This window comes from Pseudothauera nasutitermitis (assembly GCF_004801295.1).
Classification (GTDB): Bacteria; Pseudomonadota; Gammaproteobacteria; order Burkholderiales; family Rhodocyclaceae; genus Pseudothauera; species Pseudothauera nasutitermitis.
Window position 1 is genome coordinate 785,378 of record NZ_SSOC01000001.1, and the last position, 51,916, is coordinate 837,293.

The window sequence follows — 51,916 nt, forward strand, 5'->3', positions numbered from 1 at the left end:
GAAGTAGGAGGCGCTGTAGGCGATCCGCAGGCAGTCCTTTTCGGACAGGAAGCCGAGCAACTGTCCGTCGGCATCGACCACCGGGGCGCCGCTCAACTGGTGGTGGAGCAGTTGATGGATGGCGTCGAGCACGTTGGTTCCGGGCTTGAAGGCGAGATGGTCGCCGATCATGTAGTCCTTGACGAGCAGGGTCTGTAGCATGGGGCGGTTCCTTGTCAGGAGCGATTGCTGGATTCGGCTTCTTCGCGGGCCTGCAGGCGGGCCAGGCGCTTGGGGCAGGGCTTCTCGCAGCCCATGTCGCATTCCAGGCCGAGCTTGCCGAGGCCGCCGCAGCTGCCGGCGATGGGTGCGCGGCCGGCGAGCACGCCCACCGCCATGGCGACGATGAGCAGGGCGATGATCAGGAAGGTGAGCAGGTAGATGGTCATGGGGTGTCTCGCTTCACGGTGCGCGGCCGGTACATGGCCGGGCCGCGCTGGAGGCCGACATGATACCGCCGGCCGCAGCGGGCGGCTCGGTGCTGCCGCCCGGAGTGGGTCACAGGATCAGGCGCCCGCCGGGCAGGTGGCCGGCCTGTTCGAGGCGGGTCACGGTGGGCAGCAGGTCCATGCCGGTACGATCCTTCAGGGCCTGCGCGCGTTCCCGCAATTCGGCCACCGGCACGGCGATGGGTTCGCCGGCGGCGCCGAAGGCCACCACGTTGCCGCTGTCACAGGACGGAAAGGCCACCGCGCGGTCGTCGAAGGCGGTGAGGATGCGTTCCAGGCTGGCGCGGAAGCCCCGCGAGCGGCCGAACAGATTGGCGGCCATCAGGCCCTGTTCATTCAGCAGCGTGCGCGTGGCCTGGTAGAACGGCAGGGTGTCGAGCGCGCCGGCGCGCGCGTTGCGGTCGTAGCCGTCCACCAGGATGCAGTCGAAGCGGCGCTGGGTGTCGAGCACGTATTCGGCGCCGTCGCCGATGTGGATGGCCAGGCGCGCATCCTCGTCCGGCAGGCGGAAGAACTGGCGCGCGGCGGCCACCACGCGGGGTTCGATCTCCACCACCTGGATGCGTACGCGCGGGCAATGGTGGTAGAGGAACTTGACCAGCGAGGCCGCGCCCAGGCCGATCACCAGGGCGTGCAGCGGCCAGCTGTCGGCGTCGCGCAGCAGCAGGCCGGCCATCATCTCGCGGGTGTAGGCCAGTTCCAGCGCATTCGGCTTGCGGATGCGCATCGCGCCCTGCACCCATTCCGAGCCGAAGTGCAGGGTGCGCACGCCGCCTTCCTCGCGGATGTCGATGGGCGTGCTCATCGCGCGGCGCTCCGCCGCGCGCCAGCCGGCCGGCGGCTCACGAGGCCAGTCTCTTCAACTGGTACAGGCGTTCGAGCGCCTCGCGCGGGCTGAGCGCGTCGGGGTCGAGTTCGGCCAGTTCGGTGAGCACCGGGTGGCTGGGGGCTTCCGGTTCGCTGTCGGGCAGGTTGGCGAACAGATCGTTCTGCGGGCCGGCGGTGATCTCGCGGTTTTCCAGCGCGCGCAGGCGGCGCTTGGCCTCGCGGATGACGCCGGCCGGAATGCCGGCCAGCGCGGCCACCTCGATCCCGTAGCTCTGGCTGGCAGGGCCTTCTTCCAGGGCGTGCAGGAAGACGATGCGGTGGGCGTGCTCCACGGCGTCCAGATGCACGTTGGCGCATTCCGGGTAGTCGGCGTTGAGGCGGGTCAGTTCGAAGTAGTGGGTGGAGAACAGCGTGAGGCAGCGGTTCTTTTCCAGCAGGTGGCGGGCGATGGCGAAGGCCAGCGCGAGGCCGTCGAAGGTGGAGGTGCCGCGGCCGATCTCGTCCATCAGCACCAGGCTGTGTTCCGTGGCGCCGTGCAGGATGGCGGAGGCCTCGGTCATCTCCACCATGAAGGTGGAACGCCCGGAGGCCAGGTCGTCGGAGGCGCCGATGCGGGTGAAGATGCCGTCCAGCGGGCCGATGCGCGCGGTACTGGCGGGCACGTAGCTGCCCACGTGGGCGAGCAGGCAGATCAGCGCCACCTGGCGCATGAAGGTGGATTTGCCGCCCATGTTGGGGCCGGTGATCATCAGCATGCGGCGCGTGGGCGCCAGCACGCAGTCGTTGGCGATGAAGTTGTCCACCTGGCGCTCGACCACCGGATGGCGCCCGCCGACGATCTCCAGCCCCGGTTGTTCGGAAAAGTGCGGGCAGGCGTAGCCGTAGCGCAGCGCGGCCTCGGCCAGCGCGCCCAGGCCGTCGAGCAGGGCCAGCGCGCGGGCGATGCGCTGCAGCACCGGGATGCGCGCGGCGAGGTTTTCCAGCACTTCCTCGTAGAGCAGCTTCTCGCGCGCCAGCGCGCGTTCCTGGGCGGACAGGGCCTTGTCCTCGAAGGCCTTCAGCTCCGGGGTGATGTAGCGCTCGGCGTTCTTCAGGGTCTGGCGGCGGCGGTAGTCGTCCGGCACCTTCTCGGCGTTGGCGCGGCTGACTTCGATGTAGAAGCCATGCACCTTGTTGAATTCCACCTTGAGGTTGGCGATGCCGGTGCGTTCGCGCTCGCGCGTTTCCAGCGCCATCAGGAATTCGCCGCAATTGGTCTGGATGCCGCGCAGTTCGTCGAGTTCGGCATCGAAGCCGGGGGCGATCACGCCGCCGTCGCGCAGCGCCACGGCCGGTTCCGCGGCCACCGCGCGGGTGAGTAGGCCAAGCGCGTCGGCGGGGATGTCCAGATGCACGCGCAGTTCGCCGAGCAGCGGATCGCCGGGCGCGCCGAGCGCGGCGTGGAGTTCCGGCAGGCTGGCCAGGCTGTCGCGCAGCGCGGCCAGGTCGCGCGGGCGGGCGGAGCGCAACGCCACGCGCGCGGTGATGCGGTCGATGTCGGCAATGCCGCGCAGCGCGCCGCGTACATTGCCGAGCACGCGCGCATCGCCCTCGCCGAGCAGTTCGCCGATGGCGCCGTGGCGGCGGGCGGCCTCATGGCGGTCGCGCAGCGGGTGGTGCAGGGCATGGCGCAGCCAGCGCGAACCCATGGTGGTGGCGCAGTGGTCGAGCAGCGAGAGCAGGGTGGGCGCGGGCTCGCCGCGCAGGGTTTCGGTGATTTCCAGATTGCGCCGGGTGGCGGCGTCCAGGCGCAGGTATTCGGTTTCGCGCTCCACGCGCAGGCCGGTCACGTGCTCCAGGCTCTGGCGCTGGGTAGCCTTGGCGTAGTCGAACAGCGCGGCCGCCGCGCCCAGCGCCACCGGCAGGTGCTCGGCGCCGAAGCCGGCCAGGTCGCGCGTGCCGAAGTGCCCGGTGAGCAGGCGCGTGCCGGTCTCGCTGTCGAACTGCCAGTCGGCCAGCTTGCGCAGCACCGGGGCGAGCTGTTCCAGGCGCGGCAGGGCAAGGCCGTCCGGCGCCAGCACCTCGGCCGGGCGCAGGCGCTCGAACTGCGCCTGCAGACCCTCGCTGGGGCATTCCAGAATGCGCAGGTCGCCGTTGGCCAGATTCAGCCAGGCCAGCCCGAGCGTGCCGCGATGCAGGTTCACCGCCATCAGCAAGGCATCGTTGCGCTCATCGAGCAGCGCCGCGTCGGTCAGCGTGCCGGGTGTGACAATGCGGCTCACCGCGCGCTCCATCGGCCCCTTGGTGGCGCCGGGCTCGCCGACCTGCTCGGCGATCACCACCGATTCGCCCAGCTTCACCAGGCGCGCCAGGTACTGCTCGACGGCATGGAAGGGCACGCCGGCCATCTTGATCGGCTGGCCGGCGGACTGCCCACGCGTGGTCAGGGTGATGTCGAGCAGGCGCGCGGCCTTCTCCGCGTCCTCGAAGAACAACTCGTAGAAGTCGCCCATGCGGTAGAACAGCAGGGTGTCGGGGTGCTGCTCCTTGATGCGCAGGTACTGCTGCATCATCGGGGTGTGATTGACGACGCTAACCCCCGGAGAACCTTGATATTTCTCGGAAATCCCTTGTTTTTGCTCGTTCTCCGGCCGATCTTTCACACCATTCCTCACGCGCTTGAAACTCAACAATGCCCAACAAAACCCATCTACACTTACGCCAATAGCGTAACTTTTTTTCGCGGTTCTGGACAGGTTACGCTGAGGGATTTTAGTATCCACAGAAAAGTTACGCTGACCTCTCGTACCGCATATGGCTTTCGACGCACGCGAAGCCCGGCTTCTTCAGCCTGGGCAACACATTACCATCGACGACCAACCAGGGCTTCGCCTGGAGGCAACCAAGACCCGGCGCACCTGGACGTATCGGTACAAAAGCCCTGTCGATGAGCGGATGCGACAGGTGAAGGTGGGGGACTGGCCCGCCATGTCGTATCACGCGGCGGTGGCGCAATGGGAAGTGCTGCGCAAGCGCCGCGATGAGGGTATCGACCTGGCCCTAGAGAAGAGGGAGCGGCGCCAGTCAGGGCGCACGCCGGCGGCGAGTCGTCCGGGCGGCCCGACGGTGCGCGAGGTCTGCGACATCTACCTGGAGGGGCACATCAAAAACCGGGCCAAGAAGGGGCGCGACGAGGTGGCCCGAACCTTCAAGACCATGCTGACCGGCATCGAGGAAACGCCGGCCGTGGCCGTTACCCGAAAGATCGCGTTCGACCATATCAAGCAGTACGACTATGCCCCGGTGCAGGCTGGAAACCTGCGGCGCGAGTTGGGGGCGGCCTGGGACTACTGCCTGGATTCTGGCGATCTTCCAGAAGACACGCCGAACTGGTGGCGCTTGGTGCTGCGCGGCAAACTGAAGTCCAAGGGCCACAACAAGCTGGGCGTCAAGAAGGGGGCCGGGAAGCGGGTATTGAGTCCGGCCGAGGCCGGCCAGGTGATTCGGTGGCTACCGAACTTCTCCACGAACGTCGATGACATGCTGACGATCTACCTCTGGACTGCGGTGCGCGGGGCGGAAATCGAAAAAATGGAGGGGAAGGAGGTGGCCGAGGAACCCACGGGCCTGTGGTGGACAATCCCGAAGGCGAAGACGAAGAACGCCCATCGGCCCGATGCTGACGATCAGCGGGTGCCATTGGTGGGGCGTGCGGCCGAGGTGGTGCGTCGGCGGAAGGAAGCCTATGGCGATGGCTACCTGTTCCCGTCGGACAGCAAAGAGGGGTATTTCCCGCAGAAGTCGGCGGGGGTGGCGGTGTATCACCACATGCCGTATTGCCGCACGGCTCCAGATCGCCCGAGGGTGCGGCTTCCGGTCGAAAACTGGGCGCCCCACGATCTGCGGCGCACCTCGCGCACGTTCCTGGCGTCGCTTGGCTGCCCAAGGGACGTGGGCGAGGTGATCTTGGGGCACATGCTGGAGGGGGACGAAGGAACCTACAACCGCTACACCTTTGACAAGGAGCGGCGGAAGTGGCTCACGAAGCTGTCGGACTACCTTGAGAAGCTGGCGAAGCGGTAGCGGCGCGCGGCTTTTTGGCCCCGGTGTTCGGCGGGGGCGGGATATTGGAAACCGGGCGGTTTTCAGCCCATTCCGCGATTTCACGGTACAGCCAGCCCACGCGGCGCGCGGACAGCTCGCGCGGCGGCGGGAACTCGTTGCGCGCGACCATGTTCTGGATGGTGGTGGCCGAAAGGGTTGTCAGCTTCTCCAATTGCTCCAGTTCAACGCAGATCGGGGGTAGGGTCAGTTCAGCCATGATGCCCTCCATCACGCCGTGCTTGGCGTGCGTGCGGCTGCCCATAGCCAGAGGTCGGCCGGCTTTCAATGCTCGCGCCGGCGACTTTGTTTTGCTCGTCGGTCATGTCGGAATCCTTTTGTAGTTCGTGTGGTTGCGCGCCGACACCCATGATTGCAACGTCACGGGTGCCGGCGTGGTTCAAATTTCCGATCAGGCGCGCCGCTCCATGAAGGCTTCCTCGTGGCGGAAGTTGGCGCGGACAAGGGCCTCGGCCTGCGCGGGCGAAACGGAGTTGCCGCACATGCGCACCTGGGCCGTGATCGAAAGGGGGATGCGGGGGATCAGGCGCGGGTCGCCCGGCACCTGCACGCCGTCCTTGAACAGCAGCTTGGGGTCTGGAATCTCGTGGATGATGTAGTCGTCGGGGAACGACTGCGCCCGGTACAGCTCGCGGGCCTTCAGCATCCGCAACGTGATGTCCACCAGCACCCAGCAGATTCCGCCGTAGCTCATCAGCACCAGCTCGGCCGCCTCGGGGAACAGGTCGGGCAGGTGTTCATGCAGCAGGGCCGCGCACGCGCGCGCCTTCTCTCGGTGCTCGGGGGAAAGCGCCTCGGCGGGCACCTGGACGGATTGCACCAGCCCCATGCGTGCCTTGGTCGTCACCGTGGGCATGGGCTTGGCGCAGCCCGAATCCTGGCCGCCCTCGCTGTAATACTGAACGAGGTAGGCCGTCACCAGGCGCTGATTGCTGCCCGATGCGGTGATCGTGGAGATGGGCGCGCTGGCCGGTCGCCCGTCGCCGTCGTAGAACCCGCCGTTCGCCTGCTCGAAGAAGGCCGACGCGAGCGCGCTGGGCACGCTGCTGGCCGTCACCGAGTTGAGCGGCGTTTCCAGGCTTCGGACGCCGCTGCTCCACCGCTTCGCGCCGGTGCTGCACGATTCCCCGTGCCCCATGTCGATGAGGTTGGCGACGACCAGGGCCTGTTCGCCCCGGTTCGCCCCCGTCACCGTCGGCAGCGGTTCGGCCGGCGTGGTGCCGGCGCGGTCGCCGTGGTGCGTCAGGTGGGCCAGATGGGCGGCCACCAGGGCGTGCTTGTTCGCCGTCACGACGGTGCCGAGCGGCGCCTCGATGTCCTGCGCGCGCGGCTGCTGGCCCTCGCGCTCGCCGTAGCCGATGGTGACGAGGTGCGCGCCCACCATCGCATGGTGCGTGCCGCTGGCCGCCACAGTTGAAAGCGGTTGCTCGACACTGTGGCCGCCCATGTGGGCGTCGCTGGTGCCGCGCAGCGGGGCCAAAGTCGGGGCCACGACGCTGAAATGGCCGCCCTTGACCTGGGCGCAGACGGTGCGCAGCGGAGCATCCGCCGGCATCGTGCGCTGGTTGCTCGCGTTGGCGTGCTCCGTGAGGAACGGCGCCAACGTAGGCATCACGACCGCGCGGTGGCTCTCCGTGGTCAGCGTGCCCAGCGGCTGGTTGGCCGCCGTGGGCTTGCCCGAGTACGCCGGCCCGCCGGCGCCGACGAGGAACGGCATCGACGGCATGGCGTCGATGGGGTGGATACCGGCCTCGTTGCCGCAGGTCGGGCACGCGCCGGGGATTCCCTCATCTTCCGCCCGCCACGACGGGAACGTGTTGCCGCAGGTGGTGCAGCAGAAATCGTGCGGTCGCTCGGCCGTTGCCGGCGGCGTGGGGAAGATCGGCTCGAACGGCCACGGCTCCGGGTTCGCGGCCAGCGGCGCGATCACGGGCTGGCCCAGCATGTGGTGGTTGCCGGTGGTGACGGTCGGCATGGGTTGGTCGATGCCAGCGCCGGGGTGGCCGCTGGTGTTCGTCACGATGAAGGGCCGCGCGCTGCTCAGGACATGGCGCCACAGGCCCTTGGCGACGCGCCGGCGGGTATTGGCCGCCAGCGGCTTCGGCCGGTCGAAGATGCTGGTCGCGGGCAACCCGAAGTCGATGCACTCGGCCGCCGTTCTGTAGGGAGCCAGCATCCCGGCCAGCACCTCGCGCGAGGTCGGCTCGCCGTGCGTCGCTTCCGGCCAGATGATCGGCAGGCCGTCGCGGCGCGCCACCAGGAACAGCCGCTTTCGGATAGTCGGTGCGCCGTTGTCGCACGCGCGCAGCTCGCGCCAATCCACCTTGTAGCCGTGCTGGCGGAGCTGCCGGACGAAGCTCTCGAAGGTCTTGCCCTTCTTTGCCGGATCGGGGTAGAGGTTGCCGTCGGTGCCGACGATGACCGGCCCCCAGGTTTGAAATTCCTCGACGTTCTCCAGCATCAGCACCCTGGGTTTCGTGAGCGCCACCCAGCGCATCCCCACCCAGGCCAGCCCCCGGATGTGTTTGGAAACCGGCGTGCCGCCCTTTGCCTTCGAGAAGTGCTTGCAATCGGGACTGAGCCACACCAGGCCCACCGGGCGGTTTCCCGTCACTTCGATGGGGTCGATGTCCCACACGCTTTCGCACAGGTGCTTGGTGTAGGGGTGGTTCAGCGCGTGCATCGCAAGCGCCTCGGGGTCGTGATTGATGGCGATGTCCACGGGGCGCCCGAACGCGGCTTCCAGCCCGGTCGAGGTTCCGCCGCCGCCGGCGAAGTTGTCGATGATGAGTTCGCCGGGGAACGGCAAGGCGAGTTGCGGGCGCTGCATCTGGGCGGCTCCTTCAAAAACAAGGGGCGCTAGGTGGCGCCCCTGGGGTGTTGGAATTGACGGGATAGGCCCGCGTGGCGGGCCGGCACGTTGATGAAGCGGTCGTGCGCCGCTCAATCAAAAGGGATGTCGTCGTCCATGTCGGCGAAGCTGCCCGTCGGCGGCGCCGACTGGGTGGGGCGCTGCGCCGCCGCCGCGTTGCGCGCGGCCGGCCTGGCGGCCTGCTGACGGCCTCCGCCATGCTGGCGAGGCGGTGCGCCGCCGTCGTCATAGTGGCCGCCTTCGCCGCCACCATCGCGCCCGCCGAGCATCTGCATCTGGTCGGCGATGATGTCCGTGCTGTAGCGGTCGGCCCCGGTTTCCTTGTCCTGCCACTTGCGGGTCTTCAGGCGGCCCTCGACATAGACCGACTTGCCTTTGCGCAGGTACTCGCCGGCGATTTCTGCCAGCCTGTTGTAGAAGACGACGCGGTGCCATTCGGTGTCTTCGCGCCGCTCGCCGGTGCCCTTGTCCTTCCAGGTTGAGGTGGTGGCGATGGACACGTTGCAAATCGCGCTACCGTCCGGCGTGTAGCGCACCTCGGGGTCGCGCCCGAGATTGCCCACCAAAATGACCTTGTTCACTGATGCCATGCTGTCTTTCCTTTTCTCGTATGGGTGGCCGCCTTCAGTGCGCGCGGTGCCGGCGCACGACCTCGGCGGCCAGGTTGCGGGCGGCCTCGTCATGGGGAAGCCGCCCCGTGTCCATCATTCCGTTGCGCCAGCCGTGCCAGTAGGACTTGCTCTTGTCGCTGCCCGGCTCCGGTGCGCCGTGCAGCCCGGCGAGGTATCCGGCCACGCATTCGCCCTCGTCGAGGACGGCCAGCTCGTTGATGGTTGAAAGGGGCTGGTATTCGCTCATCTGGGCGGCCTCCCGCCGCTAGGCGCGACGAAGCGCGCGGCCAGCTCTTGCTTCAGACGAAAGAGCAGTGCATCCGTCGTGGCCGGGTCGAGGCCGGCCGAAAGGCAAAGCTGCACTGCTACCGCGTCATGGTCGAGGCCGGCTCCGGGTATCGCGGCCCGTTCGGTGGGGCCTGGGGCCGCGACAGGCCGGCGGCTAGTCGTCATCGCCGCCCCGTTGCAGGCACTTCAGCGTCACGCCCTCGGGGGCGTCGATGACCAGGGCCGGCTGGAAGCCGTTGCGGTAGTCCTGGGCCTCAATGCGCATGGGCCAGCGGGGGAAATCGCGGTCTTCGGCGTCCGGGTCGTAGTTGGCGACGCCGATCAGCCAGCTACCGCTGTTGCCGGGGCAGTGCTGGCCGGTGACGACCACGCCGAGTTGCGGCTGGCCGTCGATGGCCGGGCCGAGCACCAGGTATTCAATCGGCTTTCCGCTGGCGCAGTTGTCGTAGTCGTCCTTGAAGTGGGCGACTTCGCCGAAGGTGTCGTCGCTGTAGCCCTCGAATCGAAGAATGGGCATGGTTCTCTCCTTGAGGTTGGTGTGATGGCGCTCAGTCGCGCACGAACTTGTAGGAACCCATCGCCAGCAGCATCAGCAGCGCCCAGAGGCAATGCCACGACCCGCTCATCTGGTAGAGCTTGGTGGTCGTCCAGGCGCAGGCGACGATCAGGACGATGTTCTTGACCATCACCATCAGGCCGATCAGCAGTTCAGGGGTGTATTTCTCCATCGCTCTTTCCTTGTGGCGGCCACTGGCCGCCGAGTCGCTTAATCAGGTGGCGCACGCCGCGCCGGCGCTCGCCGGTGCCGCGCACAACCCACAGGCCCGTGCCAGGCCAGAAATCGACGATCAGGTCAGCGGCCGACACAACCAGGTGCGCGCCGCCGTTCTTGGCCTCGAAGGGAATGCCGGCGGCGGTCAAGTTCCGGGCCGAGGCGTCGCGGTTTCCGGCGCGCTTGCGCTGGCTGTCTTCCTCCAGCGCGGGCTTCACGTCGCGCCAGTAGTCGCCCATGTCACCCATGCTTGACCCCCTTGGTTGAGGTGATGCCCAGTTGGGCTTTCCATTCAGCGATGCGCTCGTCGCATCGGCGCGCGCTGGCGCGGTATTCCGCCTCCCGGTCTTTCGCGCGCAGCCGGGCAATCGGGTCTTTCCGTCCAATGGGGGCGGCGCTCAGGTCGCGCGCGGTTTCGCGCGCCTGGGCGGCCAATTTCAGGAAGTGCTTCTTCTCGGCGCGCAGCCGGGCTATCTCGTCCTTGATGGCGTTGCTCATGTGACCAGCCCCTTGTGCCTACGACAGGCTTTTCAGAATGGACTGGAGCTGCCGCAGCTTGCCCAGGTTCTCCACGTTGGCCTCGCGCTCCTGCTCGATGGTCAGCGCCGCTTCCTCGATCTTCGAGGCCAGCTTCTTGAGCCGCACGCCGAACTCGTCGGCCAGGGCTACGACCTCGCCGGACAGTTCGCCCAGGATTTCGATGGGCGAAGGCTCGGGTTGGTGCGCCGGGGCGGTGACGGTCAGGGTGGGCCTGGGGCTGGGCATTGCTTGGGGCATGGGTGCTTCCTTTCTGGGTCGAGGGGTTGGGGTTCGGATGTCGGCGCGCTGGAACATGCCCGTTTCCGGCTCGCGCACGAGGCCGGCTTCGCGCAAGGCACCCAGGCAGCCGCGCACCACGCGAAGATCGGCGTTGCTGCGCTCCACCTCCTTGAGGGCATTCCTGATCTGGATGGCCGGCCAAGCTTCGCGGATGGGGACGACCTCGAACACCTTGCGGGCGAGGCTGGTTTGCCCCTGGAGCAGGGAATTGAGCTTTGAGGGCGTCATGGCTCGCCACCTCCGGCTGTTGCGAACTGGGCATGGCGAAGCAGGCGCTCATTGGCTTCATGCGCCTTCATCTGGGCTTCCACGGCCTCGCGCATCCAATGGGCGGTGGTGCTGGTTCCCCACCAGGCCACCATGCTTTCCACGATGTCGGCGTCTTCTTGGGTGACATCCGGCACCAGCTTCCAATTCACGCGGGCGAGATAGCCGGTCGTGATGGGGTGCTCGCGCGCGAGCATGTATTCGATGGTGCGCAGGCCGCTGTTGATGCCGTGCAGGCGCTTGTTGTTGATCGCCCACGCGGCGAGGTAGGCGTCCTCGGCGCAGGTGAAGGCGCCGGATTTCGCCAGCCGGGCCGCGTTGTCGGTGAAGTCTCGGCCGCCGTTGCAGCCCATGAACACCATGAACGAGGCCGCGACGCTGGCCGCCCGCTGTCGCGTCTGGCCGTTGGTGCGGAAGATGAAGGCCCATTCGTCGGGCCTTTGCGCGGCGAACTGCTGCCACAGTGCCAGGAAAAGCCCTTCGCGGGGCACGCCCCGGCGCGGCGGCTGAAGCGGCACATGGCACAGTTTCGGGGAAACGCGATGGTCTATCGGGAGCATGGTTGATTCCTTGTTTTCGCTTCGCGGTGCGCCTTGAGCGCGGCCTTGTAGCTGGCCTTCGCCGCCTTCTTGGTGTCGGCCCACTCGCCGGCGATTTCGCGGTAGCCGAAGCTGTCGCGTCGGTACATGCGCCATTGCCATCTGGCCTTGCCGCCCTCGTACTGGCGGCGGGCGTCGAGCGTGGGAAGCCTGCTGCCGCACAGGAACTCCCCGAACGATTCGCAGCAGTCGGCATCCAGCCATTCGCCATAGCGCGTGGGCTTCGGTGGCGGCGGAAGGCTGTCGAGGGCCACGGCGCGCCCGACGTCGGTGACGCGGAACACGATGTCGCCGTCGGCACAGAACTTCGGCGTGGGCGAGCGGGCCATAAGGCCCAGGGCCTCCAGCGCCTCCAGGTCGGGCATGTCGTGATGGCCTGGGCTGGCGACGAAGTGATTGCGGTACGGGTCGCGGCGGTCGATGCTCAGGCCCAGGGTGTGGTGCAGCAGTTCGACCTGCCGTTGGGTGCATTGCTCGGTCATGGCCTGGCCCTGATTCGCCAGCTCCAGCAGCACGTCCGCATGGCAAGGCTGGCCGAGCGGGCACCAGCAAGCCAGCGAGTGGCCCTTCAGTTCTTCGCGGGCTTCCTCGACGATTTCAGTCCGTCGGGCCAGATAGTCGCGGAACAGTGCGACGGCCGCCTCGGGGGTAGGCGCGGCCGGCGTGCCTACCTTGTAGGGGTTCCCCCACTTCGTGGGCCGGCCGACGAACACGGCGCTGGCGGGCATCCGCCAGCCCTTGGCCCGGCTGCGCTGTATGCGCTTCGGTGTGTCAGCCATTGCGCGCCTCCATCTCGGCCCGGTATGCGGCATCGACATCGGCGTGGGTCTGAAGCGGAATCTTCGTCCAGGCCCCCAGCAGGTACTGGCCGATGGCCGTGATGCTGTAGCGGCCGAATCCGTTGTGACGGGCGAAGCCAAGCTCCAGAAGGCGCGCCATGCGTTCCTTGGAAACGTCGAAGCCCTCGCCATCCTCCAGGCATTCAGAGAGGCGCTTCAGGGCGGACAGGTCGTGATCTGCAAGCAGCGCCTCGACCTGCGCCGGGGTTGCGGCTTTGTCGCACGGGTTCATTGGGGAATCTCCTTGCTCAGGGCGTGGGCCAGGTGGCGCGCGTAGGTGGCGACGGCGCGCCAGTACGCGGCCATCGGCCCCTTCCTGCGGCGCCAAGCGTTTTCGGCTTCGGTGTTGGCCTGATCGCGCAGCTCGCGCATCACAGCCTCGATGCGCGCGCGGTCGGCCTTTGGCAGGCGGCGCAGGGCCTGGCCCGCCGGCAGCTTCAGCAGCGGGTTTTCATAGCCCATAGGCCGCCTCCGGGTAGCCGTCGTGCAGAAGGCCGTCCAGGCTTCGCCCGGCTTCTTGCTTGCCGACGCGCTGCATGTAGATGTCCTCGCCGGCATCCGGCGTGCAGTGTTCGCAGGTTCGGGTGTCCAGCCCGTGCTCGCCCAGGCGCGTGACGTGCGGCCAGCGTTTGCATTCCGGGTCGAGCGCCACGAAGTCGGTTCCGCCGCCGGTCAGGAGGCCGGAGCGCGGCGCCCACTCTCCCCATTGTTTGAACAGAAAGGCGACATCGGACGAGAGGCACTGGTCGCGCAGACGGCGCACCCAGTTCGGGTGCATCGGGCGCGCGCCGTGGCCGCTCTCGCCGCCGACGATGACCCAGTGCAGCCCGCCGTCGGCCGGCTTGCGCAGCTCCATCTGCCGCTTCCCTGCGTGGGTGCGGAAGTTGCCGGTCGGCTCGCTGAAGATATGGAACCGAAGATCAACCGGCCCCAGCAGCGGCTCGACGCTCAAGAAGCGCACGCGCGCGGGCAGCGCCAGCAGCCGGGGAATGTCGCGGTCGGCCTCCTGCTGGTTCACCACGGTGATGCCCAGCCAGACGTTCGATGGAAGATGCGGCGCGTCCAGGTGGTCGAGCCAGAACAGTTGCCGGGCCACTTCCAGCATCATCGGGGCCACGTTGCCGACGCGCTTGGTGACGAGAAGCCAGTCAAGGTGCGGGGTGCGCTCGATGAGCTGGAACAGGTCGGCGCGCCAGGACGACGGCACGGCGTTGTCGAACACATCGGCCAGCGATGCGCAGAAGACGCGGTAGCGCACGCCCAGGCGCTCGGCCTCGGCATTCCACTTCAGCGGCTTCTTCCAGATGGCATCGCTGCTGCGGCGGCGGTCGGCGCCGGCGCCCCATTGCACCAGGCCGCTGCGCTTGGCCCAGCCTTCGGCGTAGCAATGGTCGCAGCCGGGGCCGACGCGCTGGCAGCCGTACCAGGGATTGAACGTGTGGTGCGCCCACTCGATCTTGGTGTTCTCGGCCATCGTCAGCCCTCCTTTTTCTGGGCTTCGACCTCGGCGCGGTGCTGTTCGTAGTGCGCGTTGGAGCAGAAGCCCTTTCCCATCCAGAGGCTGTTCGAGGGGCGGCCGCAGAAGCAGGTCGGGAACGGGTCGGCGCGGTTGGCGTCGTACCATGCCTGCGCCTCCTTGCCGTAGGGTTCGTCCTCGTCGGGGATGAAGCCAGGGCCGGCCAGGCCGTTGTGAATCCAGGTCATGGCCGCGTCGGCTCCCTTGCCGTGCTGCCATTCAATCCATGCGGCCTGCTGGGCCACGGTCATGTCGTGGATGATCTTGCCCAGGTCGTTCGTCAGCTTCTTCGCGCGGGCCAGCTCGTCCGCTGCGGCGGCCAAGCGCGCCTCGATGTGCTCGCGCGCCTCATCGACGGTGGCGGGCGCGAAGTCGTATTGCTGGGTGCTGGCGCTGTAGCCGGTATTGCCGACGCGGGGGTACTGGCCGGGCGCGTAGGGTTCGGGGAGCGGCTGGGCATAGACGAACACCACTTCGCCCTTGCGCGTCGTGTCCTTGAAGCCGTCGCCGTCGATCTTGCCTATGCCCTTCAGGAGCTGGGATGCGCCGGCGGCTGGGCCGGCGGCCTCGGGGGTGGTCGTCATGGTCGGGGAGTCCTTCGATGTTGATGTGCAGCGCGGCGCGCTGCCTTCATCGAAGGCGCGGCCGCGTGAGTGGTGATGCGGCCGCGTTGCCTGCCTGGCCGGTGTGGCCGGCCAGGACGGGGCTTACGGCTTGCCGGAAATGACCGGGAACCCGGTGATTTCCTTGATGCGCGTCAGCTCGTCGGTGACGGCGCTCTTGAACACACGGTCGGGGCGGATGAGTTCGTACCAGAACGTCACCTTGCCCTCGCGCTCGCGGTACTTGAGGCGGGCTTCCAGCGGGTAGGCGTTGCTGCTTCCGTCGAACACCGGCAGGCCCAGCGTGAAACGCTCGAACACCTGCATCTTCGTCCGGGTGTCCTTGTCCTCGTCCTCGACGAACTCGAACTGCACGCCGCCGTTTTGCAGGTTGATCTTGCTGCGCAGGCGCTTTTCGGCGTTGGCCTCGAAGCCCAGGGCCATCTGGAGGATGTCGGCGCCGCTGGGCATTCCGGGTACGGCCGCGATGTCGGGCAGGTTGTCCTCCAGCCAGGTGGCGAAATCGGCTTGGGAGAAGTTCGTCTTGTTCTTGCCCAGCCAACGCTTCCATTCCAGGGCCTGCTTCGGCGAGAACTGGCAGAGGTGGTCGCGCCACTGCTGTGCGTCGATGTCGGAACCGTGGTCGTTGATGACCGCCACCAGATGGAAGCGGCTGGCTTCGGCGTCGATGTCGGCGTAGATCGTGGCGTTGTCCAGGCTGCCGTGCTTCTTCGTGTAGAAGATGAAGCTGTCGGTGTCCGTGGTCGTCACGTCGGCACGCTTGCGGGTAGGCGCCGGAAGCAGCGATTCCAGGTCGTGGATGTTGTAGCCCTCGGGCACGGCCACGTAGGGGGTGCCGCCGTGGCTGGTAATGGGCTGCACGGCGGCCGCGCCAGCGTCGAGCACGGTCTTGATGTTGTCGGGTTGTTCCATGAAAAAGACTCCAGGTTGAGGTGGTGGTTAAGCGGCGGTGACGGACTTCAGTTCGCGCACCGGCTCCGGCGCGACGGACTTCAGATCGAGCTTGGTCTGGCGCGGGTCTTCGGCCATGAGGTTGCCCTCCGGCGTGGCCCACAGCAGGGACTCGGCCGGCAGGCCCTTGGGCTTGGTGATGTTCACCTCGGCCTTGACGGCCAGGGCGCCGGCGGTGGAGGGCTTGACGGCGACTTTCAGCGTCAGCGTGCCAGCCTTGTTGTGCGCGGCGACGGCGTTGATAAGTTCGCTGAACTTGTCGCCCGCCACGTCCATGATGGGCATCAGGTCGCCGTCCTCGGTTTCGACCTGGACGGACTGGAGGTTTTCATTGAGCGGCTTGCTCATGGGTTCTTCCTTTCACGGTTGGTTGATGAACACGGCCTTCCGGCGTGTGTGGCTCCTGCGCGGCGGCGAGCGCCGCGCCCTGGTGGATGTCCTTGGCTTCCACGATGTCGATACCGACGCGGTGGGCGACGTGTATCTCCAGGTGGGCGCCGGCGGACTTCTGCCAGCCGGCCAGCAACGCGATGGCGTCGCAGGTCAGCAGCTCCATCAGGTCGGTGCGCAGGCAGTCGTGCCAGGTCTTTTCAGGCTCGGGGTTGAGTTCCGCCGGATTCACCACGTCGTAGCCCAGGGCGCGCAATCTGGCGGCCTCGGCGTTGAACGCGGGGAAGTTGTGCTCCGGCATCCCCGACATCGGCCCGCTGATGTAGATGCGCTTCATGGGGCGGCCTCCGTCGCCGCCGGCGCGTCCTTGGCTTTCCGCCCATGCTTCAGCGCCCCGGCGTGGCCGTAGTGCGTGCTGGCGACGGCCTCGTAGTAGTCCTGAAGCCCGCGCAAGGCGCGCGCGAGCGTGCCGTCCTTGTGCGTGTGGAGCCACCTGGCCCGCCGTCCGTATCCGGCCGACTTGGCCTCATAGACCGGCTTCTGGCCTTCCCGCTCGACCCGGACGACGGAGAGGGTCGAAAGCCGGTTGGAGCCGCTGGACTGGATGCCGGTGGCCTCCAGTCGCCAGTCGAGGCGGGACTGATGCACCGTCCAGTCGTACCCCGGCATGATCTTGACCAGCTCGGCGCGAAACTCCTTGCTGTTCATGGTGCCGTCTCCTTGCTGTGCTCGATGGCCTTGTTCGGGTCGGCCGTGCGCCAGTCCGGCCACGTCCGCGCCTCGTTCTTGGCCTGCTTTGCCTTCAGCGTGGCGATGATCTGTTCGGGACTCGCGCCGGTGCGCCATGCGCCGTCGAGGGCCAGAATCACGACATCAATCCACTCCTCCAGGTCGTCGGGTGCGTCGGCGATTTCCGCCAGCTCTTTGCGGATGTGGTCGGAGACGCCCTGCGTGCGGCGGCCGGGGCCGAAGGTGTTGCGCGAGAACTTCGCCTGGCGCACCAGATGGGCGTGGAAGTCGAACGGCGTGCCGCTGGTGAGGCGCGGCCAGACTTCGGGTGGCATGGCCCGGCCGAAGATCGCGTAGGGGCCGTTCTCGGTGTCGTAGATTTCCAGCAGCACCCAGCCGTCGCCGGCTGGCGGCTCCGGGTTCCAGTCCTCGATGCTGGCCGATTCCTCGAAGTAGCGGTCGGCCAGCCGTTCGTCCTGGCTCTCCAGGGAGACGAACGCGGTTTCGATGCCGAACACTGCCAGCAGGTCGTCGTAGCGCACGCTCTCGTCGCAAACCGGCATGGCCGGGTGGCTCAACCAACCGTCCGGGTCGCGCACGATGTCGCGCGGCGCCAGCAGCCGCGCGCGCAGGTCTTCGAGGCTGGCGTGCGGCTCGCGGGTCTGGGCCTCGGTGGTCGGCTCGAACAGCTTCACCTCGTGCGTGGCGTCGCACCTGTCGCACCGCCATATGGCCTCGGCCGCGTGCTGGGTGCGGCCATGCGTCCAGTAGGGTTCGCCAGCAATGCCGGCATCGCACCCGCAGGACTTGCATTTCCACTGGTTCGGGGCCGCCTCCGGCTGCGCTCCATCGTCGAGCAGCGGCACCGATTGCACGATGCCGATGATTTCGCTGATGGCGTCGTACTTGCTGATGCCGGCCGGGGCCTGATACCGCTGGATGACGGCGGACACCTGGCGCAGCGCGGTTTCGGCCGCGCCGCCGTGCTGGGCCGGGCCGCCCAGCGCGATGACGATGCGCTCCATCATGTCGGTCTGCTGCCCCACGAGCAGTTCGCCGTTCATGAGGATGTGGGCGAGCCAGCGCCCGCCGCGCAGCAGGTGGTAGGAGTTGGCTTCGCCGTTCGCGCGCCACGACACGCCGCGATAGCCTCCGGCCACGGGCGCGGGCGGCGCGCCGATCAGGAACGGCGCGGCGGCGATCAGCCCGGCCTGCACGGCAATGCCGGGTTCGATCAGGCGGCCGGCGCCGGCGTGGTGCTCCGCGCACCGCTGCTCGGCGATCTGGAACACCTCGACGGCGTGCTCCATGCGCGGGCCGTCGGCCAGGGTGATGCCATCGCCGCGCTGGTGCAGGAACATGGCGAAGTTCGCCACGTCGCGCGGGTCGCCCTTGAAGACGTGCGCCAGCAGCATGTCGGACAGGGCCTTGGCGCTGACCTGGGCCTTGTCCTCCCAGCCGCCGCGCCCCTTCGCCCGAGCGTCCGCCAGCTTGGCTTTCAGCTCGGCCGCGAAGCGATCTACCGCTTCGTCGTCAGGATGGTGGGCGGCGTGGGTCATGCGGCCACCTGCTCGGGGTGGAACTTCTTGAACGGCAGGCTCTGGAGGTGCGCGCCGAAGAAGGAACCCAGCGACTCGGCGCCGATGAAGTCCGCATACACCTGCGGTTCGACGTTCGGGTAGTGGTAGATGGCACCGGCGCCGCGCTGGAACGTCACGGCCAGCGTGCGCGTGGCTTCGTCGTAGCCGACGGCCTTGATCTTGTGCGACTCCACTTCCTTCATGGGGATGTGCTGGTAGTCGGCGGCGTCGTCAAATGCTGCTGCGGGTGCTCGGGTTGCCATGTCGGTAGTCCTTTCAGGGTTGCGGGTTGCGGCCGGGGCGGCCTGTGTTGCCGGCGCCGGCTGGCCGGCCTGCACGGTCTGGATGTGCCGCACCAGGGCGGCGCAGATACGGGGGAAGTCGCGCTCGCGGTACAGCTTTGCCGACTTGTCGGTGGCGACGTGCGGGAAGCCCAGCGTCGCCAGCCCATCGGCCGTCAGCGCGATGGGCGCCAAGCGTTCGTTGATCTGGCCCAGCTTCAGCGTTGCGGTGGAAAGGCTGCCGCCACCGCCGCCACCCATCGGGCGGCTGTGGGCCGCGCACTGGGGACTGGCCGTGACGATTTCCACCGCCGGCGCCGCTGCCATGTCCATCCCCAGGAAGGCCGATGCGTCCGCGTTGCCAGGGAAGTAGCTCGCAAGGCTGTCGGGGCCGTTGTTCTCCAGCGCCGCATTGGCCGGATGCAGCGGCACGATGGCGGCGTCTTCCGCACCGTCAAGCAAACGTTGCTGGGCGGCGGCCGCCTCGCGCTCCTGCTTGTCCTTCGCCTCGCGCTCCAGGCGCTCGGCTTCTTCCTTGCGAATGCGCGCGCGGTCGGCCTCCAGTCGCTCGGCCTCGGCCCGCTTGTGCGCGTCGATGCGGGCCGTGATCGCCAGCTTGAAGTCGTCCAGCGGCTTGACCGCGAGCTGTTGCAGGTCGGGCAGCAGCGCGCGGTGTTCGGCTGCATTGGTGCCCACCCAGGCCAGTTTCGTGCGCAGGTCGCCGGCCTTCTGGTCGGCGGCGATCTTGCCGTTCGCCAGCGCGGTGTCGAGCTTGTCCTGAACGCTCGCCAGGGTCTTCAGGCCCTTGATGACGGCCGCGAAGTCCGGCGCCGGAACGTCCAGGCGCAGCTCGGTGATTTCGCGCTGGAGTTCGGTCAGGTGATCGGCGAACGCCTTGCGGGCGGCCTCGATCTTTTCCTCGCGGCGGCGCTTTTTCTCGCTCTCCAGCAGCTTTTCCGCCATTAAGCGGTTGTCGCGCGTCAGCTTGTGCAGCGCATCCTTCGCGCGCTTCGCAGCATCGACGCCGGACACCTGGGCCAGCATCTGCGCCTCGGCGGCGTCGAGCGCATCCTCGGCGCGCTTCAGTGCCTTGATTTGCAGGTCGAGGTCGGCGAAGTCCTGGTCGGTCTGCGGCTCCCGAATCAGGCGCTCGTCCAGAAACTGGCGCAGGGCCTGCTCGAACACCGTGAAGTTCTCGGCCACGGTCAGCGCGCCGGACACCTGCACCGACACGGCGGGCAGCGCCTGGACGGGTTCGGCGACGATGGCCGGCTTGGCCTCGGGCAGCACGTAGTCGGCCAGGTCGCGGTCGAACTGCGCCCAGCCCGCGCGGATGCGGCCGAACCATTCCGGGTCGGGCCGGACTTCGACCCAAACGAGGTTGCCGGGCGTGCCGTCGGAGACGACGAAGATCACGCGCGCGGCGCCCGTCACCAGCATGATCTGCTGGCACTGCGGCATGTGTTCCTCGGGCAGGATGCCGGCGCGCACCGATGCGGCCAGGGCCTCGTTCCATTGCTTGTGCTCGAACGCTGTGTCGTAGAGCATGGTCAGCCCGTCGCACGATGCCGACAGATTGCCGCCCTCGTCCTCGTTCGAGGTCGTCACCGGGTAGAGGTCTTCGCCGATGATTTCCTCGACCAGCGGCCGGGCCAGGGCTTCGACCTGGTGCCCGTAGTCGAGGATGTTCACCTGCACCCAGTCGGAGAACTCCTTCGGCGTGCCGGTGTGTTTGATGCGCAGCAGTTCTGAGCGGGTCGTTTTCTTCGACAAGCCGAGCATCGCGGCGGCTTCGCTGGCGCCGTGGTGGGTCAGGCGGAAGGCTTGCCATTCCGGGCTGCCCTGGACAAGTTCGTGGATTTTCATTGCTGCGCGCCCCCTTCAGCCGCCCACGACGCGATTTCCATCTTCTGGTCGTCGGTGAGCAGTTCCTTGGTCTGAATCATTGCGATCAGGTCGTTCACCGACTTGCCGCCCTCGATGGCCTTGCGCCACCCGGCTTTCTTCTTCTCGAAGGCTTCATCGCTGCACGTCGGTAGCGAGCCGCCCTTCGAGCCGTTGCCGGCGCCAGCCCCGCCGCCGGCATTGCCCGCGCCGCCGCTCTTGCCGGCCTGCTGTTCAGCCTTGTTCTCCATGACCGACTTCCACGACGATTCGCCGTCGCGGATGGCACCGTAGATGCCGCGCAGATTGACCAGCTCGGCCGGCGAGCAGGTATCCAGCGTGTGGCCCAGGTACTCGGTCAGGTCGGCCGCCTTCACGCCGATTTCGCCGAAGGCATCGGCGATGCGCTTACGCTCGGTGTCGGGGTCGCGCGCGGCCTCGTCCAAGCGGATGGCCTTGATGATGGCCTCGGCCTCGTCCTGCAAGTCGCCGGGGATGATGCGCAAGCCCAAGGTGCGGATGGCCTTGGAAATCTGCGCAGCGCGCTTGTTCAGCAGGTCGTCGTCGGTGGCGGGCACCGTATAGACGTTGCGGTTGTAGCTGTTCTTGCGAACGCTGATGTAGGTGCCGTCGTCGGACGGCTTCGACCGCTCCACCGTCTTTGTGACGCGCACGTCGAGCGGGTAGGTCAGGTTCGATTCCAGGTCGGTGACGCTGACGCGGTGGATTTCCTTGCCCTCGTCCTCGAAGATCATGCTGGTTTCGACCAGCACGTTCGTCATGCAGCGCAGGGCCACCTCGACGAAGCGAATGCCCAGGCCCTCCACGCCATCGCCGATGGGCTTGCGGTAGTAGGCGGACTTGTTGTTGGCGAAGCTCGGGCGCTTGCACTCCTTGAGCAAGTCCTGGCGCACCTGATCCCACTGGCGCGGGCGGCGCAGCGCCATCACGTAGCGGGCCTCGACAACGGCCTTGGCCTGGGCGGCCACGTAGGCCGATGCGGTTTCCTGGGCGGCCAGGGTCGAGCTGGTGCCGCCGAAGTCCTGGCGCACGGCCAGGGCCTGATTCACGGGGGAGTTCATGAGAGGGGTTCTCCGGTAGGTTTCGATCAGTCGGCCTCGCAGCGGCGGCAGCCGCGCCCACGGCACCGGCGGCACGCGCTGTCCGCTTCGGCGTCGATCTGGCGCTCCGCTTCCTTGCGGGCAATGGGTTCCCAGTAGCCGCGCGCCAAGCGCGCCAGCGCCTCGCCAGCCGCCGCCGTGTCGCCCTCGGCCAGAAGGCGGCAAAGCGGCTCGATCTGCGGGTCGCCCGTTTCGCAAAGGGCCTCGCAGAGGTTGGCGGGGTTGAAGGGCGTGAAGCCGGGCGCGGTCAGCAGCTCGGCGGCGCGTTCTTCGATGGCCGCGTCGCGGCCTTCGTCGTCGGGTGCCCTGGGGTCGTTGGGGTGGCCGGTGTAGGCCGGCCAGGTGGCCTCGTCGCCGGGGCCTGGGAGCGTGGCGAGGTTCATAGCGTCACCCCGGCCAGTTCCCAGGCCCGGCGGATGCCGTAGCCGCGTGCGCGGTAGTAGCGGTAGTCGGCGAGGCGTTTCTTCAGGCGTTTGAGGGCCTTCATTCGCGCATCGCCTCCACGCTGACTTTGCAGAACCCGAAGCGGTCGAGTGCATCCATGACCGCCCCGCAGGTGCTCTTGAACAGGGCGGTGTAGCTGTGCTGCTCGCCCGTCGCCGTTCTCACGCTCACCCGGCATTTGACGAGCCGGGCCGGCCGCGCGGCAGGCGTGGCCGCCGCGCAGGCAGTTGTCGATGCGCTCATGGATGCGCTCCTTTCAGGGGGAAATCGAAAGCGCCCCTGACGGGGCGCTTGGGGCGGCCCGCTCGGCGGGCCTGCCCCGGACATGACACAAGCCACAGAGGGCACTACACCTTTGCGAGGCGGCCACCGAAGAGGGAGTCCGAGAACTCCGCGCCGGAGTAGACGTAGAGAAGGAAGGCGCCGGCGTCCTGGCCGCTGCCCCAATCGCCGCCGTGGTAGGCCACGGCGTTGGGGTAGCTCCAGAAGTAGTCGCCGAAGGCCGATTCGTCGCGGTCGTCGCGCGTCGTGGCGGGCAGGAAGACCGCGCCCAGGTCGAAACCGGCGTCGCGGTCGGTGGCGCGGCGGCGGAACCAGCCATCGCCCGGCGCCTCGACATCGGTTTCCACGTAGGTCTGGCTGCCGTCGGTAGCCCAGATGCGGTATTCGCTGTCGGCGTTGGTCTGCAAGCCATCGACCATCTGCCAGGCGTTGCCCCACAGGCCGACGATGCCGCGCCAGGTGGCCTGGGCCACGGTTTCGTCATCGACCGCACGCACGCCGCCGCCATTCACGTTGCCGTCGCCGATGGCCTGCTGCGCGTCGGGGGTGCCAAGTTCGATCAGCAGCAGCGCCTGGATGGCCGCGAGCTGGTAGATGCTCCAGAGCATCCAGCCCTCGCCACGCGCGGCGGCGCGCGCCTGCATGGTCGGGAAGTTGATGGAGGCCAGCGGCTTCAGGCCGGGCTGGCTGCCCAGCTTGTCGTCGCCGTCCGGCGTGCCCTGGAACTTCCCGACGTGGAACTGGGCCAGCTCGGCGCCGTGGTGGCGGAACGCGGGGTGCAGCTCGAAGCCGGGCGCGGGTTCGGGGCTGACCCACAGCGCCTTCTTGCCCGCGTGCTCGCCGGTGGGCACGGCGCCGGCGCGGTAGTAGAAGGCCGGGACGCGCACCAGGTGCTGGCCGTCGATCACTTCGTCGGCGATGCCGGCGTAGGTCGGGTGGGCGTCGAAGTCGCCGGCGGCCGGCGCGATGCTGTTGCCCTCGGCGTCGATGCGCTGCCAGTTGCCCAGCGCCTTGCCGATGATGATGCCGATGATGTGGCTCATGAGGATTCCTTTCTTGCTTGCTTGCTTGGGAGGGGTGGCCTACGCCGGCTCGGCGGCGGCCTGTTCTTCGTCGGCATCCGGCTCGACGCCGACGGCGCGCATGACCTGCGCGAAGTCGTCATCGAACAGGTAGCCGCTCGTGCGGTAGCTCTCGACCATCCGCCAGATACCGAACTGGACGGTCTGATCGGTCGTGCCCAGGTTCTCGCCGTTGATGAACAAGGCGTCGGAACCGTCCTTGCCGTAGGCCGAGACGCTGGGCAGCATCCCGGCGCGGTACAGCAGGTCGAGCAGCAGGCTCGTTCTGCCGTACAGGTTCAGCGTCACGTCATGGCCCATCGCGCGAACGACAGGCCACTTGCCGATACCGGCAGTGCGGATTTGGATGTCCATGTCGGTGTCCTTCGGGGGATTGCCCTGGCGCGGGCCGCGTTGCCGCGCTGGTGTGCGCGGCTGTTCGAGGTGCGCCTTCTCTCAGGCTGTCATGGCGCTTTCGGCTCACCATTGCGGGGCTTACGTCTGCCCAACCGGCCCGGCCTACCGGGCTTCTTTGCGGCATTGATGCGACTCGGTGCGCGCGCCGCGCCCCCTGCGCGTTGCCCGTGAAAACGGGCGCCAGCTCTGGCCTTGCCTCGACCGGCTGCCGGGGGGTACTGCATGTCTTTCTGCCCGTCGTTACCTGCGCCACGAACGGGTGGGCGTCTTTCGACCTGGCCTATGGCTTCGTCACGACCCCCGCGGGCCGCTCCACCAGGGAGGCCAGGATTTCGCACGCTTTTGCTTCTACGGCGCGCGCCCAGGCGTAGGAGGTTGGCGCCGCGCCCCTGGGGGCGGGCCTCGCCTCTATTCATCCGGCAGGTTGTTAAAGAGCGGTTGCGCTGCTTTTCGCGTGTCGTTGCGTGTCGCTGCGCGTCTTGATGAGCCGAATACTAGCCGCGCTAGTTTTGTTCTGTCAATAGGTGCGCTAGTTAATGTGGCAAAATAAAAGCCCGGCGACGTGCCGGGCTTGCGGAGATGGAAGATGGACGACTGGAAGGTGTGGGCGCTCTGGGCGGCCGTGGGCTTCAACCTGGCGGCTGGGGCCTGGAGTCTGGCGGCGGCTATCCGCTACACGCGGAAGGAGGCGCGGCTAGATCGGGAAACTTTGGGCACGCGCCCGCTGCTGTCGGACGATAGGGTGGCGTCCTTGCGGCCCGGAGACACCGTGCTGATGTTGCTGCCGCTGGCAGGTATGACGGCCGATCAGCAGACGGCCCTGATCGGCTCAATCAAGACGATGGCGGAGTCCGCGAAGGCGCGAGGCATTGAGTTCATCGTCCTGCCCGATTGGGGGAAAAAGGCGATTGTCGTTTCTCGCGGCATCCAGGCGGAGCGCGCCGACGATGAGGCAGCAAGAAAGGAGGACGCCGAATGGCTGTTTCAGGTGTGGAAAGAGGTCGGCGAACGCGATCAGGCCGCTCTCGCGGAACTTGAGTCGAGCGCGGAGGCTGTCAGGAAGGAAAGTGCTGCCGCAGTTCTTCGAGAAGCGCGTTTGCAGTTGGCAGCAGAGCTTGAACCTCTGCTTCGGGCCATTCAGAAAAAAGCGCAATCCCTTCAAGGTCTTCAATCCGGGCCAGCAGGTGCGCCAGGGCTACTTGAGGATGTTCGTGCTCTTTCAGAAGCGATAAGCAAAATACCCTGAGCAACCTGCTTTCGAGCTGCGCTGATGCAAGCGCGGCTTTTTCTTCGTTGTTCATGGGTTGCCCCGCGTTTCAACGGCCGGCGCCTGGGCCAGCTCAACACGGTGCAGGACGATGGAGCGCATTTCATCTTCCCATTCGGGGACAAGGCGGGTGCGCAAGACCTTTGCCCATTCGCTCGCGTCCCAATCGGTGGCAAGGTCTTCAACGTCCACCATCGGCAGCAGCAACACCACTTGCTCATCGTCGCCCAGCTCGGCGACGGCCTTGAAGGTCATCCTGTCGAGTTGCCGCATCGTGGTGTCGTATAGGCCGTGCGCGCTGCCCTCTTGCAAAAGAAATCCCAAGAACGCCAGGCCGTTTTCAATACCCTCGCGCGTCTCTGGCGATGGCGCGGCGCGGAAATGCGCGATCACCTTGTCGCACACGCGGCGCTTCAGCTCCGCCCGGTCGAACTGGAGCCATGTGCGGGTTGCCGAACCAAGCAGGCGCAGGCGATTAAAAAGCTCGTCTGAGCGGTCTTGTGGATCAGCTTCAGCGGACGTTAGGTTCATCGTCGTCATTCGGCGAGGTTGTGGGTTTCTATCGGGCGGCCTCAAGCTCGGTAGCGCGGTTGGCGGTCTTCGTTGCCACGCAGTCGTAGGATGTGAGCATCGCCGCCTGCCCGCCGTCCTTGTCGAGCGCGCATTCTTGATCGCGCTCCTTAATCCACTGGCGTTGTCGAGAGCGCAGCCCGTCCTTGTCGGCCGTGGCTGCCATCGCCGTTTTGTAGGCTGCGTTCAACCGAGCATCCTGGCGGACGGACTCTTTGTTGCTGCACTCGATCATGTCCGGCATGGCTCCGGCCGCGTCGTCGATGCACTTCTCATAGGTGCTGGCGGCGGTCGCTGCCGTTTTCTGGGGTGCAGCCTGGGCCTGCGGCTGACGTTTCGACCACAAATCGAGATATACGGCCTCGAACACGGGGGCCTGCATTTCACGACCGGAAACTGTTTTGTATTTCGTGTTCGATGTGTATCGGCCAATTAAATCAAATCCGCCGCCGATCTTGGCATTATCGAAATAGTATTTCTGTAGTTGCTTTGGAACTACAACTGCAAAATAGTCGGTGCTCTCTCCCATGCCGCGCGAACGGCGCAAGGCACTAGCAAGGAGTTCATTTTCTTCAGACGGAGAAAGGCTGGCGAGGAATGACGGGGTTTCGCTGGCCTGCTGGATTTTCCCGTGAAGGGAATAAAGTTCTCCGTCTGCGCGAATTTTGGGGGCGCTGGCAAGTTCTCCGCCAGGCTTTGCCCCTTGTGCGGCGATGGCCTGCTTGAAGTCGCTGGATTGGGCGTTGGAGATGACCGGAGACGATGCCAGAGCCACCATGATCGCCACAATAATTTCAATCCGCATGATGCCCTTTCTCTGTCGATTTTTATACTTCGCTGCCCTGGGGAATTTCGCGCCCATTAGACCATACGAGCCTAAGTGCCGGTCTTGGTTTGGGCGTCACTTTTACCCTTGGCTATCCAGCGAAGCGCCTTCATTTCCAGTGAGTCCGCATAAGACCGCGCATCGCCATCAGCCCACGGCGGGCCGGGGGCACTCTCGTCTTTCAGCAGGAAATCAATCACCAACTGCTTGGGTGGCTCCGCAACCTGATACCTGTGCCCAACGTCGATCATCTTTTCGATGATCGCGGCGTCGCGGGCCTTGTTCCTTTCAAATTCCTTCGCCCGCTCCTTTGCCTTGACGATCACGTCACCTTCATCCGAGTCTTGGGAGGCGAGGTTTGTTTGCTGATCTTGTCCTGCCCCAGTGCCGGCGGCTGGTCGCCGATCTGACGCGAACATCGCAATCCGGTCTATTTCCTTCTGGAGTGAAGGGCTGAAGTCCGAGACGTGGCAGCGCAGGCCCTCAGCGAACTTGATAGCTGCGACGACATTCAGCACCGAGCCCTTCGGCTTATCGGCATTGAGGTATTGCCAGACCATGCCCTGGTTGCCGATTCCATACACCTGCCCGAACTCAAGCTGGCTCATCCCCGCGCGCTTCTCGAACAGCTCGCGGAGCCTTACCGAGTCCTGAATCTGCTCGTCGGTGGGGGGTGTCTTGGGTTTCTTTGTCGTCATAACGTCATTAGCGCAACTATTGAAAGGAACGGCAACCAGCCGCGCTATTGACGGTAATAACTAGCCGCGCTAGTATTGCGGCACTATGGACACGAACAACATCAAGCGAGTGCGTGAGCAACTCGGCCTTTCCCAGGCCGCGTTCGCTGCTGCCATTGGTGTCTCGCAAGGCAACGTCAGTCACTACGAGCGGCAGCGTCAGGACGTGCCGCCCGAGGTGGCGCGGCGTGTCATTGCGGCAGCCCATGAGCGAGGCGTTCACATCACCTTCGACGACATCTACGCCGTCGAAGCTGGGGAGGCTCGGCAACGCGCGGCCAACGCCGCCGAAGACATCCACCAAGAAGGAGCACCACATGCCTGAACCCAAGGTAGCCGCCGCCACGCCCATCGAAGACGCGCAGCAGCGCGCCGGCGTTCCGGCCGTTTCGCCCGAGTCCGCCCACTCCCAGCCTGCCGGCCTGCCCGACATGCCCGAGGGCGACGCGCCCGCGCTCATCCAGATCGGCCCTTTGGATGTTTGAGAAAAGAGCCAGCCATGCAGATATTCGGTCGTCTCACCGTTGATTCCATCGAGGGCAGTAAGGCGCATTGCACCTGCGCCTGCGGCACCAAGCGCATCGTCTCGATCTACTCCCTGCGAAGCGGCAACACCCGCAGTTGCGGCTGCCTCGCGCGGGAGCGCACGGCGAGCATGGGCCGGGGCAACAAGACCCACGGCATGAAGAAGACCCGCACCTACAAGGCGTGGGAGTCGATGCGTCGGCGCTGCTTCAACCCGCGCGCCGTCAATTTCGAGAACTACGGCGGGCGCGGCATCACGGTTTGCGCAGCCTGGGCCAGGTTCGAGAACTTCCTGGCCGACATGGGCGAGTGCCCGGATGGCCTGACGCTGGAGCGCAACGACACGAACGGCAACTACGAACCCAGCAACTGCCGCTGGGCCACGCCAGTCGAGCAGACGCGCAATCGCCGCATCACCGCCACCCTCGAAATCGAAGGACGCACGCGCGTTCTCGGCGAGGTGTGCGCGGAGCGCGGCGTCAGCGCCCACCTTGTCCATTGCAGGCTGCGGAGCGGCTGGCCGGTCAATGACCGCCTGTTCATGCCTTCCCTTCGCGCCGGTCGTGGTGCGTGAAAGGTTGCGCGCTGTGGTTTTCATCAACTTTTCCATGCAGCAAGTCTCCGCCGCCCGCCGGGCTGGCGGTAGGCGAATCTGAAAGGGCGTTCGTCATGCGTAGGCCGATCAAGCAATCTCACCGCGCGCTGTTCCTGGCGCTTCAGGCGGATGCCAAGGAATACCCCGGCGGCGTTCGTGCCATCGCGGAAGCGATGGGCATGAACGGGAACACGCTGGCGAACGGCATCAACCCCGACCATGACGCGCCGCCGCCCAGCTTCGGCGTCATCCTCGAAATCGTCATCGTGGCCCAGGCCCGGCGCACCGTGTTCGCGCTGGCGCACCTCGTCGGCCAGGTGCCGATGGACTTCGAGCTGGAGCCGCGCGAGCCGGCCGAGGCTGTGCGCCTGTTCCTGTCGCTGGTGTCGTCGGCGTCGGAGCTGCTGGGCGTGGGTTCCGAGGCCGCCAAGGATGGCCGTTTCTGCGCGGACGAACGCCGCGCCCTTGAACCGCTGCTGCTGTCGCTGATGAAGGCGACCGGCGAGCTGCTGCAATCCATCCGGGGAGGTGCCCTGTGAGCGCCGTCATTGCCCCGCCGCACGCGCAGCGCGCCGCGACCGCCCGCCGCCTGGGCGAAGAACAGATGCAGCTTGCCCTGGACGCGGCCACCTCGACCGACCCGAGTTTCGGCGCGCGGGCCTATACGTTCATCGTGGCCTACGTGCGCGAGCAGTCCGCTCGGCTGGGCAGCGTGCCCGGCGAGCAGGTGACGATGGCGGCGCGTGCCGCTGGCATCACCCCGTCCGATGATCGAGCGTTTGGGGCGATCTACGCCAAGGCCATCCGCCAGGGCGACATCCGTGTAGTGGGCTATTGCGCTCGCGTGCGTGGCCACGGAACCAGTGGAGGGAAGCTCTATGCCGCTGGCTGATGAGAAATGGCGGCCGGTGGTTGGCTTCGAGGGCAAATACGAGGTTTCCGACTGCGGCCGCGTCCGCTCGCCACGCACGGGGAAATTGCTCGCGCAACGGCTCTGGAACAGCGGCTATCCCAGTGTCCAGTTGTGGGCCGGGAACAAGGCGCATAGCCGGTCTGTGCATCGCCTGATGGCTGCTGCCTTCCTGGGTTTGGCGCCGGGCTTGCAGGTGAACCACATCGACGGGAACAAGGGGAACAACCGCCTCGACAACCTGGAGGTCGTCACTCCGAGTGAGAACCTGAAGCACGCCGTTCATGAGCTGGGTTTCAAGACGCCGGCGTTGGCCGGCGCAGAGAACCCGAACGCCCGGCCCGTCGATAGGCTTTCCCTCGATGGAAGGCTGCTGCGGCGCTACCCGTCTCAGTCCGATGCTGTGCGAGAGGGCTTCCGCGCGTCCTGCATTACCGAGTGCTGCAACGGCACTCAGAAGACGCACAAGGGCTTCCGCTGGCGTCATGCCGTCCATGAGCAGGAGGGCATGGCTTGATGGAAGACCTCAAGAACCTGTCCGCCGAAGCCGTCATGGCGCCGTTCGTTGGCCGCGACACCCTCACGAACCGCGAGCTGTTCCAGCAACTCGCCCTGCAACTGGACATCCCCGAGGCGGCGCTGGATGCGCGCGCGCCCGTGGGCAAAGCCGGCAAGGCGTACAACCTGTTCGAGCGCAAGGTGCGGTGGCACCAGCAAACGCTGAAGCACCTGGGCGTGCTGGAGCGCGTGGAGCGCGGCACCTGGCGCCTGAGCGGCGACGCCAAGAAGGAGCTGACGCCGGCACCGCGCCGCGCCGTCCTGCTGGCGTTCTCAACCGACCTGGGCTGCGCGCTGTGGGCGAACGCCGAGGACGTGTTCAGCGGCTTGGGCGAACAGATCACCCTGGCCTTCACCTCGCCGCCGTACCCGCTGGCGAAGCAGCGCGCCTACGGCAACACCGACCAGGCCAGCTACATCGACTGGCTGCTGCCCATCCTCGAACCCATCGTGGCGCACCTGCGGCCCGGCGGCAGCGTGGTGCTGAACCTGGGCAATGACATTTTCGAGCCTGGCTCGCCGGCGCGCTCCCTGTACCTGGAGCGCCTGACCCTGGCGCTGCACGACCGGCTGGGCCTGCACCTGATGGAGCGGTTCGTCTGGCACAACCCGACGAAGCCACCCGGCCCGGTGCAGTGGGCTTCCATCCGCCGGGTGCATCACAACACCGCCTACGAGCATGTGCTGTGGTTCACCAACGACCCGGCCCTGGTGGTGGCGGACAACCGCCGCTGCCTGCGCGAGCACACCGACAAGCACCGGCGGTTCATGGAGGCCGGCGGCGTGCAGCAGTACGCCCGCTACGCCGGCGGCGCCTACACCGTGCGCGAGGGCAGCTTCAGCGCGCCCACCGAAGGCGCCATTGCCCGCAACGTGCTGTCCATCCCGCACCGCGACCCCGACCAGCAGCCCGCGCGCGACTACGCGGCCGCGCACGGCCTGCCGGCCCACCCGGCGCTGATGCCGTCGCGACTGGCCGAGCACTTCGTCCGGTTCCTGTCGGACATGGGCGACCTGATCGTCGATCCGTTCGGCGGCTGGGCCACCACGGGGCGCGGCGCCGAGCTGCACGGCCGCCGCTGGCTTGTGACCGAGCGGTGCCGGGAATACCTCATGGCAGCCGCGCAACGCTTCCGGGGCGCTCCCGGCTTTCATGCGGCCTTCGCTGCCAACGGGGGGGCGAATGGCTGCTATTGAATGGTTCCGCCTGTGGCACGACATGCCCAACGACCCGAAATGGCGCACCGTCGCCAGGGTGTCGGGCCAGCCTATCACCACCGTCTTGTCCGTGGCGCTGCATCTCATGGTGGATGCGTCACGCAATGTCACGCGCGGTCACGTCAGTGTCACGGCGGAAGATGTGGCAAGCGCGCTCGACGTGACAGATGAGGCCGTGGAGGCGATTTTCTCGGCCATGCAGGGTCGCGTGCTCGACGGCGACCGCCTGTCCGGCTGGGAAAAGCGCCAGCCCAAGCGCGAGGACTCGGGCAGCCCTGAAACCGGCGCGAAGTCCGCCGCAGAGAGGAAACGCGAGCAGCGCGAGCGCGAAAAGCAGGCCCAGGAGGCCGCCGGGAAGGGTGGGAATAGTGCGCGTCACGCAGCGTCACGCGATGTCACGCTAGATAAAGATACAGATAAAGATAAATCTCTCTCTCCTGACGGAGAGAGAGAAGGCGCTTCCGCGCCTGGTCTGTCCGACTCCGGTTTGGCTGGCGCTCCTGCTGCTGCCGAACCCCCGGAAGCTCCGCCTGCCGATGGCCCCACCCAGCCCGCCGAGGGTGGGCCTGCCGACCAGCCCCCCGGTGATGACCCGCCGCCCCCGCCGCCTGCTGGCGAGAAGCTGCCGCGCGCCCTGGGCGTCCGTGAGCTGGTGGCCGAGGGCGTCGAGCGCCAGCACGCCGAGGACTGGCTGAAGGCCCGCAAGGCCAAGAAGCTGCCGCTGACCGAATCCGCGCTCGACATCGTGAAGGCCGAGGCCGTGAAGGCGGGCCTGACCCTGCCGCAAGCAATCGCCCGCGCCGCCGGCGAAGGCTGGGCCGGCTTCAAGGCGTCGTGGATGGCGAGGGACGGCGGCAGCCGAACCAACGGCGCGCCGGCGCCCAGCACCGCCCACGGCGGATTCGATCAACGCGATTACGGAACCGGAGGCCGCCTGTGAAAGCCATTGCCGACATGGGGCTGAACACCCCGCCGAAGACCAAGACCGAGCTGTGCGAGACGCACGGCGAGTTCGAGAGCCGCTGCTACCTGGGCAGCGTCTGGACGAAGTGCCCGGCGTGCAGCGCCGAGGCCGTCGCCAAGGCGCGGGAGGCCGAGGAAGCCAAGGCGCGCGCCGAGCGCGTGGCCGCCTGGCAGCGCAAGATCGGCGACGCCGGCATCCCCGAGCGGTTCCGCGACCGCCGGCTGGAAACCTACGTGGCCCGCACCGAGGGGCAGCGCCGCGCCCTCGCGTTCGCCCGGAGCTACGCCGACGGCTTCGATGCTGCCCTGAAGACCGGCCGCTCCGCGCTGTTCATCGGCAAGCCCGGCACGGGCAAGACGCACCTGGCCGTGGGCATCGGGTTGCAGATCATGGAGCGCGACAGCCGCAGCGCGCTGTTCCTGACCGTCATGCGCGCGGTGCGCCGGGTGAAAGACACCTGGGGGCGCAGCAGCACCCAGAGCGAGAGCGAGGCCATCGCGTCGCTGGTGTTCCCCGACCTGCTCATCCTCGACGAGGTGGGCGTCCAGTTCGGCAGCGACGCCGAGCGGCTGATTCTGTTCGACGTGCTCAACGAGCGGTACGAGAAGCGCCGGCCGACGCTGCTGCTGTCGAACTTCACCCGCGACGAGGTGCAGGCGTTCCTGGGCGAGCGCATCTTCGACCGCCTGCGCGAAGACGGCGGCGAGTTCATCCCGTTCGACTGGGAGAGCCACCGGGGAGGCATGGCGTGATCGAGACGATCTTCCTGGCCGTCGTGGGCGGCCTGCTGCTGGTGGCGGGCCTGCTGGGCCTCGTCGTGGCGGCCCTGGCCGCAGCGTACCGCCGCGAGCGCGACGAATGGGAGGGCGACTGATGGACATGGTGCTGGTCAAGACCCCCAACGGCGCGCTGGCGCCGGCCGACGAGGAAGCCCGCGCGCTGATCGAGAAGCTGAAGGCCGGCCAGGGCGTGCGCGCCACCATCCGCCGCGCTCGCAACGTGAAGTTCCACCGCAAGGCGTTCGCCCTGTTCAAGCTGGCGTTCGACGTGTGGGAGCCGGTGACGCCGCTGGAGTACCAGGGCCTGCCCGTCGCCAAGGACTTCGACCGCTTCCGCAAGGACATGACCATCCTGGCCGGCTTCTACAAGGCCGTCTACAACGCGCGCGGCGAGGTGCGGCTGGAGGCGGAAAGCCTGTCCTTCGCCGCGATGGACGAGGAACGGTTCGAGACGGTGTTCCGCGCTGTGCTCACGGTCGTCTGGAACCGCGTGCTGAAGGCTGCCGGATACGCCACCGAGGACGAGGTAGAGCGGGTCATCAACGAGCTGATGAGGTTCGACCAATGAAGCGCGCCCCGACCGCTGCCGAGAAGCGCCACATGGGCCGCGTCGCCGCCCTGGGCTGCATCCTCTGTGACCACCTGGGCCTGGGAGCCACGCCGGCGCAGGTGCATCACGTCCGCGAGGGCCAGGGCATGAGCCAGCGCGCCAGCAACTTCCTGACCGTGCCGCTGTGCCCCGAGCACCACCAGGGGAACACGGGCCTGCATGGGCTGGGCACCAGCGCCTTCGAGCGCACCTACCGGCTGTCCGAGCTGGACTTGCTCGCCATGACCCTCGAACGACTGGAGGCCGGATGCCGGTAGCCGAGAAGACCGTCCGCTGCATCGACTGCGCCCACTACCGGCTCAAGGACGCCGGCGCGATGGGCCGGCTGGGGTTCGGCCTGTGCGCGCTGTCCCCGAGCCGGGCGAGCTACCCGTCTTCCGTCTATCCCCGCCAGTGCGACAAGTTCAGCGAGGCCGCCGCAGACGTGCGCGCGGCCCGGACTGCCTGGCTCGACAAGCGCGGGGAGGGCTGATCGTGGCGAACACCCTGCGCTGGAGCGAGGAACAACTGGCCGCCCACCTGCGGCGCGCGCCCGAGGCGGAGCCGGCCCAGAAGCCCGCCGCCAAGCGGCTGCCGGTGGCCGTGGGCACCGTGGCCCCGCCCGAGCTGAACCCGGCCATGAACAAGACCGAGGCCGAGTACGCCGGGATGCTGGAGGAACGCCGCCTGCGCGGCGAAGTGGCCTGGTGGCGGTACGAGGCCATCACCCTGAAGCTGGCCGACAACACGCGCTACACGCCGGACTTCCTGGTGATGCTGCCGGACGGGGTGCTGGAAATCCACGAAACCAAGGGCGGTTTCATTCGAGAGGACGGCTGGCTGAAGCTGAAGGTGGCCGCCGCATTGTTCCCGTTCCGGTTCTTCCTGTGCCAGAAGGCATCCAAGAAGGACGGTGGCGGCTGGTCGATCAAGGGGGTATAGGCGATGGCAGAGAAGAAACCGGCGGCGAACACGCGCATGGAACAGGCGGCGGCGGTCAAGACCATCGGCGCCCGGATGCGGCAGGCCCGCGAGCTGTGCAACCTGTCCCAGAGCGCGGCGGCGAAGCGCCTGGGCTACTCGAACTCGTCCAAGCTGTCCAAGGTCGAGGGAGCGACGGACACCAACAGCGTGCCCCTGTGGCTCATCCTGCGCGCGGCCAAGGTGTACGAGGTCAGCATCGACTTCCTGTTCGGCGTCACCGACGACTGGGAGGTAGGCGTCCGCATGAGCATCGAGCGGGAAACCTCGGCCTGGCTGTTCGACACCTGGGAAAAAGCCCGCCAGCGGGACATGGCGGCTCTGAAAAAATTGCATGACAAGGTGGAGGCGATGGGCGAGGCCGTGGCGCAGATGCTCACCACCACCGACGACGCGGGAGCGGCCCTGGCGCGCTTCATCGAGCTGAACCCCGACTTCGAGGACATGCCGGGCGGTGCCCGGCTCCTGAGCGCGGTTGGACGCGCCTCTGGTGCTGCCAAGGGCGCCAAGGCCAAGATGGCGCGGTTCCGCGTGGAGTGCTCCCTGGCTGCTGCCGACACCCATCAACTGAGCCTGGCCCTGTAGATCGGGGAAGACGTGGGATATGGCGGCAAAACCGAAGCTGACGCCCGAGCAATGGGCGGATGTCCGAAATCACTGGGAGCGCGACCCGCGCGATGGGTATTCCTGGCTCGTCGATGAGCTGGGCTTGCCCGTGTCCGCGCCGGGCGTGCGCAAGACCGCGCTGCGCGATGGCTGGGCCAAGGTTTCCGCCCAAGGGGGTGACGCCGCCCCGGCCCCGGCCAAGACCGGCGCCAAGGAGCCGAAGAAGGCCGCCCGCACAAAGCCAGAGGGCCAGCCACAAGACGGCGCCACGCCGCGCACCAGCAAGGTTTCCAAGGTTTCCGAAAACCATCAGCGAGAAACCATCAGCGAAACCATGAGCGCGGGCGAAACCATGCCCCTGACCACGGCCGAGGCCCTGGAGCGCGACCCCGACCAGTTCGGCGTCCTCGCGCAACTGACTGATATGCAAGAGGTTTTCGTCCGCGAATACATGGTGGATTGGAACGGGACGCAGGCAGCTATCCGGGCTGGCTACAGCGCCAAGAGCGCGGGGGAAATCGCCTACCAGCTACTCCAGAAACCTTCGGTGCGGGAGGCGATAGAAACCTTGGCCTCGGCCCGCGCCCGCCGGCTGGGCATCGACGCCGACGAGCTGATGCGGATGTGGGCTGCGGTCGTCACCCTGGATGCCAACGAGATTTCCCAGCTTCGCCGGGTGTGCTGCCCGTACTGCTGGGGAGCCGACCACCAGCGGCAATACACCCCGTCCAGCCTGGAGGCAGCCCGAACGAAGCATGAGCGGGAGCGCCAACGCCGCCTGAAGGCCGACCAGAACGACGACATCGGGGAGTTCCCTGCCTATGCCGACGCCTGGTACGACAAGCGCCGCCCGCCGGCGGAAGACTGCCCGGAATGCCACGGCGAGGGCGTCGTGGAGGTGTTCTTCGCGGACACCCGCAACCTATCGCCGGCCGCCCGCCTGGTCTATGCCGGCGTGAAGGAAGGCCGGGATGGCATCGAAGTCCTGACCATGAGCAAGGAGAAGGCCGCCGACAACCTGGCGCGCGCCCTGGGCCTGTTCAAGGAGAAGGAAACCGAGGTGAACATCAACATGGTGTCGGGCGACGAGCTGTTCCGCCTCTACGAGGACAAGATGCAGCAGGCGCGCGAGCGGCAGGCCCTGGTGCTGTCAGAGCGCGGCATCGTCATTGACGCCGACGAGGACGGGCCGCCAGCGCCTGGCGCGGACGAACCGGAGCCGGAGGAATCCCCGTGAAGGCCGCCATCACCCGCGCGTTCGCGTTCGTCGTCACCGGCCTGGCCGTCTCTATGGCCGTTGCCAGCGCCTGGCAGCGCGCCGGTGCCGAGGCCGACCGCTGGCTGCTGGCCGGCCTGTCCGCCGTGATCGTCCTGGCCGTCCATCTGATGCCTGCGCTGCTGGGCCGGCTGTCGCGCCTGGTCGTGTGGCCGGTGTGGTGCCTGTGCTTCCTGGCCGCCCTGTGGGGGCACATCTGGTTCTTTGCCAATGCCAGCCACGGGGCCGCCGAGGGCCGGGCCGCGTCGTCCGCCCAGGTGCGCGTCGTGCAGGAGCAGCGCCGCGCCATCGAGGCGGCACTGGCCGAGAACAAGGCCCGCAGCGCCGCGACCGTGGCCGGCATCCTGGCGCGCACGAAAGACCCCAAGGCCCGCGCCGCGCTGGAAATCGAGCTGACCGAGGGAAAGCGAGCGAACGAGTTGCGCGCGCAGCTTGTGGCCCTGTCCGGGCAGGAGGCCGCCGCTGCGACGGCTGACCCGGTGGTGTCCGGCCTGACCGAGATTACCGGACTGCCCGTGGCGGCCCTCAATGTCTGGGCCGGCGTGCTGATCGCCATGCTGCTGGAGGTGCTGGGTTCCCTGCTGTGGCTGGCGGCCGTGCTCGGGCCGGAGCCGAAAGGCGTGTCGGCGGGCGCCCCGGAACCGGCGGAGCGCGGGCCGGGCGACGCGGAGCTGGTGGAGCTGCTGTACGAGGCGCTGGAGAACAGCGAAATCAGCCCCACCGCCGAGGACATTTGCCGACGCATCGGCGGGTGCAAGAGCGAGACGGCCGCGCGGCTGCTGCGCGGTCTTGAGGCGCGGATGGCAAGGGGATGACGAAGCGCCGCCGAAACCGGAACCTGCTGGAAGACCCGCGCTACCAGGCGTTCGTCGAGCGTTACCATGCCGACCCGCTGCGGTTCGCCGTGGAGGTGACGGGATTCATGCCCAGCGCCGACCAGATGGACTTGTTCCAATCCATCACCACGCCCAACGCCAAGGTTTCGGTGGTGTCCGGCACGGGTACGGGTAAGACGGCCAGCTTCGCCCGCATCGCCCTCTGGCATCTGCTGTGCTTCCCAGTCGCGGTCTATGACGGCAAGGTGGAGGTGGGCAGCAACACCTACATCGGCGCCCCCTTCATTCAGCAGGTGGCCGACGGCATCTGGAAGGAAATGCAGGATGCCCGCATCGCCATTGCCAACGGGCCGCACGCCTGGATAAACGACTTCTTCACGATCACCAAGACCCGCGTGCATGTGAATGGGTACGCGGAGCAGTGGTTCGTCACCCAGATCGCCATGAAGAAGGGCGAAGCCATCGGTGTGGCCGGTAAGCACCGCTACTGGCAGCTCATCATCATCGACGAAGCCGCCGGCGTGCCCGATGAGCACTTCGACGTGATCGACGGCACCCAGACCCAGCCAGGCAACCGCACGCTGATGGCGTCCCAGGGCGCGCGCAGCGCCGGGCGCTTCTACGATTCCCACCATACCCTGAGCATCGAGAACGGCGGGAGCTGGCTGTCGCTGCGCTTCAACTCGGAGCTGTCGCCGTTCGTCACGACCAAATGGCTGCGGGAGCGGGAATCGGAGAGCGGCGGCCGGCACTCGGTCGAGTACCAGATTCGGGTGCTGGGCCTGTTCGCGCAGAGCAGCAGCAACGTCCTGATGACGCGCGCCGACATCGAGACGGCGTTCAAGCCCCGGAAGATCATCGGCGACGACGAGCCTTTCGGCCTGGTGGTGCTGTCCGACGTGGCTCTGGGCGAGTACCGCGACGACTCGGTGGCCATCGTCGCCAAGGTGATCGGGGACGCCGACCACGGCCCGGACGCCCGGCGGGTGGAGTTCATCGAAATCCCCATCTGCGCGAACGACAAGAACGAAATCGACCTGGCCGGCGACCTGGTGAATCTGGTGGGCAAGCTGTCGAACGCCACTCTCTACGTGGATGCTGGCGGCGTTGGCGCGACCGTGTGCAAGCTGATCGAGCGTTCGGGCGCCACGGTGACGCGCGTGAACTGGGGCGCGCCGTGCTTCAAGAACGAATACAAGGCCAGGTTCTACAACCTGCGCGCCTGCGCGATGGTGCGATTCCGCGACGCCATCCGGCAGGGGCGCGTGGTGCTGCCCCAGGGCATCTCCAAGAAGCTGCGCGAGAAGATCATCGACCAGGGTTCCCGGCTCCCGTACCACTTCAGCGAGGCCGGCGGCCTGCGGTACGTCATGGAGAGCAAGGAGAACATGCGCCGCGATGGCATCAAGTCGCCCGACATGATCGACGCCATGAGCTTCATCTTCTTGGAGGGGGCGGCCTACATGGTGGCCGCCGGCGCGGCCAGCGTCGCCACCAGCCTGACCGAATCGGTGCTGGAGAAAGCCGAGGGGCTGCTCGCTGACGTGTGACGGGCAGCCAGGCCGGAAAACGGCGCGCATCCTGCCCTTGACCCGCTCCTACCATCCTCCGAAGAAGGAGGTTCCTATGCAAACCAAGGTCATCACCTACAACCTGCGGGAGCGGGGCCGCCAGTTCCGAGGCAAGGAGCGGAATTTCAATATCCGCGCCATCTGCGACGCGATCAACGGCCCGGCCTGCCAAGAGCGGGTCAAGAACCGCGACATGCTGGGCTATTACGGGCACTGGCCCCGCATCAAGTTCGGCATGAACCCGGCCGAAGGCGGCCTGGACGACGGCCGCCCGTCCCTGGTGGAGCCGGCCCTTGTCACGACCCTGCTGCGGGCCAGCCCGGACGGCACCATCGAGCACCAGGCCGAGTTCTTGAACAATGACCCCGGCCAGGTTGCCGCGAAGCTGTACGCCGGCCGCGTGGGCGGATTCAGCTCGGCCATTGACCAGCACCGGCCCGAGTTCTTCGGGTTCGACTACGTGCTGGAGCCGAACTACAGCACGAACCGGGGCTACACCCTCGACGACGTGCGCGACATGACGCTGGACGACATCGAGGCGGCCATCTACGACGAGCAACTGCGCGGCGTGCTGCGCCTGCTGGACTCGGCCAACGACGAGCGCGACCGCGCCAGTGAAGCCATTGAGCACCTGCGGGCGGAGAACGAGCAACTGCTGTCCATGCTGGCCGCCAAGGGCATCGACGCCGGCGCCGTGCTGGACGCCGTGCCGGTGGCGCCCATTGCCGTTTCCATCGACCCGATGGAGCGGATGCGCCGCGATGCCGACGTGTTCCGGCGGGCCGCCGACTTGCCGCAGTTCTCCGCACCGCAGAGCAATGCCGACCCGGCCGAGAACGTCCCGCTGTATGGCCGGCTGCTCGGCCAGTTCCTCCGTCGGTAAGCGCCCATGCTCCAGCCCGTCAAGATCGCCCTCGGCCAGTTCATGGGCCGCTACTTCGCTTCCATCGTGCCGACCACGAAGCCCCTGGAGGGCTTTGTCGCGCGCCCGCTCGCCAAGGCCATCGCCTGGGCTCCGGCGCGCATGATCGACGCGGCGGAGGAAATGCTGTCCCTGTGGTTGCGCTCCGACCTGGAGAACGCGCCCACGACGCCGCCCGAGCTGCCCGCGATCATCGTGGCCGTGGCGAAGGACTACACGCCGACCGGGCGCGACTACACCCGCCAGGTGGCTGACCGCCAGATGGTCATGATTCCCGAGGATGCCAAGGAGCGGCTGTTCGGCCTGCGCGCCGTGGCTGGCGACGTGCGCGCGCAGCTTGTGGTGTTCGCCACGGATGAGCCGTCCGCCCACTCCCTGGCAGCGCAGTTCCTGCTGTTCCTCGACGAGACGGAGAACCGCCGGTTCGAGGCGTCCTACCGCTTTGCCGGGCTGGATATGGCCTGGCCGGTGCAGATCGAGTCCCCGGACGCTCCGGCCATGTCCATCCAGACCGACGCGAAGAACCTGACCATCCTCGCCATCGACATGACCCTGCGCGCAGAAATCCCGCTGTTCGATGCGCCCAAGGAGGGCGAGCCGAACGACGGCAAGGGCACGCCGGGCACGGACGACCCTGCCGGGTATCCGCTGGTGCAGACCGTGAGCGTGGATAGCGCCGAGGCCGGCGACCAGGGCGGCAAGGCAGAAATCCGGCCCTATGAGGTGTCCGCCGACGATGGGGGTGAGCCGTGATCCAGATTCAGGCCACCTTTACCGGGTACGGCGGTCGTCCGTGCTCGCTGTTCTCGGTCTATGACCCCGACGCGCGCGTGCTGGTGGTTGGCGCAGAGGCCGACTATCGGGCCGAGCGCCGCGAGGGCTGCATCGTCCTAACCAATGTGCCGGACATCGCCCGCGATGCGCTTTTTATCGACTCCGACCTGATGCCGGGCATTGCCGCCTTCTACTCCCTCAAGGCGGGTGTGGCGGCAGATGGCAAGAGCGCCAGGCTGGTATTCGGCGACCGCGCCGCGCGCGCGAACCCCGAGCAGTCCATCGAGCGCGACGGCATCGACACCAACGGCCCCAAGTACCGCCTGTCCGACGCCATCACCTGCGGCCAGATCGCCGCGCTGGCGACGTGCCTGCACGCGACCCGCTCCGACACCGTGGAGCGCACCGTCAAGCTGGCCGAGTCGTTCCGGCACCTGCTGGGCGGCGGAATCATGACCATCTGAAGGGGGAGGCCATGATCGACAAGGACACCCGCGCGGCCAAATCCTTCTACCGGGAGGTGCGCAAGTTCGCGGAGAACACCAAGCCGTGGGACACCACGGCCATCTTCTACGAGACGAAGCCGGACGAGATGTACGACCTGACGCTGGTTTCCCAGCGCGTCTATGGCCGGCGTGACGAGTTCCTGGCCGTGATGGCTGCCGCCGGCCTGGATACCGTCGATCAGCCCCTGCCGCAGAAACGCATCGTGCTGCCCAACGAAGGGCAGCTCATCGACATCAAGCGCCGGGCGGGCTTCGAGTCCATCGACGACCTGCGCGAGAACTTCGCGCCCACCTGGGCGGAGGCGTAGGCATCAAATATCGGAAAACGTAACGGTATCGACATTTTCCAGACCCATAGGATGGCTGAATGAAAGAGAAAATCATCGGCGTCTATGCCATCCAAGCCCCTGACGGGCGGCTGTATATCGGCTCATCCGTGGATGTGGAGAAACGATGGGGCGAGCACAAGTCGCGCCTCCGGCACGGGAAGCATGACAACCCCATCCTTTCCCATATCGCCGCCGCGACTGGTGTGGATTCGCTTCGCTTTCGACTGTTGCTGCGGTGCTATCTGGACGAACTGAGGGCCTGCGAGCAGGCTGCCATTGACCGGCTGAAGCCCGCCCTGAATATCCTTCCCACTGCCGAGCGCCTGCTGACTGAGCAGTGGAAGCGTCCCGACTTCCGCGCCAGAAACACCGCACGCGCAGCCAAGCAGAACGCGGAGCTATGGAGCGACTCTGCCTTTGTTGAGAAGGCCCGTGCAAGGGTTGTGGTCATGCAGACCGCCGAGGTCAAGGAGAAGGCGGCGTCTTCCCGTCGTCGCGCGATGAAGGAGCGTGGGCAGGCATATCGAAACGTAGCCGAGGCGTCAGCGGCGACCCTGAAAAAGCTGCACGCTGACCCTTCTTTTGCCGCCGCTCATTCGGAGCGGATGCGGGAGAACATGAAGCGGTTGAGCCAAGACCCGGAGTTCCAGCGCAAGCGCAATGAGGCGGCCAGGGCGCGGCACCAGAAGAAAATTCGCTGCATCACCACGGGCGAAGTGTTCCCCAGCAGGGGGGCGGCCGCCAAGGCGAAGGGCATCAGCGAATCGGTCATCAGCAAACAGCTTCGCGGGCTGCCTACCCGCTCGGGGCTTGAATGGGAGTACCTGAATGGCTGATTGGTTCGGCAAGGTCAAGGGCCACGTAGGGGAAGCGAATCGGCGCTTCGATGCTGACGCCAAGCAACGTGCGGAAGCCGAGGCCGCTGCGAAATCCACCATCCTGACTGACAAGATGCTTCAGTCGGGGCAGTGGGACTCCGGCAAGGTGTTGTTCACCACGCTGAACGGTGGCGTGACTCAAATCACCGCCAACGAACTTGCCACCTTCCGGCACAACATGCAGATCGCCAAAAAGCAGGCGGGGTTTGCGACCGGGAAAGGCATCACGGCGCGGCAGGTCATCGACCTGGCATCGGCGAAGCCATTGGTGTATCTGTCCGACAGGTCGGACGGGGCAAGAAGCGACATCGACCGGGCGCGCAAGGAAATCACGATGGGCGTGCCGGTATCGGCGCTCCATGATTCCGTGCGGTTCATCACGAACGCCGGCGGCTCGACGCCGGGCGTGACGCGGCACCATGTCACGATTCAGTTGATGGGATTCCGAAATGCGGTGGATGCCATCATCGCCTCTGGCGGCGACTCGGCCGCCGTGCGCAGGGAAGCCAACAAGATGCGCAAGGGTGGGCTGAAATTCGATTGCAGTTGCGACCGCCATAGGTACTTCCTGCGCTATGTGGCCACCATTGGCGGCTTCAATGCAGGGCGCGATGAGACAGGCTTCCCCAAGATTCGCAATCCCGGCCTGAAGGGAGTGGCATGTAAGCACGTCCTGCGGGTCATGACCGAGCTGGAATCGTCCAATTCCGTCTTGCGGTTCCTTGAGCGGCATTTGCAGGGCGTGTCAGCTTACAAGGCAAACACCACAGTCAAGCAGACGGAGGCCGAGGAAGCTATCCAGTCCAAGGCCCCAGCGCGAATCAAGACCAGCGAGCAGAGAAAGGCTGAAGCCGCGAAGGCACGCGACCGGCGCGCCAGCAAACGGGCGGCATCAGCGCCGAAGGCCAGACCGCCAAAGAAAATCGACCCCTATACGCGCCGCATTGAATCGGCACTCAAGGGCGGTTCTCTGACCCCAGATCAAGTTTCCCAAATGCGTTCATGGGGATGGAACGACAGACGAATTGCCAATGCTGCGGAGTGAAAAACCATGCTGAACAACGTACCGACCGGGATCAACCGCATGGCGCGCAACGTCGTCATGAACCACCCGAACACCATGAATTGCGAGGTGTATCGCAAGACCATCACCCGCACGGCGCCGGATTCTGTCGCCGGCGCGCCGACGATGGGCGGCCTGGGCGTGCTGGATTCGATGGACGAGGAACAGTACGAATACACCTTCCTCGGTTACGGCCACGCCATGCCGGCGGATGGCGGCTTCGCGCCCGCGCCGATGGTCAAGCGCGGGGATGCCAACATCGGCTCCGGCGACGAGTTCCGGTTCCTGATCGAGCCGGAAGAACCCTCCGGGCACCCGGACTGGTTCGACGTTCGCAACCATGACGTGATGTACCTGCTGCTGGGAACAGGGCCGACACCGCCCAAGCTGGCGTTTGAGGTTGTCGGCATCGAAACCACGTCCAACATCCCGCCCTATACGACGCGCTACATCACCAACCGCCGCAACGATCTCGACTTGGTGACGCCGGGCGACTACGAGGATGCGCAAGGCGGGTAGCAAACCCGGAAAAAGCGCCGTCTGGCGAGTTCGTGAGCCTTTGAGAATAGCTGGCAGTCGGCTACCAGCCGGCGTTCCAGTGTTTGAACTTCTCCGAAAGGACACGAAACCATGACCAAGCGCATCCATCAGGATTACTTCAAGCGCGAGACTGCCGAAGTAGCCCAATTCGTCGATTCTCTGAAGGACAACGCCACCAAGGGCGGCACCTTCGATTCTGCCGCCGCCGCCGATTTCCTGGCGACGGCCACCAGCCAGAACACGGGCGTCAAGGTGCCCGACACCCTCCAGACCGTGCTGGACGAGGCGAAGGGCGACGATGCGGCCGCTCTCGTTACTCGCGCCGTTCTGGACGGTGTTTCCGTCTATGAGGCCCAGCACGGCACCCCGGCCCCGGCCGACGTGATCGAGCTGGCGCTGCACTCGGCCTACGCCACGACCGAAGCCGCCCGCCGCAAGTTCAGTCTGGACTCGGCGACCTCGGCGCACCACGACCAGATTTCGCTGCAACCGAACCGCGCCGTGGTGGCGATTCTGGCTGCCCTGGGCGAAGCCATCCCGTTCGCGCATTACCTGCCGGCGGACATCGGCTCCAACGAGGCGCGCTTGGCGATCATGACGCACCAAGCCGGCAACGAGTTCGGCGCCTATGCGCAAGGCGCGCTGCTGGATGGCGTCGATTCCGGCGACACCTACATCAGCTCCAGCCGCGTGCATACCTCCATGCCGGCCGGCTCGGGCGACGCCACCCCTGGCGCGGTAACGGGCAAGATTACCGCCATCCAGGCTACCGCCGACACCTGCGACCAGAACGCCGCCAACCTGAAGCTGCTGCGTGGCCGCTCCATCGTCTATGTGGATGGCCGCGTGGCTGCCCGCGAGGTCGATTCCGCTGGTAGCGGCAACTCGGCCGTGTCCGGCACCATCAATGTCGGCGGCACCAGCTATGCCATCGGCGGCACGATCAACACCGACACCGGCGCTTACTCGCTGACCACGACCCCCGCGCTGCCGGCTACCGTGCCCGTGGTGGTCGAAGGCTTCATCGACTTCGAGCGTGCGCCCGAGCTGACCCCGACGATCATCTCGGCGGTCAATACCTTCTCGCTGTTCGCCAAGCCCTGGCGCGTCACCACGCACCAGACCATCGACAGCCGCACCCAGATGGCGAACGAACTGGGCCTCGACCCGTACAGCGAAAGCGTGATTGCCATCCAGGCTCAGTTCGCCAACGAGCGCCACTACGACGTGCTGCGCAAGGGCGTTCGTCTGGCCGCGCTGAACACCGCGACCTTCGACTTCGGCGCCGCGCAGGCGCACGTCGATAGCGGCCGCTTCGGCGTGTGGCCCGAGCTGGCCTACCCGCTGAGTGTCGTGTCGCAGAAGATGGCCGAGGACACCATGAACCACGGTGTCACCCATCTGTACGTCACCAAGCGCGTGGCCGCGCAGTTCCTGGGCCTGCCCAGCACGCTGTTCCAGCCCTCGGGCATTGCCCCGCGCCCCGGCATCTATCGCCTGGGCCGCCTGTTCGGCCAGTACGACGTGTACTACACGCCGAAGGGCCTGAACGAAACCGCGACCAGCGCCCAGATTCTGGCCGTGGGCCGCGCCACCGATGTGACGCGCAACCCCGTGGTGCTGGGCGACGCCGTGCCGCCGACCGTCATCCCGCTGGCCGTCAATGCCGACCTGCGCCAGGGCGCCGGCTTCTACGCCCGCAACTTCACCGCCGTGAATCCGCACGACCCGTCGGCTCGCGGCTTCGCCCTCATCAACGTCACCAACATGTAAAGGACGGATGGAGCCATGACCCGCACTGTTGAACTGGGCGCTCCTTCCCTGACCGGGAAGGACGCCAACGACCTCGTAGCCGAGGTTTTCGCCGATGCCGCGTATCCCCTGAAGGTGGTGGTGCAGAACCACATGCCTCAGGACGTGGTGTTCCCCGAGGTCGAGGGCCTGTTCCTCCGCCACGTCGCCAATCCCAAGGACAGCCGGAAGACGGTGGTGATCGCCGATCACGACCTGTTCCAGCGCCTGGCGTCGAGCGTCGAACAGATCGCCGAACTGAGCCGCTGCGAACTGGCGCTGACCATCTCGGAAGCGGCCGAGGCCGCCGCCGACGCTGGCGCGCCCACTGGCGACAGCACCGAAACCGCCAAGAAGCCGTCCGATGGCCTGACCTACGACCAGCTCAAGGACGCGCTGAAGGCCAAGGGCATCGAGTTCGCGGCCAACGCCAAGAAGGCCGACCTGGCTGCGCTGCTGGATGCCGCGCCCGCCGACGCTGGCGACGGCACGGAAGGCGCTGCCGACACCGGCGCCGCGAACGCTTAATCGAGGGGAGAGGCCATGAGTACCGCTTTCGTGCGACAACTGGGTTCGGAATCCGGCGTGCAGCTCAACCCGCTGCGCGACAACTCCGAAATCCCGACCACCGACAATTCCGATCAGGTGTTCGGCATCATGATGCGGGCTACCCGTGGCCGCATCGACAAGCCGTTCGCCGTTGATCGCGGCAACGTGTTCAAGAAGCTGGGCAGTGGCGAGCAGGTGCGCCTGTCCGCCCTCAACGAGGCGTGGGTGCATGTGGTGGAGGCCCTGAACAAGGGCGCCTACCAGGCCATCGTCCAGCGTCTGAGCACGTCGGCCGCCGTCATCAAGTACGCCGTGGTGGCGCTGGAAATGAGCACGGGTGAAACCCCGGCTCCGACCGGCAACTTCACCTTCACCGTGTCCGAAACCCTGCCGGCCACGCCGTACCTGTTCGCCGTCAAGCACCTGGAGTGCTTCAACGACGGCATCGTGCTGGAGTTCCGCGCCGAGGAAGTCACCTCTGGCGGCCTGCCGGCCGACAATGACAAGCTGACCCTGCGCCTGCGGGACAAGGACGGCAACCTGCTGTACGAGTTCTACGGTTCGCTGAAAAGCGACGCCAAGGACGATTACGGCAACTCGGCCTACCTGCCCGACGTGGCCCTGGCGCAGACCGATGCGGTGGAAATCACCACGGGCGTCACCGGCGCCTCGGCTGTGATCGACTCCGATTCCGTGGCCTACGGCTACGACACCAACGGGCAGCAGAAGTGGGCGAAGTCCGGCACGCTGGTGTGCTTCGTCGAGGGCGGCACGGCCTACACCACCCAGGACTACATGGCGGCGCGCGACAAGCTGCAATACACGCAGTTCGACTACGCCTACATCTCGGCTGGTGGCACGCAGGCCCCGGCCCTGCTGGCGCAGCTCGCCCAGCTCGCGTTCGACACGAACCGCCAGCTCCGCTTCGGCATTCCGGGCAACCTGGCACCGGAGGCGGCCGTCGCGTTCGTGAATCAGCTCAACATGGGTGCCAGCCAGACCGCGCACCTGATGCACGCATTCTGGGCGCCGCTGAAGTCCGACGACCCGACCGGCATCAACCCGCACGGCTACTTCGGCACCGAGACGCTGAACATCGCCTACGGCTGCGGCCGCAACGCCCAGAAGAACGCCAAGGGCTTCGCGCCGAAGAACTACCCCATCGCGGGCCGGGAATGGCCGCTCCAGCGCACGCGCATCGTGCAGACCTACTCGCCGACCAATCAGGAACTCAACCTGCTGGCGCGCGCGAAGATCAACCCGGTGATCTACGAGACGTACACCGGCGGCGGCCGCTACGTGTTCCGCGACTCGCTGACCTGCGCGCTGGTCGAGTCGAGCCTGAAGAAGCTGATCGCGGTGGCGGATATGTCCACCAGCATCGACGAGTCCGTGACGCGCGCGGCCAAGGACTTCCTGCAACTTCCGATGGACGTGTCCGTGAAGAAGATGCGGGACTTCCTGACCACCCTGTTCGAGGGTGCGCAGGCGTCCGGCTGGCTGGTGCCGTCCAACGACCCGCAGATGAATGGTGCGGCCTGGGCCTACGACGTGCGCCCGAACGAGCAGCGCCCCTATGACGCGATGGACGTGTCGTACTGGCTCCGCTACGACGGCACGAACCGCCAGACCTTCGTCACCCAGACGCTGACCAAGTAACCCATCACCGAGAAGGACATCAACATGAGCATGAGCGAACTGTTGCGCGGGGCGATGAAGCGCCGCGAACCCGTCAAGGTGCTGGACTCGACCGGCGACGAGCCGGCGCTGTCCGGCGCCGACGACTACACCCTCCGCGACATCAAGCTATCGGCCATCGCGGTCGTTCAGCAGTGGGCGGAAACCGACGACCTGGACGACGGCGAAAGCTACGCCGGCCGCCTGATGGCGATGTTCGTGGGCATCGCCGACGCCAACCATGACGGCGATGTCACCGAGGACGAACAGGGCGTGCTGGAAGTGGCGCTCAACTCGGCCTGGGACTACCTGGTCAAGGCCGGCGTCACCGAGGAAGACGCCGGTGCGCTGCTGAACGACTGGGACGACGACGCGGCCGACCGCGTGCGCGACCTGGTGGCCTCGGTGCTGCCCGACGGCGACGACGCCGCCGGCGCCGAAATCGACAACTTCGTGTTCTCGGACGACGACAACGCGCCGGCGCTCGATGCGGTGTATCGCAAGACGCTGGTCGTGCGCAGCGGGAAGAAGGTGCGCATCAACAAGCGCATCTCCGGCCAGGTGCGCCTGTCGGCCAAGCAGAAAGTCGCCATCCGCAAGGCCCGGATGAAAAGCCATTCCGCCAGCGCCATGATGCGCCGCCTGAAGTCCATGCGCCTGCGCCGTAAGGCTGGCCTGTAACCGCTGCTCCGAGGGGGACTTGGGCGCCGCTGTGCTACCGCCGGCGGCGCCATTTTTTTTGCTATGGCGACCATTCCATCCATCGGCCAAGCGGCCACGCTGGGCGCGAACGCCCTGACTTCCATCTGGGACGGGCTTTCCCCGCACCTGATCGCCACTTTCTACGAGGTGGCGAAGACGGGCGATGACGCCTGGGATCGCATCGAGGGCAAGACCGACCCTATCGCGGTCATGGCGCCGCTGACCGACGCCAACCTGGAGATGGTGCTCAACTGGCAAAGTCCGTTCGAGCAGGCCGGCCCGGAGTCGAAGGCCCCGGCGCTGATGGCGATGCTGCAATCCGGTGCGCTCCAGCCCGTGGTCGATGCGGTCATGGGCAAGTCCAAGGAAGGCTCCGCGCAGCAGAAGTCCAACGAGTTCCTCAAGCAGTTCGAGGGACGCACCGGCATCACGAAGCTGAACAGCACGCAGGTGTTCAACGGGATGCCGCCCGTCAAGATCACGGTGACTGCGCTGTTCCGGGCCTGGCGCGATTCCGCCAGCGAAGTCGAGGCGCCGTTCAACAAGCTGATGGAGTGGGCCTTGCCCATCGAGCTGTCCAAGGACGGCTCCGTGCTCGCGCGCGCGGCCGAGACGGCCAAGGGCGACATGGGCTATGTCGAGGCCCTGATGCCCTCGAAGGCACCCACGCGGGTTGCCCTGAAATACAAGGGCCGCATCTTCTCGCCCCTGGTGATCGAGTCCATCGGTATGCCCCTCAACTCCCCCGTGGATGCCAGCGGGCGGTTCGTCCAGCTCGCCGTTCCCATGACCCTCTGCACGCTGACCGCGCTCGACCGCAAGGACTGGAGCAATGCGGCCATCGTTTCCATGTAGGAGCACCAGACGATGATTCACTTTCCCCTGCTGCGCACGCGCCGCCTGACGGTGCAACTGCGCGAGCTGTCCATCACCGAGTCCGTCGCCATCGCGTCGATGCCGACGCACCTGGAAGAAGCGTCCTGCACGGCCTTCCTGCGCGCGGCGGTGGCGTCTGCGCAAGGCATCGACGACCCCGCCGCCTGGACGGTGCAAGAGCGCATGTTGGCCGTGGCGCACTACCTGGCCGCGACGGCCGAGGACGGCCCCGACTTCGCCCTGGGCGAGGGCCATTATTCGGACTACCTGGACGGCGCGGCCGACATCCAGACCCAGGCCCAGCAGATCGAGGTGGGCGAGGTTGGCGGCGACACCTGGCACATCCGGCACCTGACCGGCGCGATGGCCGAGTCCATCGAGCGCATGACCGGCGAGGTGCAGGACGCCTCGGGCAAGCCGCTGTCCGGCCGCCTGCATTGGATTCTGGGCGCGATGGCCGCGCAAATGGTGCGCTCGGGCGAGAGCGTGCCGGACGCCGACATGGCCGAGGGCGCCTTCGACGAGTTCATGGTGGCACGCATGAAGATCATGGGCGCCTTCCCTGAAAGCGACTTCTCCGCGCTGATGGCGCTCTACTTCGCCGGCCGCGAGAAGCTGCACCACCTGTTCAAGACCGAGTTCAGCAAGGACGGCATCGTGGCTATGCCCAAAGGAGGGGCGGCAGCGAACCTGCCGCCGGCCCGATTTCCGGTTCATACCTGCCTCTCTCGAATGGCGCGCGAACTGGTCGGAAAACCTGATGAATCTGGCCTCTAGCCTCGCCCTATATTCCTCGACATCCCTGGCCGACGCCATGCAAATGCAGCCCAGCACGGTCAGGAAATTCTTCGAGGGCAAGCCGTTCGACGACTGGAAAAAAGGAAGGGAGTCCGAATTGAAAACGCAGGCGGCAATTGTGAACCGACTTAACGACGTTATCCGCGCCTGCGGCATCGTCGCCAAGACCATTGCGAGGACTCGCTGATGACCGAGAAATCCAAGTACGACGAGCACTGCTTGTCTCCTGAGACGGTTTCGGCCGAGGCGGCAGATCGTGCGGTGAAGAAGGTCTTCGCCATTCTTGGCGTCGATGTCGATAGGCCGGAGAGCGTCGAGGAATTCCGTGCTGATCTTCGCTTCGGCAGGAAGCTGCGCAAGATCGCCGACCACGGAACCCTGGCCTTTATCGGCGTGGTGGCGGCGGCGCTGGCCGCTGCGGTGTGGGCCGGGATTGTCTCGAACATTTCTGGGGGTAAATGATGAACTTCGACACTGCGTTCGAACGCCTGATCGGGCACGAGGGGGGTTACGTGAACCACCCGGAAGACCCCGGCGGCGAAACAAACTGGGGTGTCACGCTGCGCACTGCGCGCGAGGCCGGCTACACCGGCTCCATGCGCGACCTGACGCGCGACCAGGCCAAGGAAATCTACCGGACGGCCTACTGGGGCCGCGCCCAGGCGGAGCAATACGACGGCGCCATCGCCTTTCAGGTGTTCGACGCCGCCGTGAATCACGGAATCGGCCAGGCTATCCGCTTCCTTCAGCGCGCCGTGGGCGTGGCTGATGATGGCGCGGTTGGCCCGGTGACGCTCGCAGCGGTGCGCGCCATGTCCGTGACGGACGTTCTGGCGCGCTTCAACGCGGAGCGCCTGGACTTCTACACGAAGCTCTCGACCTGGCCGACGTTCGGCAAGGGTTGGGCGCGGCGGGTGGTGGGCAACCTGAAATATGCGGCGGAGGATGCGTAATGGACTGGAAAGACGTTGCCGGGGTCGTCGGTAAGGCGGCCCCCATTCTGGGCGGAATCCTGGGCGGGCCGGCCGGCGCCGCTGTGGGCGGCCTCGTTGCCACGGCGCTGGGCACGGACGCCACGCCGGATGCGGTTTCCACCGCGCTGCTGGGCGACCCGAACGCGGCCGTCAAGCTCAAGGAGCTGGAGGTCAATTCCAAGGTGCAGCTCCAGCAACTCGCGGTGAGCGCCGAACAGAACCGGCTCCAGGCCGCCGCCGCGCAGTACGCCGCCGAGGCGGCCGACCGCGACAGCGCGCGCAAGCTCGCGGCCCAGCAGCCCAAGGACTGGGTGCGCCCGTCCATCACCGTCCTGCTGCTGCTCGGCGCCGGCGGCATTGTGTTTTTCGTGTTCTCTGGCATGGCCGACACGCTGCTGCGCGACGCCACGGCGAGCCTGACCATCGGCACCATCGTCGGCTACTGGTTCAACGAGCTGAAGCAGGTGCTGGCGTTCTGGTTCGGCACCACCGGCGAGACGCAGCGCGCCAACGCCGAGGTGCGCCAGTTCGCGGTGACGCCGGGCACGGTGACGGCGGACTCGCCGGGCCAGAAGTAGCAGGGGAAATCCGGCGCCGAACCCTGCCGGCAGCCGGAAAACCGCGCCAGTTCCACGGGCGGACGGGCCATACAGTGCAGGGGAGTTTCATCAACCGAAAGGACACGAAATGACTGTCTCCAATGCCGCCTATCTCAAGGGCTTCTACGACACGACCCGCGCCCTGGGCGCCAAGGTCATTTCCAGCGACTTCACCTTTGAAATCGAAGGTTTCGAGGGGAATTACCTGCTGTGCAAGCAGGCGCCCTGGCCCGAGCTTTCGCCCGCCGGCGAAATTGAAGTGCCGACGCCGCTGGGCGCCACCATGTGGCAGCCGCAGCAACTGAAGGTTGCCCAGCAAGGGCAAATCTCGATGTTCGAGACGATTGCCGGCTCCATCGACCAGATG

71 protein-coding genes (2 of these 71 cut by a window edge) are annotated in these 51,916 nt (G+C 66.6%); 38 read left to right on the forward strand and 33 right to left on the reverse strand.

Annotated elements, in window-relative coordinates; translation table 11 throughout:
• The 4 genes from E6C76_RS03690 to mutS form a co-directional block, all read right to left on the reverse strand.
• On the reverse strand, window positions 1-201 hold the 5' portion of the coding sequence (locus tag E6C76_RS03690; RefSeq protein WP_136346888.1) for a CBS domain-containing protein. The gene continues 198 nt to the left of window position 1, outside the view; the window shows 201 of its 399 coding nt (coding positions 1-201); its start codon is at window positions 199-201; the stop codon falls past the left edge of the window.
• Between the two features lie 14 nt (window positions 202-215).
• The gene (gene nqrM / locus E6C76_RS03695; RefSeq protein ID WP_136346889.1) at window positions 216-428 is read right to left on the reverse strand and encodes a (Na+)-NQR maturation NqrM; all 213 of its coding nucleotides are present in this window, start codon (window positions 426-428) and stop codon (window positions 216-218) included.
• Window positions 429-537: 109 nt separating this feature from the next.
• Window positions 538-1,293: a fused MFS/spermidine synthase gene (locus E6C76_RS03700; RefSeq protein WP_136346890.1), complete on the reverse strand. Its 756-nt coding sequence runs from the start codon at window positions 1,291-1,293 to the stop codon at window positions 538-540.
• A gap of 37 nt (window positions 1,294-1,330) precedes the next feature.
• The gene (gene mutS / locus E6C76_RS03705; protein ID WP_408003465.1) at window positions 1,331-3,865 is read right to left on the reverse strand and encodes a DNA mismatch repair protein MutS; all 2,535 of its coding nucleotides are present in this window, start codon (window positions 3,863-3,865) and stop codon (window positions 1,331-1,333) included.
• 244 nt (window positions 3,866-4,109) lie between these two features.
• Between mutS and E6C76_RS03710 the strand changes: the two genes are divergently transcribed.
• Complete coding sequence (locus E6C76_RS03710) at window positions 4,110-5,378, forward strand: tyrosine-type recombinase/integrase (RefSeq protein ID WP_136346892.1); 1,269 nt, start codon at window positions 4,110-4,112, stop codon at window positions 5,376-5,378.
• Here E6C76_RS03710 and E6C76_RS03715 read toward each other — a convergent pair.
• The 26 genes from E6C76_RS03715 to E6C76_RS03855 form a co-directional block, all read right to left on the reverse strand.
• Entirely contained in the window at window positions 5,335-5,616 is a 282-nt protein-coding gene (locus E6C76_RS03715) for a helix-turn-helix transcriptional regulator (RefSeq protein WP_136346893.1), read from the reverse strand. The two genes, E6C76_RS03710 and E6C76_RS03715, sit on opposite strands and share 44 nt — an antisense overlap.
• Window positions 5,617-5,808: 192 nt before the next feature.
• The gene (locus E6C76_RS03720) at window positions 5,809-8,247 is read right to left on the reverse strand and encodes a DNA cytosine methyltransferase (protein WP_136346894.1); all 2,439 of its coding nucleotides are present in this window, start codon (window positions 8,245-8,247) and stop codon (window positions 5,809-5,811) included.
• 113 nt (window positions 8,248-8,360) lie between these two features.
• Window positions 8,361-8,879, reverse strand: a complete 519-nt coding sequence (gene ssb / locus E6C76_RS03725; RefSeq protein WP_136346895.1) for a single-stranded DNA-binding protein — start codon at window positions 8,877-8,879, stop codon at window positions 8,361-8,363.
• 34 nt (window positions 8,880-8,913) lie between these two features.
• Complete coding sequence (locus tag E6C76_RS03730; protein WP_136346896.1) at window positions 8,914-9,147, reverse strand: hypothetical protein; 234 nt, start codon at window positions 9,145-9,147, stop codon at window positions 8,914-8,916.
• Between the two features lie 195 nt (window positions 9,148-9,342).
• Window positions 9,343-9,705, reverse strand: coding sequence for a hypothetical protein (locus E6C76_RS03735; RefSeq protein ID WP_136346897.1), 363 nt, complete (start codon window positions 9,703-9,705; stop codon window positions 9,343-9,345).
• 31 nt (window positions 9,706-9,736) lie between these two features.
• On the reverse strand, window positions 9,737-9,916 hold the full coding sequence (locus E6C76_RS03740) for a hypothetical protein (RefSeq protein ID WP_087778553.1): 180 nt from the start codon (window positions 9,914-9,916) through the stop codon (window positions 9,737-9,739).
• The gene (locus E6C76_RS03745; RefSeq protein ID WP_136346898.1) at window positions 9,897-10,199 is read right to left on the reverse strand and encodes a hypothetical protein; all 303 of its coding nucleotides are present in this window, start codon (window positions 10,197-10,199) and stop codon (window positions 9,897-9,899) included. Before E6C76_RS03745 ends, E6C76_RS03740 begins: the two co-directional genes overlap by 20 nt.
• A gap of 1 nt (window position 10,200) precedes the next feature.
• Window positions 10,201-10,458, reverse strand: coding sequence for a hypothetical protein (locus E6C76_RS03750; protein WP_087778550.1), 258 nt, complete (start codon window positions 10,456-10,458; stop codon window positions 10,201-10,203).
• Between the two features lie 18 nt (window positions 10,459-10,476).
• Window positions 10,477-11,007 carry a hypothetical protein gene (locus tag E6C76_RS03755; protein ID WP_136346899.1) on the reverse strand — a complete coding sequence of 177 codons (531 nt, stop codon included), beginning with the start codon at window positions 11,005-11,007 and terminating at the stop codon, window positions 10,477-10,479.
• Complete coding sequence (locus E6C76_RS03760; protein WP_136346900.1) at window positions 11,004-11,606, reverse strand: hypothetical protein; 603 nt, start codon at window positions 11,604-11,606, stop codon at window positions 11,004-11,006. The genes E6C76_RS03755 and E6C76_RS03760 overlap by 4 nt, the downstream gene beginning before the upstream one ends.
• Window positions 11,594-12,424 (reverse strand): DUF4326 domain-containing protein, encoded by an 831-nt coding sequence (locus E6C76_RS22185; protein ID WP_211090088.1) that lies wholly within the window; start codon window positions 12,422-12,424, stop codon window positions 11,594-11,596. The genes E6C76_RS03760 and E6C76_RS22185 overlap by 13 nt, the downstream gene beginning before the upstream one ends.
• On the reverse strand, window positions 12,417-12,716 hold the full coding sequence (locus E6C76_RS03775; protein ID WP_136346901.1) for a hypothetical protein: 300 nt from the start codon (window positions 12,714-12,716) through the stop codon (window positions 12,417-12,419). Before E6C76_RS03775 ends, E6C76_RS22185 begins: the two co-directional genes overlap by 8 nt.
• On the reverse strand, window positions 12,713-12,946 hold the full coding sequence (locus tag E6C76_RS03780) for a hypothetical protein (protein WP_136346902.1): 234 nt from the start codon (window positions 12,944-12,946) through the stop codon (window positions 12,713-12,715). Before E6C76_RS03780 ends, E6C76_RS03775 begins: the two co-directional genes overlap by 4 nt.
• Window positions 12,936-13,958: a phage Gp37/Gp68 family protein gene (locus E6C76_RS03785; protein WP_136346903.1), complete on the reverse strand. Its 1,023-nt coding sequence runs from the start codon at window positions 13,956-13,958 to the stop codon at window positions 12,936-12,938. The genes E6C76_RS03780 and E6C76_RS03785 overlap by 11 nt, the downstream gene beginning before the upstream one ends.
• 2 nt (window positions 13,959-13,960) lie before the next feature.
• Window positions 13,961-14,584, reverse strand: a complete 624-nt coding sequence (locus tag E6C76_RS03790) for a hypothetical protein (RefSeq protein WP_136346904.1) — start codon at window positions 14,582-14,584, stop codon at window positions 13,961-13,963.
• Window positions 14,585-14,707: 123 nt separating this feature from the next.
• On the reverse strand, window positions 14,708-15,535 hold the full coding sequence (locus E6C76_RS03795; RefSeq protein ID WP_136346905.1) for a DUF2303 family protein: 828 nt from the start codon (window positions 15,533-15,535) through the stop codon (window positions 14,708-14,710).
• Between the two features lie 27 nt (window positions 15,536-15,562).
• The gene (locus E6C76_RS03800) at window positions 15,563-15,922 is read right to left on the reverse strand and encodes a hypothetical protein (RefSeq protein WP_136346906.1); all 360 of its coding nucleotides are present in this window, start codon (window positions 15,920-15,922) and stop codon (window positions 15,563-15,565) included.
• Window positions 15,903-16,301: a DUF4406 domain-containing protein gene (locus E6C76_RS03805; RefSeq protein WP_136346907.1), complete on the reverse strand. Its 399-nt coding sequence runs from the start codon at window positions 16,299-16,301 to the stop codon at window positions 15,903-15,905. Before E6C76_RS03805 ends, E6C76_RS03800 begins: the two co-directional genes overlap by 20 nt.
• Window positions 16,298-16,672: a hypothetical protein gene (locus E6C76_RS03810; RefSeq protein WP_136346908.1), complete on the reverse strand. Its 375-nt coding sequence runs from the start codon at window positions 16,670-16,672 to the stop codon at window positions 16,298-16,300. Before E6C76_RS03810 ends, E6C76_RS03805 begins: the two co-directional genes overlap by 4 nt.
• Entirely contained in the window at window positions 16,669-18,252 is a 1,584-nt protein-coding gene (locus E6C76_RS22340) for a dATP/dGTP pyrophosphohydrolase domain-containing protein (RefSeq protein ID WP_230976148.1), read from the reverse strand. The genes E6C76_RS03810 and E6C76_RS22340 overlap by 4 nt, the downstream gene beginning before the upstream one ends.
• On the reverse strand, window positions 18,249-20,420 hold the full coding sequence (locus tag E6C76_RS03830) for a KTSC domain-containing protein (protein WP_211090089.1): 2,172 nt from the start codon (window positions 20,418-20,420) through the stop codon (window positions 18,249-18,251). The genes E6C76_RS22340 and E6C76_RS03830 overlap by 4 nt, the downstream gene beginning before the upstream one ends.
• Window positions 20,417-21,520 (reverse strand): hypothetical protein, encoded by a 1,104-nt coding sequence (locus E6C76_RS03835; RefSeq protein WP_168734230.1) that lies wholly within the window; start codon window positions 21,518-21,520, stop codon window positions 20,417-20,419. Before E6C76_RS03835 ends, E6C76_RS03830 begins: the two co-directional genes overlap by 4 nt.
• A gap of 26 nt (window positions 21,521-21,546) precedes the next feature.
• Entirely contained in the window at window positions 21,547-21,942 is a 396-nt protein-coding gene (locus E6C76_RS03840; protein WP_136346909.1) for a hypothetical protein, read from the reverse strand.
• A 100-nt stretch (window positions 21,943-22,042) separates the two neighbouring features.
• A complete protein-coding gene (locus E6C76_RS03845) occupies window positions 22,043-22,246 on the reverse strand; it encodes a hypothetical protein (protein WP_087778535.1) in 204 nt (67 codons plus the stop codon).
• 104 nt (window positions 22,247-22,350) lie between these two features.
• Window positions 22,351-23,328, reverse strand: a complete 978-nt coding sequence (locus E6C76_RS03850; RefSeq protein ID WP_136346910.1) for a hypothetical protein — start codon at window positions 23,326-23,328, stop codon at window positions 22,351-22,353.
• 39 nt (window positions 23,329-23,367) lie between these two features.
• On the reverse strand, window positions 23,368-23,721 hold the full coding sequence (locus E6C76_RS03855) for a hypothetical protein (RefSeq protein ID WP_136346911.1): 354 nt from the start codon (window positions 23,719-23,721) through the stop codon (window positions 23,368-23,370).
• A 628-nt stretch (window positions 23,722-24,349) separates the two neighbouring features.
• Here E6C76_RS03855 and E6C76_RS03860 point away from each other — a divergent pair.
• Window positions 24,350-25,009, forward strand: coding sequence for a hypothetical protein (locus E6C76_RS03860; protein WP_136346912.1), 660 nt, complete (start codon window positions 24,350-24,352; stop codon window positions 25,007-25,009).
• 51 nt (window positions 25,010-25,060) lie between these two features.
• On the opposite strand, the gene E6C76_RS03865 is transcribed toward E6C76_RS03860, so the two are convergent.
• From E6C76_RS03865 to E6C76_RS03875, 3 genes are all read right to left on the reverse strand, one after another.
• Window positions 25,061-25,570: a hypothetical protein gene (locus tag E6C76_RS03865; RefSeq protein WP_136346913.1), complete on the reverse strand. Its 510-nt coding sequence runs from the start codon at window positions 25,568-25,570 to the stop codon at window positions 25,061-25,063.
• Between the two features lie 19 nt (window positions 25,571-25,589).
• Window positions 25,590-26,405 (reverse strand): lysozyme inhibitor LprI family protein, encoded by an 816-nt coding sequence (locus E6C76_RS22190; protein WP_211090090.1) that lies wholly within the window; start codon window positions 26,403-26,405, stop codon window positions 25,590-25,592.
• A 71-nt stretch (window positions 26,406-26,476) separates the two neighbouring features.
• Entirely contained in the window at window positions 26,477-27,124 is a 648-nt protein-coding gene (locus E6C76_RS03875; RefSeq protein WP_136346914.1) for a hypothetical protein, read from the reverse strand.
• An 85-nt stretch (window positions 27,125-27,209) separates the two neighbouring features.
• Between E6C76_RS03875 and E6C76_RS03880 the strand changes: the two genes are divergently transcribed.
• The 36 genes from E6C76_RS03880 to E6C76_RS04045 all read left to right on the forward strand — a co-directional run.
• On the forward strand, window positions 27,210-27,488 hold the full coding sequence (locus E6C76_RS03880) for a helix-turn-helix transcriptional regulator (protein ID WP_136346915.1): 279 nt from the start codon (window positions 27,210-27,212) through the stop codon (window positions 27,486-27,488).
• Window positions 27,481-27,648 carry a hypothetical protein gene (locus E6C76_RS21985; RefSeq protein ID WP_168734231.1) on the forward strand — a complete coding sequence of 56 codons (168 nt, stop codon included), beginning with the start codon at window positions 27,481-27,483 and terminating at the stop codon, window positions 27,646-27,648. Before E6C76_RS03880 ends, E6C76_RS21985 begins: the two co-directional genes overlap by 8 nt.
• Before the next feature lie 14 nt (window positions 27,649-27,662).
• On the forward strand, window positions 27,663-28,262 hold the full coding sequence (locus tag E6C76_RS03885) for a hypothetical protein (RefSeq protein WP_136346916.1): 600 nt from the start codon (window positions 27,663-27,665) through the stop codon (window positions 28,260-28,262).
• A gap of 95 nt (window positions 28,263-28,357) precedes the next feature.
• A complete protein-coding gene (locus tag E6C76_RS03890; RefSeq protein ID WP_136346917.1) occupies window positions 28,358-28,822 on the forward strand; it encodes a phage regulatory CII family protein in 465 nt (154 codons plus the stop codon).
• The gene (locus E6C76_RS03895) at window positions 28,819-29,175 is read left to right on the forward strand and encodes a hypothetical protein (protein ID WP_136346918.1); all 357 of its coding nucleotides are present in this window, start codon (window positions 28,819-28,821) and stop codon (window positions 29,173-29,175) included. The genes E6C76_RS03890 and E6C76_RS03895 overlap by 4 nt, the downstream gene beginning before the upstream one ends.
• Window positions 29,162-29,710 (forward strand): NUMOD4 motif-containing HNH endonuclease, encoded by a 549-nt coding sequence (locus E6C76_RS03900; RefSeq protein WP_136346919.1) that lies wholly within the window; start codon window positions 29,162-29,164, stop codon window positions 29,708-29,710. The genes E6C76_RS03895 and E6C76_RS03900 overlap by 14 nt, the downstream gene beginning before the upstream one ends.
• Window positions 29,710-30,948 (forward strand): site-specific DNA-methyltransferase, encoded by a 1,239-nt coding sequence (locus E6C76_RS03905; RefSeq protein ID WP_136346920.1) that lies wholly within the window; start codon window positions 29,710-29,712, stop codon window positions 30,946-30,948. The genes E6C76_RS03900 and E6C76_RS03905 overlap by 1 nt, the downstream gene beginning before the upstream one ends.
• The gene (locus E6C76_RS22195; RefSeq protein ID WP_211090091.1) at window positions 30,935-31,909 is read left to right on the forward strand and encodes a hypothetical protein; all 975 of its coding nucleotides are present in this window, start codon (window positions 30,935-30,937) and stop codon (window positions 31,907-31,909) included. The genes E6C76_RS03905 and E6C76_RS22195 overlap by 14 nt, the downstream gene beginning before the upstream one ends.
• A complete protein-coding gene (locus E6C76_RS03915) occupies window positions 31,906-32,685 on the forward strand; it encodes an ATP-binding protein (protein ID WP_211090092.1) in 780 nt (259 codons plus the stop codon). The genes E6C76_RS22195 and E6C76_RS03915 overlap by 4 nt, the downstream gene beginning before the upstream one ends.
• The gene (locus E6C76_RS22550) at window positions 32,682-32,807 is read left to right on the forward strand and encodes a hypothetical protein (protein WP_269140149.1); all 126 of its coding nucleotides are present in this window, start codon (window positions 32,682-32,684) and stop codon (window positions 32,805-32,807) included. Before E6C76_RS03915 ends, E6C76_RS22550 begins: the two co-directional genes overlap by 4 nt.
• The gene (locus E6C76_RS03920) at window positions 32,792-33,280 is read left to right on the forward strand and encodes a DUF1367 family protein (protein ID WP_136346921.1); all 489 of its coding nucleotides are present in this window, start codon (window positions 32,792-32,794) and stop codon (window positions 33,278-33,280) included. Before E6C76_RS22550 ends, E6C76_RS03920 begins: the two co-directional genes overlap by 16 nt.
• On the forward strand, window positions 33,277-33,579 hold the full coding sequence (locus E6C76_RS03925) for a Ref family recombination enhancement nuclease (protein WP_136346922.1): 303 nt from the start codon (window positions 33,277-33,279) through the stop codon (window positions 33,577-33,579). The genes E6C76_RS03920 and E6C76_RS03925 overlap by 4 nt, the downstream gene beginning before the upstream one ends.
• Complete coding sequence (locus E6C76_RS03930; RefSeq protein ID WP_136346923.1) at window positions 33,570-33,794, forward strand: hypothetical protein; 225 nt, start codon at window positions 33,570-33,572, stop codon at window positions 33,792-33,794. The genes E6C76_RS03925 and E6C76_RS03930 overlap by 10 nt, the downstream gene beginning before the upstream one ends.
• Window positions 33,795-33,796: 2 nt before the next feature.
• Window positions 33,797-34,243, forward strand: coding sequence for a PDDEXK family nuclease (locus E6C76_RS03935; protein WP_211090093.1), 447 nt, complete (start codon window positions 33,797-33,799; stop codon window positions 34,241-34,243).
• A gap of 3 nt (window positions 34,244-34,246) precedes the next feature.
• Complete coding sequence (locus tag E6C76_RS03940) at window positions 34,247-34,867, forward strand: helix-turn-helix domain-containing protein (RefSeq protein WP_136346924.1); 621 nt, start codon at window positions 34,247-34,249, stop codon at window positions 34,865-34,867.
• Between the two features lie 19 nt (window positions 34,868-34,886).
• The gene (locus tag E6C76_RS03945; protein ID WP_136346925.1) at window positions 34,887-36,125 is read left to right on the forward strand and encodes a terminase small subunit; all 1,239 of its coding nucleotides are present in this window, start codon (window positions 34,887-34,889) and stop codon (window positions 36,123-36,125) included.
• On the forward strand, window positions 36,122-36,979 hold the full coding sequence (locus tag E6C76_RS03950; RefSeq protein WP_136346926.1) for a hypothetical protein: 858 nt from the start codon (window positions 36,122-36,124) through the stop codon (window positions 36,977-36,979). Before E6C76_RS03945 ends, E6C76_RS03950 begins: the two co-directional genes overlap by 4 nt.
• Window positions 36,976-38,550, forward strand: a complete 1,575-nt coding sequence (locus tag E6C76_RS03955) for a hypothetical protein (protein ID WP_136346927.1) — start codon at window positions 36,976-36,978, stop codon at window positions 38,548-38,550. Before E6C76_RS03950 ends, E6C76_RS03955 begins: the two co-directional genes overlap by 4 nt.
• Before the next feature lie 76 nt (window positions 38,551-38,626).
• A complete protein-coding gene (locus E6C76_RS03960; protein ID WP_136346928.1) occupies window positions 38,627-39,454 on the forward strand; it encodes a hypothetical protein in 828 nt (275 codons plus the stop codon).
• Between the two features lie 6 nt (window positions 39,455-39,460).
• On the forward strand, window positions 39,461-40,246 hold the full coding sequence (locus tag E6C76_RS03965) for a hypothetical protein (protein WP_211090094.1): 786 nt from the start codon (window positions 39,461-39,463) through the stop codon (window positions 40,244-40,246).
• Complete coding sequence (locus E6C76_RS03970) at window positions 40,243-40,731, forward strand: hypothetical protein (RefSeq protein WP_136346929.1); 489 nt, start codon at window positions 40,243-40,245, stop codon at window positions 40,729-40,731. The genes E6C76_RS03965 and E6C76_RS03970 overlap by 4 nt, the downstream gene beginning before the upstream one ends.
• An 11-nt stretch (window positions 40,732-40,742) precedes the next feature.
• Entirely contained in the window at window positions 40,743-41,081 is a 339-nt protein-coding gene (locus tag E6C76_RS03975) for a hypothetical protein (protein ID WP_136346930.1), read from the forward strand.
• Between the two features lie 59 nt (window positions 41,082-41,140).
• Window positions 41,141-41,938 (forward strand): GIY-YIG nuclease family protein, encoded by a 798-nt coding sequence (locus tag E6C76_RS03980; RefSeq protein WP_136346931.1) that lies wholly within the window; start codon window positions 41,141-41,143, stop codon window positions 41,936-41,938.
• On the forward strand, window positions 41,931-43,025 hold the full coding sequence (locus tag E6C76_RS03985; RefSeq protein ID WP_136346932.1) for a hypothetical protein: 1,095 nt from the start codon (window positions 41,931-41,933) through the stop codon (window positions 43,023-43,025). Before E6C76_RS03980 ends, E6C76_RS03985 begins: the two co-directional genes overlap by 8 nt.
• 6 nt (window positions 43,026-43,031) lie before the next feature.
• Window positions 43,032-43,562 (forward strand): hypothetical protein, encoded by a 531-nt coding sequence (locus E6C76_RS03990; protein WP_136346933.1) that lies wholly within the window; start codon window positions 43,032-43,034, stop codon window positions 43,560-43,562.
• A gap of 111 nt (window positions 43,563-43,673) precedes the next feature.
• Window positions 43,674-45,356 carry a hypothetical protein gene (locus E6C76_RS03995; protein ID WP_136346934.1) on the forward strand — a complete coding sequence of 561 codons (1,683 nt, stop codon included), beginning with the start codon at window positions 43,674-43,676 and terminating at the stop codon, window positions 45,354-45,356.
• Between the two features lie 15 nt (window positions 45,357-45,371).
• Window positions 45,372-45,902, forward strand: a complete 531-nt coding sequence (locus E6C76_RS04000; RefSeq protein ID WP_087778482.1) for a HeH/LEM domain-containing protein — start codon at window positions 45,372-45,374, stop codon at window positions 45,900-45,902.
• Window positions 45,903-45,917: 15 nt separating this feature from the next.
• Window positions 45,918-47,582: a hypothetical protein gene (locus E6C76_RS04005; RefSeq protein WP_136346935.1), complete on the forward strand. Its 1,665-nt coding sequence runs from the start codon at window positions 45,918-45,920 to the stop codon at window positions 47,580-47,582.
• 24 nt (window positions 47,583-47,606) lie between these two features.
• Window positions 47,607-48,281: a hypothetical protein gene (locus tag E6C76_RS04010; RefSeq protein WP_136346936.1), complete on the forward strand. Its 675-nt coding sequence runs from the start codon at window positions 47,607-47,609 to the stop codon at window positions 48,279-48,281.
• Window positions 48,282-48,344: 63 nt separating this feature from the next.
• Window positions 48,345-49,157 carry a hypothetical protein gene (locus E6C76_RS04015; protein WP_105812230.1) on the forward strand — a complete coding sequence of 271 codons (813 nt, stop codon included), beginning with the start codon at window positions 48,345-48,347 and terminating at the stop codon, window positions 49,155-49,157.
• Between the two features lie 12 nt (window positions 49,158-49,169).
• Complete coding sequence (locus E6C76_RS04020) at window positions 49,170-49,955, forward strand: hypothetical protein (RefSeq protein WP_136346937.1); 786 nt, start codon at window positions 49,170-49,172, stop codon at window positions 49,953-49,955.
• Window positions 49,939-50,163: a hypothetical protein gene (locus E6C76_RS04025; RefSeq protein ID WP_136346938.1), complete on the forward strand. Its 225-nt coding sequence runs from the start codon at window positions 49,939-49,941 to the stop codon at window positions 50,161-50,163. The genes E6C76_RS04020 and E6C76_RS04025 overlap by 17 nt, the downstream gene beginning before the upstream one ends.
• A complete protein-coding gene (locus E6C76_RS04030; protein WP_087778471.1) occupies window positions 50,163-50,438 on the forward strand; it encodes a hypothetical protein in 276 nt (91 codons plus the stop codon). Before E6C76_RS04025 ends, E6C76_RS04030 begins: the two co-directional genes overlap by 1 nt.
• Entirely contained in the window at window positions 50,435-50,929 is a 495-nt protein-coding gene (locus E6C76_RS04035; RefSeq protein ID WP_211090095.1) for a glycoside hydrolase family 108 protein, read from the forward strand. The genes E6C76_RS04030 and E6C76_RS04035 overlap by 4 nt, the downstream gene beginning before the upstream one ends.
• Entirely contained in the window at window positions 50,929-51,528 is a 600-nt protein-coding gene (locus E6C76_RS04040; RefSeq protein WP_168734232.1) for a hypothetical protein, read from the forward strand. The genes E6C76_RS04035 and E6C76_RS04040 overlap by 1 nt, the downstream gene beginning before the upstream one ends.
• Before the next feature lie 109 nt (window positions 51,529-51,637).
• On the forward strand, window positions 51,638-51,916 hold the 5' portion of the coding sequence (locus tag E6C76_RS04045; protein ID WP_087778468.1) for a hypothetical protein. 243 nt of this gene lie beyond the right edge of the window; only the first 279 of its 522 coding nucleotides appear in the window; its start codon is at window positions 51,638-51,640; its stop codon lies off the right edge, out of view.

Excerpts from the sequence above, each read along its gene's own strand:
- E6C76_RS03740 (WP_087778553.1), bottom strand. The coding sequence starts at position 9,916 with ATGGAGAAATACACCCCTGAACTGCTGATCGGCCTGATGGTGATGGTC.
- E6C76_RS03840 (WP_136346909.1), bottom strand. The coding sequence starts at position 21,942 with ATGAACCTCGCCACGCTCCCAGGCCCCGGCGACGAGGCCACCTGGCCG.
- E6C76_RS03750 (WP_087778550.1), bottom strand. The coding sequence starts at position 10,458 with ATGAGCAACGCCATCAAGGACGAGATAGCCCGGCTGCGCGCCGAGAAG.
- E6C76_RS03955 (WP_136346927.1), top strand. The coding sequence starts at position 36,976 with ATGACGAAGCGCCGCCGAAACCGGAACCTGCTGGAAGACCCGCGCTAC.
- E6C76_RS03865 (WP_136346913.1), bottom strand. The coding sequence starts at position 25,570 with ATGACGACGATGAACCTAACGTCCGCTGAAGCTGATCCACAAGACCGC.
- E6C76_RS03975 (WP_136346930.1), top strand. The coding sequence starts at position 40,743 with ATGATCGACAAGGACACCCGCGCGGCCAAATCCTTCTACCGGGAGGTG.
- E6C76_RS03980 (WP_136346931.1), top strand. The coding sequence starts at position 41,141 with ATGAAAGAGAAAATCATCGGCGTCTATGCCATCCAAGCCCCTGACGGG.
- E6C76_RS03900 (WP_136346919.1), top strand. The coding sequence starts at position 29,162 with ATGCCGCTGGCTGATGAGAAATGGCGGCCGGTGGTTGGCTTCGAGGGC.
- E6C76_RS03730 (WP_136346896.1), bottom strand. The coding sequence starts at position 9,147 with ATGAGCGAATACCAGCCCCTTTCAACCATCAACGAGCTGGCCGTCCTC.
- E6C76_RS03940 (WP_136346924.1), top strand. The coding sequence starts at position 34,247 with ATGGCAGAGAAGAAACCGGCGGCGAACACGCGCATGGAACAGGCGGCG.
- E6C76_RS03805 (WP_136346907.1), bottom strand. The coding sequence starts at position 16,301 with ATGAAGCGCATCTACATCAGCGGGCCGATGTCGGGGATGCCGGAGCAC.
- E6C76_RS03925 (WP_136346922.1), top strand. The coding sequence starts at position 33,277 with ATGAAGCGCGCCCCGACCGCTGCCGAGAAGCGCCACATGGGCCGCGTC.
- E6C76_RS03735 (WP_136346897.1), bottom strand. The coding sequence starts at position 9,705 with ATGCCCATTCTTCGATTCGAGGGCTACAGCGACGACACCTTCGGCGAA.
- E6C76_RS03890 (WP_136346917.1), top strand. The coding sequence starts at position 28,358 with ATGCGTAGGCCGATCAAGCAATCTCACCGCGCGCTGTTCCTGGCGCTT.
- E6C76_RS03945 (WP_136346925.1), top strand. The coding sequence starts at position 34,887 with ATGGCGGCAAAACCGAAGCTGACGCCCGAGCAATGGGCGGATGTCCGA.
- E6C76_RS03800 (WP_136346906.1), bottom strand. The coding sequence starts at position 15,922 with ATGAGCAAGCCGCTCAATGAAAACCTCCAGTCCGTCCAGGTCGAAACC.
- E6C76_RS03790 (WP_136346904.1), bottom strand. The coding sequence starts at position 14,584 with ATGACGACCACCCCCGAGGCCGCCGGCCCAGCCGCCGGCGCATCCCAG.
- E6C76_RS03755 (WP_136346899.1), bottom strand. The coding sequence starts at position 11,007 with ATGACGCCCTCAAAGCTCAATTCCCTGCTCCAGGGGCAAACCAGCCTC.
- E6C76_RS04030 (WP_087778471.1), top strand. The coding sequence starts at position 50,163 with ATGACCGAGAAATCCAAGTACGACGAGCACTGCTTGTCTCCTGAGACG.
- E6C76_RS03810 (WP_136346908.1), bottom strand. The coding sequence starts at position 16,672 with ATGAACAGCAAGGAGTTTCGCGCCGAGCTGGTCAAGATCATGCCGGGG.
- E6C76_RS03775 (WP_136346901.1), bottom strand. The coding sequence starts at position 12,716 with ATGAACCCGTGCGACAAAGCCGCAACCCCGGCGCAGGTCGAGGCGCTG.
- E6C76_RS04025 (WP_136346938.1), top strand. The coding sequence starts at position 49,939 with ATGAATCTGGCCTCTAGCCTCGCCCTATATTCCTCGACATCCCTGGCC.
- E6C76_RS03715 (WP_136346893.1), bottom strand. The coding sequence starts at position 5,616 with ATGGCTGAACTGACCCTACCCCCGATCTGCGTTGAACTGGAGCAATTG.
- E6C76_RS04035 (WP_211090095.1), top strand. The coding sequence starts at position 50,435 with ATGATGAACTTCGACACTGCGTTCGAACGCCTGATCGGGCACGAGGGG.
- E6C76_RS03930 (WP_136346923.1), top strand. The coding sequence starts at position 33,570 with ATGCCGGTAGCCGAGAAGACCGTCCGCTGCATCGACTGCGCCCACTAC.
- E6C76_RS03960 (WP_136346928.1), top strand. The coding sequence starts at position 38,627 with ATGCAAACCAAGGTCATCACCTACAACCTGCGGGAGCGGGGCCGCCAG.
- E6C76_RS04010 (WP_136346936.1), top strand. The coding sequence starts at position 47,607 with ATGAGCATGAGCGAACTGTTGCGCGGGGCGATGAAGCGCCGCGAACCC.
- E6C76_RS03885 (WP_136346916.1), top strand. The coding sequence starts at position 27,663 with ATGCAGATATTCGGTCGTCTCACCGTTGATTCCATCGAGGGCAGTAAG.
- E6C76_RS03830 (WP_211090089.1), bottom strand. The coding sequence starts at position 20,420 with ATGAAAATCCACGAACTTGTCCAGGGCAGCCCGGAATGGCAAGCCTTC.
- E6C76_RS03760 (WP_136346900.1), bottom strand. The coding sequence starts at position 11,606 with ATGCTCCCGATAGACCATCGCGTTTCCCCGAAACTGTGCCATGTGCCG.
- E6C76_RS03905 (WP_136346920.1), top strand. The coding sequence starts at position 29,710 with ATGGAAGACCTCAAGAACCTGTCCGCCGAAGCCGTCATGGCGCCGTTC.
- E6C76_RS03785 (WP_136346903.1), bottom strand. The coding sequence starts at position 13,958 with ATGGCCGAGAACACCAAGATCGAGTGGGCGCACCACACGTTCAATCCC.
- E6C76_RS03875 (WP_136346914.1), bottom strand. The coding sequence starts at position 27,124 with ATGACGACAAAGAAACCCAAGACACCCCCCACCGACGAGCAGATTCAG.
- E6C76_RS03990 (WP_136346933.1), top strand. The coding sequence starts at position 43,032 with ATGCTGAACAACGTACCGACCGGGATCAACCGCATGGCGCGCAACGTC.
- E6C76_RS22185 (WP_211090088.1), bottom strand. The coding sequence starts at position 12,424 with ATGGCTGACACACCGAAGCGCATACAGCGCAGCCGGGCCAAGGGCTGG.
- E6C76_RS03720 (WP_136346894.1), bottom strand. The coding sequence starts at position 8,247 with ATGCAGCGCCCGCAACTCGCCTTGCCGTTCCCCGGCGAACTCATCATC.
- E6C76_RS03985 (WP_136346932.1), top strand. The coding sequence starts at position 41,931 with ATGGCTGATTGGTTCGGCAAGGTCAAGGGCCACGTAGGGGAAGCGAAT.
- E6C76_RS04015 (WP_105812230.1), top strand. The coding sequence starts at position 48,345 with ATGGCGACCATTCCATCCATCGGCCAAGCGGCCACGCTGGGCGCGAAC.
- mutS (WP_408003465.1), bottom strand. The coding sequence starts at position 3,865 with ATGCAGCAGTACCTGCGCATCAAGGAGCAGCACCCCGACACCCTGCTG.
- E6C76_RS03745 (WP_136346898.1), bottom strand. The coding sequence starts at position 10,199 with ATGGGCGACTACTGGCGCGACGTGAAGCCCGCGCTGGAGGAAGACAGC.
- E6C76_RS03855 (WP_136346911.1), bottom strand. The coding sequence starts at position 23,721 with ATGGACATCCAAATCCGCACTGCCGGTATCGGCAAGTGGCCTGTCGTT.
- E6C76_RS03795 (WP_136346905.1), bottom strand. The coding sequence starts at position 15,535 with ATGGAACAACCCGACAACATCAAGACCGTGCTCGACGCTGGCGCGGCC.
- E6C76_RS03845 (WP_087778535.1), bottom strand. The coding sequence starts at position 22,246 with ATGAGCGCATCGACAACTGCCTGCGCGGCGGCCACGCCTGCCGCGCGG.
- E6C76_RS22195 (WP_211090091.1), top strand. The coding sequence starts at position 30,935 with ATGGCTGCTATTGAATGGTTCCGCCTGTGGCACGACATGCCCAACGAC.
- E6C76_RS03710 (WP_136346892.1), top strand. The coding sequence starts at position 4,110 with ATGGCTTTCGACGCACGCGAAGCCCGGCTTCTTCAGCCTGGGCAACAC.
- E6C76_RS04040 (WP_168734232.1), top strand. The coding sequence starts at position 50,929 with ATGGACTGGAAAGACGTTGCCGGGGTCGTCGGTAAGGCGGCCCCCATT.
- E6C76_RS03700 (WP_136346890.1), bottom strand. The coding sequence starts at position 1,293 with ATGAGCACGCCCATCGACATCCGCGAGGAAGGCGGCGTGCGCACCCTG.
- E6C76_RS22340 (WP_230976148.1), bottom strand. The coding sequence starts at position 18,252 with ATGACCCACGCCGCCCACCATCCTGACGACGAAGCGGTAGATCGCTTC.
- E6C76_RS03995 (WP_136346934.1), top strand. The coding sequence starts at position 43,674 with ATGACCAAGCGCATCCATCAGGATTACTTCAAGCGCGAGACTGCCGAA.
- E6C76_RS22190 (WP_211090090.1), bottom strand. The coding sequence starts at position 26,405 with ATGCGGATTGAAATTATTGTGGCGATCATGGTGGCTCTGGCATCGTCT.
- E6C76_RS04020 (WP_136346937.1), top strand. The coding sequence starts at position 49,170 with ATGATTCACTTTCCCCTGCTGCGCACGCGCCGCCTGACGGTGCAACTG.
- E6C76_RS04005 (WP_136346935.1), top strand. The coding sequence starts at position 45,918 with ATGAGTACCGCTTTCGTGCGACAACTGGGTTCGGAATCCGGCGTGCAG.
- E6C76_RS03850 (WP_136346910.1), bottom strand. The coding sequence starts at position 23,328 with ATGAGCCACATCATCGGCATCATCATCGGCAAGGCGCTGGGCAACTGG.
- E6C76_RS03880 (WP_136346915.1), top strand. The coding sequence starts at position 27,210 with ATGGACACGAACAACATCAAGCGAGTGCGTGAGCAACTCGGCCTTTCC.
- E6C76_RS03780 (WP_136346902.1), bottom strand. The coding sequence starts at position 12,946 with ATGGGCTATGAAAACCCGCTGCTGAAGCTGCCGGCGGGCCAGGCCCTG.
- ssb (WP_136346895.1), bottom strand. The coding sequence starts at position 8,879 with ATGGCATCAGTGAACAAGGTCATTTTGGTGGGCAATCTCGGGCGCGAC.
- E6C76_RS03860 (WP_136346912.1), top strand. The coding sequence starts at position 24,350 with ATGGACGACTGGAAGGTGTGGGCGCTCTGGGCGGCCGTGGGCTTCAAC.
- E6C76_RS04000 (WP_087778482.1), top strand. The coding sequence starts at position 45,372 with ATGACCCGCACTGTTGAACTGGGCGCTCCTTCCCTGACCGGGAAGGAC.
- E6C76_RS21985 (WP_168734231.1), top strand. The coding sequence starts at position 27,481 with ATGCCTGAACCCAAGGTAGCCGCCGCCACGCCCATCGAAGACGCGCAG.
- E6C76_RS03965 (WP_211090094.1), top strand. The coding sequence starts at position 39,461 with ATGCTCCAGCCCGTCAAGATCGCCCTCGGCCAGTTCATGGGCCGCTAC.
- nqrM (WP_136346889.1), bottom strand. The coding sequence starts at position 428 with ATGACCATCTACCTGCTCACCTTCCTGATCATCGCCCTGCTCATCGTC.
- E6C76_RS03920 (WP_136346921.1), top strand. The coding sequence starts at position 32,792 with ATGGGAGGGCGACTGATGGACATGGTGCTGGTCAAGACCCCCAACGGC.
- E6C76_RS03835 (WP_168734230.1), bottom strand. The coding sequence starts at position 21,520 with ATGAACTCCCCCGTGAATCAGGCCCTGGCCGTGCGCCAGGACTTCGGC.